Here is a 55,702-nt window from a genome sequence, read left to right as displayed (position 1 = left end):
AGCCGCGCCGGGCCGAGATCGAGGAGGGTCTCAAGCCTCTATAAGTCCTTGATTCCCTGTATTTCGACGATTGCCGCGAGCCGCCCTGAAGAAGCAGGGCGGCTCTCTTTTTTAGGAAGCGAGTCGCCTTTTGCGGCATTGCGTCTCAAGCGGTGGATCGCCGATCCGTGTAGAAGGTTCAGATCTCCCGGAAGTAAGGTTTCATCAACCGTAACACTGTTGTATTCACTTTTTTGCTTCCTCTGCAGAGTTATGTAAGACTTTGCTTAAGTTAATTGGTTCATGTGTTCTCATTACTTCCTGTTCAGGGGATTTCCATGTTTAGCGCCAAGGTGAAGAGCGGCCTGGTGGGAGCGCTGCTTGCGCTGACCACCTTCGTGGGCGCGGCATACGCGGCCTCGCTGGCCATGCCGAGTGAAAAGCCCATCCTGACGATCTCCGGCAAGATCTCCGTGACCAACAAGGACAACACGGCCCAGTTCGATCGGAAGATGCTGGAATCCATGGGCTTGGTGACTGTGGAGACCACGACTCCCTGGCATGAGGGCAAGGTCAAGTTCGAGGGGGTCTCGCTCGACAAGCTGATGAAGCAGGTCGGCGCTTCCGGCCAGCGGGTCGTCGTGGTCGCGTTGAACGACTATACGACTGAGATCCCGCTCGACGACTTCGCGAAGTTCAATGTGATCCTCGCCATTAAACGCGATGGCGAATACATGTCCGTACGCGACAAGGGGCCGCTGTTCGTCATCTATCCCTATGACAGCAGCCCGGACCTGAAGAGCCAGACCTATTATGCACGGTCGGCTTGGCAGGTTGCCAAGATCGAGGTCCGGTAGCCGAGATTAAGGCAGGGGCGGAGGCCTCCCATTGTCGCTGCGCACATTCAAAACGGTGATCGCCCTCGTGATCGGTGGGTTCCTGATCGCCGCCATCTACATCTCGGTGCTGGTCGTCCAGCGCCAGGGTGCGTTGCGGCAGATCGCTGTCTACAATCCAGCCTGGGAGGCCAGTCAGGCCTCGTCCGAATTCATCCGGCTGGAGCACCGTCTCTCCGAATTCGAGAGACCTGGAAGCGGCGTCGACAAGGATGAGGTGGCGCTTCGCTACGATATCCTCGCCGGCCGGGTGAAGCAGCTGAACGAAGGTGACTTCCATTCTCTGCTCCAGCGGGAGCCTGATCATCAGGCCATGCTGCGGCGGCTCGAGCTGGCGCTCGAGGGCATGGATCCGCTCATCCAGAACCTGGACCAGCCGGGCAATCTCCAGAAGGTGGTCGACGGCCTGAAACCATTCGACGGCGCTCTGGCCCAGATCGCATCGACCGTGCTCATCTATGGGTCCGAGACCGTTCAGAAGGATCAGCAGGAGCTGATCCGCCTGCATTGGCTCTTCTCAGGCATCGCGGCCAGCCTCGTTCTGATCGGCGTTGCGCTCATCGTTCTTCTCGACAGGCACAACCGGCTGCTGGGGCGGGCACATCAGGAGCTGCATGTCCTGGCGCATCAGGATGCCCTCACGGGCCTGCCCAACCGCGTCGTGCTCCGCAACCAGCTGGAGCATGCGCTGGCCGGTCTCAAACCGAACGGCCGCACGATCGCCGTGTCTTATCTGGATCTCGACCACTTCAAGGACGTCAACGATTCCTTCGGCCACGAGACGGGCGACGAATTGCTCAAGGCAGTGGCCGAACGTCTCCGGAGCTGCATTCCCGCGAGCGAGGGCCAAGTTCGCAACCTGATTTCCCGGTTCGGCGGCGACGAATTCGCGATTCTCCAGACCGGAATTCGTAAAGCCAGCGAAAGCGCGGCTCTGGCGTCGAAAATCGTCGAGGCCCTGCGGGCGCCTTTCACCGTGAACGGTCAGGAAATCTTCATCGGCACAAGCATCGGGATCGCGCTGCCTCAGGGCTATGTCACCCCAAGCCAGATCCTGAAGCATGCCGACATGGCGCTCTATCACGCCAAGGCAGACGGACGAGGCACGTTCCGCTTCTTCGAGCCGCACATGGACGTTCAGCTTCAGGCGCGGCGCGCGCTCGAGGTCGATCTGCGCAAGGCCGCAGCCAATGGCGAGTTTGAGCTGTTCTACCAGCCGCAGATCAACATCAACCTCAACGAGATCAGCGGCTACGAGGCTCTCCTGCGCTGGCACCATCCGGAGCGCGGGCTCGTCCCGCCCGCCGAATTCATCCCGGTCATCGAGGATACGGGCCTCATCGTGACCTTGGGCGAGTGGATTCTCGATCAGTCCTGCAAGGAAGCGGCAAAATGGCCGCGCAACATCCATGTGGCCGTCAATCTCTCGCCCGTTCAGTTCCGCAATCGTGGATTGGTGCAGAGCGTCAGCCGCGCTCTGGTAGCATCGGGGCTCGCTCCGAACCGGCTGGAGCTGGAGATTACCGAATCGGTGCTTCTGCAGGACAACGAGGCGACCGTCTCGATGCTGCACCAGCTGCGCCGTCTCGGCGTGCGCATCGCCATGGACGATTTCGGCACCGGCTATTCGTCATTGAGCTACCTGCGCAGCTTCCCGTTCGACAAGATCAAGATCGACCAGTCGTTCGTGCGGGAAATGTCCCAGCGGTCGGATTGTCTTGCCATCGTGCAGTCCGTGGCCAATCTGGGCAGCAGCCTCGGCATGCCGACCGTTGCCGAAGGCGTTGAGACGGAGGAGCAGCTGCGCCAGATCCAGGCGGCAGGATGCACCGATGCGCAAGGCTACTATTTCGGTCGCCCACGGCCGGCACGTGAACTCGTGCATACGCTTGAAGCCCTCAGGCAGACGGCCCGTGTGGCCTGACGGTCACGCGCAAACGAGTCCACACACCATCTTGGCGCTGACAGATTTCCTTCCATAAGAAGACCCTTATGAAAAACATCTTCGAGAGCGCCTTGAAGGGCATTCCCCTGTCGGAGCAGGTCACTAACCCGCACATCGTCGTCGGGCGCTACAGCTACTACTCCGGTTATTATCACGGACATTCCTTCGACGATTGCGCACGCTACCTGCTGCCCGACGAGCCGGAGACCGACAAGCTCATCATCGGCAGCTTCTGCTCCATCGCAACCGGCGCGACGTTCATGATGCATGGCAACCAGGGCCATCGCCGGGATTGGATCTCGACCTTTCCGTTCTTCTACATGAACAAGGACGGCACCTTCGGCGAGCCGCAGGATCCATTCCTGCCTGCGGGCGATACGGTGGTGGGCAGCGATGTCTGGATCGGCGCGGAGGCCATGATCATGCCGGGTGTCCGGATCGGTCATGGGGCCGTGATTGGGAGCCGGGCCGTCGTGACCCGCGACGTGGAGCCCTACACCATCGTGGCCGGCAATCCTGCGCGAGCGGTCCGCAAGCGGTTCTCCGACGAGGAGATCGCCATGCTGCTGGAGATGGCCTGGTGGGACTGGCCGCTCGAGCGCATCAGGGATGCGATGGCGTTCATGTGCGGGTCGGACATTGCAGGACTCCATCGCTTCTGGCGTGAGGGATAGGCCCCTACTGCGCTACATAGCCAAATGCCGCATGAGCGTATGGGTTTAAGAGAAAATACCTCTACGCTCTTTGCCGATCCTGACCACCTATGTTACGCAGGATCACCTGTCGAAGCGTCAACCGGCAGGACGATTTTGGCGATTGTTGTGGGAGCAGGGGCCATGAAGACCTATTGCGAGTTCACGTTCGATGCCGCTCACTCGGTAGCTCCCTATTCCGGGCTGCATGGGCACACCTTCATCGTCAAGCTGACCTTCGGCGGGCCCGTGGACGAGGTCTATGGCTGGCCAGTCAATCTCTATGACGTCGAGAACTACATCGAGGAGATCAAGGGCAAGCATGGGTCGGGCCTCGATCACGGCAATCTCGATCTCAACCCCGCCATTGGCGTCGCCTCGCTGGAGAACGTCACCAAGTATGTCTGGAAGCTGGTGAAGGATCGCTTCCCCGGTCTTGAGGAAGTGGAACTCAAGCGTGGCATGTCCGGCTCGCAGGAAGGCTGCATCTATCGCGGAGACGATGGTGCAGCGGGCAGGAGCCTCGCAGCCTGAGAAGGGTCACGTTCCTGAAAACAAAAGAGCCGCCCTGTGAGGCGGCTCTTTTGTTTGGGCCTCGATGGCTCGTGTCAGGGCGTGTAGCCGAAAGAATAGGATACGGTGAGCCCCAGACCGAACTGATGCTCGGAGCCGAAACGCTCGACGATCGGGCTGTCGGCGGCATCGCTCACCAGATGCTTGTAGGTGACGAAAGCCGTGGTCGACCATTGCTGCGACCAGTCGTAGCTGACGGCGCCGGTTGCACCCACCGAGGTGATGCCGCCGGAGGGACGATAAGCCGTCACCTGGCCGTTGAGCGCCGCCTCCTCGGGCGTCACACCGAAATAGGTGCGGGTAAATTCGCTGTCGCCGAGGGACAGCCTCGGGCCCAGCGACAAGGTGACGGCGCCGAACCGCTGCACCGCATCGAGACCGAAATCGGCCACGAAGCCCTCATGCCCGCCGAAGCCGCGGCGGATCTCGGCGCGGGCGCGCAGGAAGTCCAGGGGCCAGTATTCCACAAACACGCCGGGCTCCACCGCCCAATCGATCTTGTCGAGGCCGACGAGTTCCCGGTTGCCCTCGTAATAGCGTCCGCCCACGAAGCGACCCACCACGCCAACGCGGAAGGCCGAGTCATCCAGCAACGAAAAGCTCAGGCCATCGTCGGGAGCGCTGAAGCGCTCGACCGTTCCCGCACGGCGGAAGCTCAGGGACGGATAGCCGATGAAGCTGAAATCGTCCGAACCGGGATAAGACGGCCCCACCCGCAGGTTGCCCTTCACGGTGACGATCCAGCCCGGGGAACTTTGGATGGGTTCGGGCGAGAACACGGGGTCGGCTGCCTGAGCCAGCGACGACCCGGTGGCGAGGAAGGCGAGGAGGGCAAGGGATCGGGCTGTGCGCATGATTCTTCCGGCTCGTTGTTCCAGCCTGTCGTCGTGACCTCAAATGGACGTAAGGTCAAGCCAAGGGTTTGCCTATGGTTTCGCGAGTCTGACCGGTCATGCGGAAATCGAGTGGGGCTGCAGGAGAACCTTTGTCCGAGCTGAAAGGTTGTCAGGGGCAGATCCAGGGAGAGCCTCTTGACCCCGCACCGCGTCAGCAGCCGTCCGCAGCCGGATGAGTTCTATCCCAAGCCGCCTCCAACGGAGCCTGTGCCCGTCATGCCGATCCCGCCGGAGACGCCAGCACCATCGGCTCCGCCCGGCGTTCCCTCGTCCCTTCCGGAGCAGCCGCCCGAGCCGGACAGGCCTGTCGTTCATCCGATGCCTCAACCCGAGGTGCCGTGAGAGGACGGCCGAGGCCACCCCGTGTGCAATGCCGTTCCCCATCGTTGAAATCCATCATGATCAAAGCAGCTATCTTCGACATCGACGGCACGCTCATCGATACCGTCGACCTTCACGCCGAAGCCTGGGTGAAGGCGCTCGAACATTTTGGATTCGAGATCGCGTTCCAGGATCTGCGTTCGCAGATCGGCAAGGGCGGCGACCAGATCCTGCACGGGCTCTTACCGCCCGATGTGATCGAGAAGCGGGGCGACGCCATCAAGGATTTTCGCTCGGATCTTTTCAAGCGCGAGTACCTGCAGCGGGCGCGTGCGTTTCCTACTGTCCGCAACCTCTTCGAGCGCATCCGCGCGGCAGGGCAGAATGCGGTGCTGGCATCCTCCGGCAACGCGGACGAGGTCGAGACCTACAAGGGGATCGCAGGCATCGCGGACCTCATCGACTCGGCGACATCGTCGGACGATGCAGAGCGCTCGAAGCCCTTCCCCGATATCTTCGAGGCCGCGCTGGCGAAGCTTGCACCGCTCGCGTCGCATGAGGCCGTGGTGATCGGCGATACGCCCTATGATGCGGAGGCTGCGCGCAAGGCGCAGATGAAATCCATCGGCGTGCTGTCCGGCGGCTTTACCGAACAGTCCTTGAAGGATGCCGGCTGCATCGCGGTTTATCGCGATGTCGAGGACCTGCTGCGTAACTACGACAGCTCGCCGCTTGCGTCGTGACATAGGAAAGGCAGCCTTGCTTCATCAGGGCTGCCTCAGCGTTCAGACACCCTGAACGCGCAGATTGTTCTGAACGTGAGAGACGCCGGAGGCGAGTTCCGCCAGATCCTCGGCGCGGCGCTTGAGGCCGCGGCTCGTCACGGTCCCGTTGAGGGTGATCTCGCCGTCCTTCACAAGAACTTCGATGTTCGAGGCATCGATCAAAGGATCCTCCGTCAGGCGCTCGCATACATCCTCATGAATGCGTTCGTCCGACCGCCTATAGCCCTTGGGACCACGGCCACGATGCTGGCCTGCGCTGGGTCGTCCATCATCCCGACCGGAGCGCACATTGGCATCATTCGGATCGCGGTCTCCGAAGGCGCCGTAGCCCGAGCGGGGCCGGCTGTAGCCTGGATCGAAGCCTTCGTCGTCGCGCGGGCCGCCCCGCCCGTCGTCGATCACGCCTCCGGAAAATTCGTTGGCATCGCTGCCGTAGCCGCCAGGATATTCCCGACCCTCGCCGCGGAAACCCACGGCGCCCTGGGGCACGTCACCGTAGCCGTTGTCGTCGTCGAAGGGCTTTCGGTTCCTGCGGCGGGTGTCTACCATGGCGGTTGCTCCTGTGATTGCAGGAGCAACCATCCGGCTTGCCCGTGGTTCCACACGACGATTGCAACATAACGAAGAGCATCCCAGACTTATGAAAGCCGCGCAGCGCATCAAGCTCTTTGAGGATGTCTATGCCCGCGACGGAGGGTGCTGCGTCTATTGTGGGATCCCGGCGCGCCGTCCTGGGCACGGTGTGAAGCGCGGTCCCGATCTTGCAACCCTCGACCATGTGCATCCGAGATCCCTCGGCGGCCCGCTCACCCGTGACAACCTCGTCCTGGCCTGCTCCGCCTGCAACAACGAGCGCGGCACCATGGCGGTCGAGACGTTCAGGGCGTCCAAGACGAGCAAGCCGACGGCCTGAGCACTTGGTGGCCGATGTGGAACGGGGTTATCCGTGCCGACGTTCGACAGCGAGACATTGTCATTCGAACGGAGACAGCGATGAACATCGAGGATCAAGTGCGCAAGGCCATCATTGCGGAGCTGAAGCGTCAGTCTGAGGCCAACGAGCAAGGCCTGCGCGTCAGGGCGAGCGAAGCCGAGATGATCACCATCGAAGGCCGGGTCAATCTCGACGAACTCACCATGGCTGTGGTGGGATCCCTCGCCGGCGGGCCTTGAAGGGCGGGGCGACACCACATTTGAATGCGCCTTCACAGCCTCATCAGAGGATTCTTATGACAGGATGAAAAATGCTCATCCTATGAGCTGCTGATCCCCCAAGCATGCTCGTAGGATATTAAACGGCGCAAGGAGACAGACGTGGCTAAACAAGACATTACGATCAAGACCCAGGACGGAATCGCCAGGGCCGGGGTGTTTCACCCGAGCCACCAGCCTGCCGCCAAAGTCCCCGGCGTGATCCTCTACATGGATGCCTTCGGACCCCGTCCCGCGCTCGATATCATGGCCGAGCGCCTAGCAGGCGAGGGCTATGTGGTTCTTGTGCCCGATCTCTTCTACCGCTACGGCGATTATGGACCCCTCGATGCCAAGACGGCCTTCAGCGAGGAGCCGACCCGCACCAAGCTGCGGAGCATGATCAGCGATACGACCCAGGAAATGACCCGGCGCGACAGCGCAGCCTTCCTTGAAGCACTCACTCAAGCGGGGGCTACGGGCCGGATCGGCACCGTCGGCTATTGCATGGGCGGCAGCCGCGCCATCAACGCAGCGGCGGCCTATCCGGACCGCATCGCCGCGGCTGCAAGCTTCCATGGCGGGCGTCTCGCCAATGACGCGCCCGACAGCCCGCACCTGAACGTGGCGACGATCAAAGGCCATGTCTATGTGGGTAGCGCTGGGGTTGACGAGAGCTTCCCGCCCGAGCAGTCCGCGCGCTTGGCCGAAGCCCTGCGCTTGGCCGAGATCGACCACGTGATCGAGAACTATGTCGGCATGGGCCACGGGTGGGCCGTTCCCGATAGTAGGGTTTATGACGAGCGTGGCGCCGAGCGGCACTGGAGGCGGCTGCTGACCTTCTTCGACGAGACCCTGCGCTAGGCCGGTTTTGCGGCCTTCGGTGGCAGGGGAAACAGGCTGATGAAGCGCTGGGCGAGGGTGCGGTTGCCGTCGATTTGCAAAGCCCCTGCCTGCTCCAAATCCTCCAGCGGCTGGCCGCCATAGATCGCGCCTGCCAGCACTGGTGGCGTGCCCGTGAAAATCAGGTTGGCGCCTTCAAGAGTGCTTCGGGAGATCTCGATTTTTCCATCTGCCAGATGCGCGAGGAACGTTTCTTCGCCGAGGTGGAAGCCGACCCGCGCCTCCAGACCCTTCGCTCGATCGCAATCGAGCATCGTTCGCAGCGACAGCAGGAAGGATGCGGTGCTGAACGGCAGGGTCGGGTCATGCTGGGGCGAACGCGCCGCCCAGCGGCCGAGGGCCTGGAAGATCGGCTCGCTCTCGTAGCCCCATTCTGTGAGCTCATAGACGTGGACGGCCGCAGGCGGCGGCAACTTGCGCCGCACCAGGACGCCGGCCGCCTCCAGACCTTCGAGCCGCTGGGTGAGCACATTGGCGCTGATCCCCGGGAGGCTCTCCCGCAGGTCGCTGAAGCGCTTCGGACCCATCATGAGCTCGCGCATCACCAGAAGCGCCCAGCGCTCGCCCAAGAGGTCGAGGGCATGAGCCGCCGCACAGGCGTCCTCGTAATGGCGCTTAGAGCGAGCATTCGGATTGTCAGTTATTTTTTCTAACTTCATAGTTGATATTTATAACTGAACGTGGAATCAATGTCAAAACCAAGCCAGAGGGAGAGACCAAATGTCCAAACTGATCTTCGTCAACCTGCCTGTCGCCGACCTGCCTAACTCAATTGCTTTTTACGAGGCTGTTGGCGCCTTGAAGAACGAGCAGTTCACCGACCACACCGCCGCCTGCATGGTCTTTTCCGAGACCATCCATGTGATGCTCCTGACACACGACAAATTCCGCCAGTTTACGCCCAAGACAATCGCCAATGCGCGGGAGACAAGCGAGGTGCTGATCTGCATGTCGGCGGAGAGCCGTGACGCCGTCGACGATATGGTTGCCCGCGCTGGTGGAGCCGGAGGCACGATCGATATCGGCCCGGAGCAGGATTACGGCTTCATGTATGGCCGCAGCTTCGAGGATCCGGATGGCCACATCTGGGAGGTGATGTGGATGGACCTTGAGGCTGCCAAGGAAAGCATGGGCGAGATGGCTTCGGCCTGATGGTCGATTGGACAAGGGGATTTTAGAACACAGGGGGGAAGACGATGCGCGTGATGGTTCTGGTGAAGGCGACGAAGGACAGCGAGGCGGGCATCATGCCCTCGACCGAGCTCTTCGAGGCCATGGGCAAGTTCAACGAGGAATTGGTCAACGCCGGCATCATGCAGGCTGGCGAGGGGCTGAAGCCTTCGTCTCAAGGCAAGCGCGTAGCCTTCGACGGTCCGAGCCGCACCGTCATCGACGGGCCGTTTGCCCAGACCCATGAGCTGGTTGCCGGATACTGGCTCTGGGAGGTCAAGGATATGGCCGAGGCGGTCGAGTGGGTGAAGCGCTGCCCTAACCCCATGCCCGGTCCGAGCGAGATCGAAATTCGCCCGATCTATGAGATGGCGGATTTTGCAGAGGTCATGACGCCCGAGGTCTCCGAACTGCACGAGCGGACAAGCGAAAAGCTGGCCAGCCGCTGAAATCTCGTCGGCTGCTGCCGGTTAAAGAGGAAGGGAAGGAACGAATGACCACAATGCCACACACAGCGACGGCAGAGGCCGCTCCCACGAGCAGCGGACTTGTTCGGACAGGCAGGATCTTAAGTGGGCTCGTCGTTCTCTTTTTCCTGTTCGACGGCGCCATCAAGCTGGTGCCGCTTCAGGTGGTGCTCGATACGGTGGCCCCGCTCGGCTGGCCAGCCGATCCTGTGACTTGGCGCGCTCTCGGCATCGTGCTCATCGCCTCCGCCCTTCTCTATGCCTATCCGCGAACGGCACTTCTGGGTGCGATCCTGCTCACCGCCTACCTCGGCGGCGCCGTCGCCACCCATGTGCGGGTCGGTTCTCCCCTCTTCAGCCACAGCCTGTTCGGTGTCTATGTGGGTATCGCCCTGTGGGCCGGGCTCTGGTTGCGCGATCCACGCATCCGGGCGCTACTGCGCTAGCGCTCGACCGCGTCACTAATCGCACTGAAGGATCATTTGGATCCCAAAAGTGCAAATCCACTTTTGGGTCCGATACTTTAGGCAACAGCACTCGCGAGCTGGATCTGCATGCCATCGATGACCACGCGGTTGCGGCCTGCCGCTTTGGCCCGGTAGAGGGCCGAGTCCGCGCGTTCGATCACCTCCTGAACGTCCTCGTCGCTGCGGCGGGCCATAGCGCCTCCAACGCTGATCGTCACCGTAATCCGTTGGTCCTGATGCTCGATGGTCAGGGCCTCAACGGCGCGGCGCAGGTTTTGGGCGACGGTGATAATCCCGCCCGAATCCACCTCATGAACGAGAACCACGAACTCCTCGCCGCCGAACCGTGCCACCTTGTCGGAAGTGCGCAGAGCTTTGGTCAAAGCGGCTCCCACCGACCGGATCACCGTATCTCCTGCCACATGGCCATAGGTGTCGTTGACGGTCTTGAAGTGATCGATGTCGAGGATCAGCACGGCGAGAGGACGCTCATAGCGCCGGTAGAGGCTGAACGCATCATCGGCGAGAAGGCTGAAGCCCCGACGGTTGAGCAATCCGGACAGCGCATCCGTTTCGGCCAGATGGCGGAGGGTGGAGACGTCCTTCGCATGCTGGGATGATGTCGCGATCACCTGCTGTTCCGCCGCGCCGGCTCTGCGCAGGAGGGAGCGGAGTGCCGAGGAAAGCTGCACGATCTCCAGCGATCCCGTCACGCGCGGCAGCTGGGTGATGGCCGGGTCGCGGCCGATCCGGTTGGCCGCTTCGATGATCGTCTGCAGAGGACGAACCACACCTCTGGCAATGATGAGGGCGCAGACCAGACCGATGGCCGCGATGGCGCAGCCCAGCCCCAAGATCATCCACACGATGCCTCTCGTCGCCGCAAACGCGATGCTGTCCGGTTGGCGTGAGACGACGATCCAGCCGAGACCCGGATAATCCCTGTAGCCCTCGGCGACGGCAAAGCCCGTGAGCATGGCCTCGGGACCTGACACATCCTCGAATGCGCCGGCCTTCGCCTGGCGCATCGACAGCAGATGTTCGTCCGGGAAAGGCCTGCTGCCGATCTGCGGTCCCAGGAGCATTGTTCCATCGGCGGACAAGATCCAGATGGAGCGTCCGTCCTCATGATACCGGTTGCCGAGGATGGACTGGCGTGTCTCATCAGCCCATATCCAGCTCAGATGGACACCGATCACCCCGACGATACGACCCGCGTCGTCGCGAACCGGAGCGGCCACATCGACGAACCTGAAAGGCTCGTTGTTCGGCGCAGGGCCGAGGAGCTTGGCCAGGAGTTTCGCCTCGTGCACGTCACCGACGGCGGGCCCCTTCAGCCCATCCTGAAACCAGGGGCGGGCCTGCACGGATTGACCTTCCAGCATGCCCTGCGTGGCAGCCTGCACCGTCCCATCCGGTGTGACATATCCGATCCAGGCATAATCCGGGTACGAAGCCTGGATCTGCTCGAGCGTCTGGCGGATGTTCGCTGGCTCTCCGGTCCAGATCGCCTTGAGGGCCGGCATCGCGGCGAGGTTGCGGGCTTCCCGATATCGCTCGAACATGCCGCGGTCCAGGATCTTGGCGATGACGGCAGCCTGCTGCGCCTCATGGGCCATGACGATGCCGCGAACGCGGCTCTGGGCGATATAGGCTGCCCCGACTGCAACGATGCACACGAGCGCGAAGCACAGGACACCGACCAGCAGGGTCACCTGCTGCCGAAGCGATCGATGGCGCATGGCCAACATCGCGGCTGTCCGCCGAACATACATCATGGGCGTCGAGCCTTACCCTATCCTGCCTATCCCTCGCCATCTTTCGAACAGATCAGTTAAGGGATTCCTTCCGCAACGGCATTTATGTTGAAGTTAAAGCAGAATTCGTTGCGTCTTCTTAGGCGCCGAACGAAAAAGGCGGAGCAGCTTGCGACTGCTCCGCCTTCAAGAGACTGTGAGAATGGCTCTGATCAGACGTCCAGGTTCGCCACCGAGAGTGCGTTTTCCTGGATGAACTCGCGGCGCGGCTCCACCACGTCGCCCATGAGCTTGACGAAGAGGTCGTCGGCGTCGGTGGTATCCTTCACCTTCACCTGCAGCAGCGAGCGCACATCGGCGTCGAGAGTGGTCTCCCAAAGCTGCTGGGCGGTCATTTCGCCAAGACCTTTGTAGCGCTGGAGCTGCAAGCCCTTGCGGCCGGCTGCAAGCACGGCATTGAACAGCGAGAGCGGGCCGTCGATCTGCATCTCGTCGTTCTTGCGCACCAGCTTTGCTGGCTTGGCATAAACGTCCTGCAGGGAGGTGGCGCGCTCGTCGAGCTTCTTGGCTTCCTGGCTGGCGATCAGTGCCTGATCGAGAACGGCGGTCTGCGTCACGCCGCGGACAGTACGCGAGAAGACATAGCCGCCCTCGCGAACCTCGCCGGTCCACCCGCGCTCGAGTTCTTCCGAAATGGCATCGAGACGCTGGGCGATGTAGACCGCAGCGGCAGGGCCGCGGACCGGATCGTCCACCACATCAGGGCGCAGGGCGCCGGCAATCGCCGCCTGCTCCACGGCCTTGCGGTTATAGCGCGTGTGCAGGCTGTTCAGGACCTGGCGCACGAGACGGGCCTCGTCGATCAGGCCCCTCAGCTGGTCGCCCTGGAACTCGACGCCGGTTTCGAGCCGCAACGAGGCATTCTCGATTCCTTCGCCGATGAGATAATCTTCCAGTGCGCGTTCATCCTTCAGATAGATCGAGGTCTTGCCGCGGGCCGCCTTATAGAGCGGCGGCTGCGCGATATAGAGATAACCGCGGTCGATCAGCTCCGGCATCTGCCGGAAGAAGAAGGTGAGCAGCAGAGTGCGGATGTGCGAGCCGTCCACGTCCGCGTCGGTCATGATGATGATGCGGTGATAGCGCAGCTTGTCGAGGTTGAATTCCTCGCGGCCGATGCCGGTGCCGAGCGCGGTGATCAGCGTGCCGATCTCCTGGCTGCCCAACATCTTGTCGAAGCGCGCGCGCTCCACGTTGAGGATCTTTCCGCGCAGGGGCAGAACGGCCTGGAAGGCGCGGTTGCGGCCCTGCTTGGCGGAGCCGCCGGCCGAGTCGCCCTCGACGAGCAGAAGTTCGCACTTGGACGGATCGCGCTCCTGACAATCGGCGAGCTTGCCGGGGAGCGACGCGATGTCGAGCGCGCCCTTGCGGCGGGTGAGCTCGCGCGCCTTGCGGGCGGCCTCGCGGGCAGCGGCGGCTTCCACCACCTTGCCGACGAGAGTACGGGCTTCCTGCGGATGCTCCTCGAGCCAGTTGTTGAGGGCCTCGTTGACCACGTTCTCGACGGCTGGGCGCACCTCGGACGAGACGAGTTTGTCCTTCGTCTGCGACGAGAACTTGGGATCCGGCACCTTCACGGACACGACGGCGGTAAGGCCCTCACGGCAATCGTCGCCGGTGAGCGAAACCTTTTCCTTCTTCGTCATGCCGGAGGATTCCGCATAGCCGTTCACCTGGCGGGTGAGCGACGCGCGGAAGCCCGCGAGATGCGTGCCGCCATCCCGCTGCGGGATGTTGTTGGTGAAGCAGAGCACATTCTCATGGTAGGAGTCGTTCCACCACAGGGCCACCTCGACACCGATGCCGTCCTTCTCGGAGCGGATCATGATCGGCTGCTGGATCAGCGGGGTCTTGGCGCGGTCGAGGTAGCGCACGAAGGCCTCGACGCCGCCCTCGTACATCAGGTCCTCGCGCTTGTGCTCCGCATGGCGCTTGTCGGTCAGGATGATGTGCACGCCTGAGTTCAGGAACGCCAGTTCGCGCAGACGGTGCTCCAGGGTGGCGTAGTCGTACTCCACCATGGTGAAGGTTTCCGTGGAGGCCAGGAAGGTCACTTCCGTGCCGCGCTTGCCTTCAGCATCGCCGACGACCGCGAGAGGCGCGACCGCAACGCCGTGCTTGAACTCGATCTCGTGAGCCTTGCCGTTGCGGTAGATGCGCAGTTTGAGCCAGCTCGAGAGCGCGTTCACCACCGAGACGCCCACGCCGTGCAGGCCGCCGGACACCTTGTAGGAGTTTTGGTCGAACTTCCCGCCCGCATGCAGCTGGGTCATGATGACCTCGGCGGCCGAGATGCCTTCGCCCTTGTGGATGTCGGTGGGAATGCCGCGGCCGTTGTCGGTGACGGTCACCGAGCCGTCGGCGTTGAGCGTGACGGTGACTTCCGTTGCGTGACCGGCGAGGGCCTCGTCGATGGCGTTGTCCACCACCTCATAGACCATATGGTGGAGGCCCGAGCCGTCGTCCGTATCGCCGATATACATGCCCGGCCGCTTGCGCACCGCATCAAGGCCCTTGAGCACCTTGATGGATTCAGCGCCATAGGCGTCAGCATTCACGTTGATAGCAGGTTCGGCCATTTGGGATCCTTCGGAGCGCAGCAAAGGGGGAGGCATGCGCTCGAGTTTTGATTCGTCAGATCAGTTATTTAGGGATGAATGGTTGAAATTTCACCCCCACGCGCATACGCGCGCGTGAAAAGGGGCCGAAAATCCACGAAAAACTGCCGAATCAGGACGTTTCTGAGGGGATCCTCGACCTTAGGTGCCAATTATGCTCAGCGCGCCGCAACGGCAGCCGCGGCCCCTGCCATGACCGTGCCGGTGGTCCGGTTGAGGAACCTGATGGCCCGAGGGCTGGTGAAGAGCTGGCGGGCCCGGGTGGCCAGGGCAATGTAGCCGGCAAAAACCACGCCCAGAATCGTCAGGGTCGCGACCACGAGTTCAGCGAAGCCTAACATTGTGATCCGGGTCAGGTCGAGAAAGGTGGGCAGGAGCGCCAGGTAAAACACCATGACCTTCGGATTGCCCATGGTCACGGCGAGACCTGCCATGAAGAGCTTCGCCGGATGTTCCGCCTTTACGTTCGCTTCCACTTCCTGACTAGCCGCAGGCGCCGTCCAGAGCTTGTAGGCGATGTACAAGAGATAGGCTGCGCCCAAATATTTGATGACCAGAAACACCTCATGGAAGGTCTGCGCGAGAGCGGCGAGTCCCAGGATGGCGAAAGACAGCCACACCACATCTCCCAAAGCGACGCCGATGCTGAAAGCCATCGCTCCCTCCGGGCCGCGCCCCAGAACCCGTGCCACGATCGCGGCGATCCCCGGCCCAGGCGACGCCGCGGCGATGAAGAGGGCAGAGGAGAAGAGCAGAAGGCCTGCGAGATCCATGGCGGGTTCCTGGAAAGGTATTCAGGACGTCACTTTAATCCACGATGAAGAGCTTGGCACCTTGAATAGTCTTCGAGCGGTGCGGCTCCGCACCGTCGGCAACCTGGTAGCTCTGGCCCGCCTTGAGGGTGAAGACGCGGCCATCGTCGAGTTCGGTGAGAAGCTCGCCTTCCAGCACCAGCAGGATATGGCCTTTGCTGCACCAGTGGTCGGCGAGATAGCCGGGCGTATACTCGACCATGCGGACGCGGATGCTTCCGAAGCTGCGGGTGCGCCATAGGGCATGACCGGTTTCGCCGGAGTGAAAGGTCGGCTCGATGTCGGACCAATCCGTCATGCCGAAGGGAATGTCTGACATCTTCATGGCTCGCCCCTTTATGATAAGAGTTCTGAGGGAAGGATCCGGCCCGGCAAGACCTGCAGCACATCGGCCCGGCCTTCCAGCTCGGCAAAGAGGCTCGGATCCGCCCCGGTCATCCAGACCTGACCGCCAAGGGATTCCAGCGCCGCGAAGAGGCCGGCCCGGCGCCGGGGGTCGAGATGGGCTGCCACCTCGTCCAGCAGCACGAAGGGTGCGATGCCGCTCATGCTGGCCACGAGCTGCGCATGGGCGATCACGAGACCGATGAGGAGCGCTTTCTGCTCGCCGGTGGAGGCGGTGTTGGCCGGAATGTCCTTGGGGCCGTGGCGAACGAGCAGGTCGGAGGCCTGTGGTCCGACGAGGGTGCGGCCGGCAGCCCGGTCGCGGGGCCGGTACTCGCGCAGGATGGCCCGGTAGCGATCCTCGGCATCGACGGCCGGCAGAGTGGCCACCAGGGTGTCGAGGTCGCCCTCCAAGCCCATGGTGGCGAAGGGAAAAGGTGAGTCTTCTGCGCGGGTTTCCAGAATCAGGCTTGCTAGGCGCTCGACCGTCTCGCGGCGGGCGGCCGCAACCGCAATGGCGAGTTCCGCGACCTCGCGTTCGAGGGCATCGAGCCAGAGCCGGTCGTCGGGGTTTTCCTCCAATACGCGGTTGCGCGACCGCAGAGCCCGCTCGAGGGCATTCACCCGCGTGCCGTGCTCCGCATCGACAGCGAGCACGAGCCGGTCGAGAAAGCGGCGCCGGTCGCCGGCCGGGCCGCGAAACAGCGCGTCGAGATCGGGGGTGAGCCAGACGATGCGCAGGTACTCGGCAAAGGCGGTCGGTGAGGAAGCCGGCATGCCATCGATACGGCAGATCCGTGAAGCACGGGAGCCTTCATTCTGAGGCTCGATCCCTGTGCCGAGACGATGCTCGCCGTAAGGCGCATCGAGTGTGACGGACACGGCGAAGGAGCCCGGCCCTTCGTTGCGCGCCATCTCGGCAAGTTCCGCGCGCCGCAGGCCCCGTCCAGGCATGAAGAGCGAGATCGCCTCCAGCACGTTGGTCTTGCCGGCCCCGTTCTCGCCCACCAGCGCCACGAGCGGGCGCGAGACGCTGAGGTCCAGGCTCGCATAGGTGCGAAAATCCTGAAGGATCAGACGGGCGATTCGGGAAGCGGCAACGGGGGCGGAGGACATGCGCCCCTTTCATTCAGGAGCGGGGGCGAAATATCAAGCCTCAGAACATTGCGACGCCATAGTACCGCTTGATGATTGTCGCCACCGTCGCCAAGCCGCCGACAAGTCCGCAGATCGTGAACACCGATATCTTGAGACCTTCCGAGGCCAAGTGCTTTGGTTTTGGAACCAGGAATACAAGGAATGGCAAGAGGGGCAGAAAGTAGCGCCCTTGAACCCCTTCAATCGGCCCGAGCGAGCCCAGAGGAGTCCAGATCAGGTACAAACTCACAAAGATCATGGCTGCCGATGCAGCAAGCCCGACGAGGAAGGTCCAGCGCAAAAGCGGTTTGAGGGAAAGTCCCTCCATGGCCAATGTCGTTGCGAGTCCGAAATATAAGATCAGATAAACGCCTTGAGGAAGTGGTGCATCCAGCCAACCCAGAACACCGATCATCTGCTTCAAGTAGGCATACGACAGCCTGTAGAGCGTCGAGAACGCGATGCCGGGTATCTCGAGCGGGTGAGAGAGGAGAAAGGCGAGTTGATCGCTGGGAGTCGTCTGAATCACCATGCTGTGCTTCACGGCACTGGCATTACTGATCATCGTCCAGATGAGGGGAATGGTGATCATTGCCATGCAAGCAATGACGTACCTTATATTGACCTTGGCGGATCGCGGTTCCACCCACCAGAGCGCTATCAAGGCAGCCACGGCCACAGCGGCATAGGGCAGCTTTGTTGCTGCCGTAATTGCTCCAAGAATGACCACTCCGACAAGCGTGGAGCGGCTGACCTTTGATCTAATCAATGCCGAGATCGTCAAAGAGCACATCAGCAGCGCTCCAGCAGCAATGAGTCCGTCCGGCGATGCAGATGCGATTTGATGCAGAGTCATCGGTAAAGCGCCAACCAAGGCGATGATATACTTTCCACCTGCGGCGAGATGGATCGCCAGAGCAATCACCAGAAGGCTGACAACGGCATTCAGCAGGCTTGCTAGCTGAAGAGACTGAACCAAGTGAAGATGTAGCTTTTGGGCGATCTTGAGGCCTATGGCTTGAGGAATGAAAGCCGCAGGGAAATAAACGGATGAATTGAAACGCTTCAGTTCCTCGGTGCCTGCCCAGTCATATCTTTTGAAAATGGGAAGCGACGTCTGCAAATTTTCGAAGCGTCTTCTGCTGACTTGTGAACCAAGCTGGAACCAGGCCTTGTCGACCATTCCTTTGGGGTGAAGGCCCGGGGAGGCTTCCTCAGTCAGAAGGACACCCCTTGAGATCTGGTAGGCCCGCGCAACGTGAGACAATTCATCCGGATTGCCGAGAGGCTGCCGGAAGAAGACGAGAAATAATACTACAGGGATGCAGATGGCTAAGTATATGAGAGGCAGAAAACGAGGAGAATAGATCCGACCCACCAAATTACTTGCGAAATAGGCATCCAGGGTATGGATAATACGATTTTTCCAAGAGACTAGCTGCTGCCAAGCAGGGGTCTGTTCATGTGTTCGCGAGGCCATAATCCAGGAGCTACTTGATCGTGATGAGATATATTCCGAGCGCAATGGCCCCTAATCCCGGAATGAGGAAGCGTGGCAGCTGCTCTCCGAAGAAAATGGTGCTGACGATCGGAATGAATGCGAAAGCCAGCGCATTGAACATGAAGGCGACAGAGAGCGGGATCGTCCTCAGCGCCGTGATCCATGCTACTGTCGATATCATGTAGAGGGAGAGTGCGCCTGCTACGGCAGCAAGGGGCGTAAAGTTGCGGCGGATCAATTCGACAAGAGACTCGCCGGGAACAAAGTCAAGACGCAACGCGGAGTATTTGAAGATCGATTGCCCAATGGCAATGACGATGACGGAAAACAAGGCGAGAGCGTAGGCGTTGATACTCACGCTCATGATGCACTCTCGCGATGTCGCAATGCCTTATTGGGACGCTTGGATTTCTCAAGCCGCGGATGAAGAGCCGTACTCGGGGCAGATTGGATATCGTAGTTAAGAAAGGCGAGCAGGAGTTGCGTTCCGATGATGATCGGCATGGCTGCCAGCATTACGGTTCCGGCGCTTGCATAAGCATCGGACTGCCAGTTTGCCAAGCCAAAGATCGTTCCGAAGGCAAGAAGGGCCAAGCCTAGCAGAAGCTCGATAGATGCGACACTGAAGTCACGCAGGAAGTATCTGTAGAAGATGCGCTTGGTGAAGTTCTTCATATGGCCCTTTGCGAACCGCCAGATCTCCTTGTAAGGCTGCATGCTGCTCTGTTCGTCGGCATAGTGAGCGTGCATGGGAATGTCCACAACCCTGGCTTCGATCACGTTCAGCCGGAACAGCAAGTCCGACTCGAAAAAGTAGCGCTTACTGATCTTCTCTACGGGTAAAAGGTTCATGAGACTTGCATGAATGGCAAAGAAGCCATTTGTCGGATCGAAGCTGTGCCAATAGCCCGTCGAGAACTTTGCCATGAACGAGAGGCCGGCATTGCCGATCAGGCGAGCGCGCGGCATGGTCATTACGCCTTCGGGCTCGAAGAATCGGTTGCCCTTAGTGAAGTCTGCCTCGGACGACAGAATGACGGCAGTGAAGGCAGGGATGAGATGCGGATCCATCTGGCCGTCCCCGTCGATCTTCACGATGACGTCGGCATCTTCCTCGGCCGCCTGAACCATGCCTGCCAGTGTCGCTCCGCCGACCCCAAGGTTTTTTTCGTTGAAGATGACCTTGACCCGTGGATCGCTGATCGTCTCACAGACGAATTTGCCGGTCTCCTCAGGGCAGCAGTCATCAACAACATAGATGGAACCGACCTCCGGACCAATTTCGCTGATGACGGATGCGATATGTCTTCTTACACGGAAGCAAGGAATGACAACCGCAACCTTCTTGCTGCCGTGAAGCTTGCCTGAATACATAAATGATACTCTGCGAGAAGTATCAGCCGTGTACCCAAAAATCACACACGCTACAATATGATCTGATCAGTTGATTTCCGCGCTGCACCGAAGTGACAGGAATTTATACCGATACTCATTCTGAGAATGCATCCCGCTTGGAAGCTCCATGCTTCTGCAGAAGTGAGCGCTCCGGCTCATACCTTACGCAGCGCGAGAGGCGGAGGGTAGCACGCGTTAAAAGAGTTTGGTGTTCGGGTTCGAGTTGACCTTCGTCGGTCATGGAGAGGAGCCACTAGTGAACACCCGATAGTTCCGGACGACCTGCTAGGCTTCGTCCGGAACCAGGCTCGGAACGTCACACCCGCATCGGCATCAGGACGTAGAGCGCAGCGGCGCCGTCGCGGTCCTGGATGATGGTGGGAGAGCCCGGATCGGCGAGCTTGAACACGGCGGTGTCACCGTCCAGCTGGGATGCGATGTCGAGGAGATAGCGGGCGTTGAAGCCGATATCGATCGACGCGGCATCGTAATCGACCTCCAACTCCTCCGTCGCGCTGCCCGAATCCGGATTGTTGACGGTGAGTGTGAGACGTCCGTCGCCCAGCGCCAGCTTCACGGCGCGGCCGCGCTCGGACGAGATGGTGGAAACGCGGTCCACGGCCTTCGAGAAATCGGCGCGCTCGACCACGAGGACCTTGTCGTTCCCGGCCGGGATAACCCGCTGGTAGTCGGGGAAGGTGCCGTCGATGAGCTTGGAGGTCAGCACTACGCCGTCAAAGGTCAGCCGCACCTTGGCGGAGGACAGTTCGATGGTGATGTTTTCCGAGCCATCTTCGACAAGCTTGACGATCTCGGCCACGGCCTTGCGCGGAATGATGACGCCGGGCATGCCCTCGGAGCCGTTCGGCGCCGGGATTTCGACGCGGGCAAGGCGATGGCCGTCGGTCGCAACCGCGCGCATGACCACTGAGCCCCCCGCATCGAGCGTATGGAGATAGATGCCGTTGAGGTAATAGCGCGTTTCTTCCGTCGAGATCGCGAACTGGGTCTTCTCGATCAGGCGCTTCAGGTCCGCGGCGGGAAGCGTGAAGCGGTGCGGCAGGTCGCCGGCGGCAAGATCCGGGAAGTCGCTTTCGGGCAATGCCTGCAGCATGAAGCGCGACCGGCCGGAGCGGATCTGCATCTGGCCCATATCGGGCGTCATCTCGAGGGAGACCTGCGCCCCATCCGGGAGCTTTCGCACGATATCGTAGATCATGTAGGCCGGGACGGTGGTGGAGCCGGCCTCCGTGATGTCGGCCGGAATCGTCTCGGTCACCTCGATGTCGAGGTCCGTGGCCTTCAGACGCAAGGAGCCCTCTCCGGCCCGCAGCAGGATATTGGAGAGGATCGGAATGGTGTTGCGGCGCTCGACGACGCGGTGCACATGCCCCAGCGCCTTCAGCAGAGCGGCGCGCTCAACAGTAACTCTCATAACCTTCGACACCCGGTTTCGGTGAAATTCTTGGCTCATGCCCCCACAAGGTCAACCTTGAGCGGGACAAGCAGGGCAGCAAGATTGGCTTTTGTCGGCAGAGAAAGCAAGGCCGGGACCCTTCCGGTCCCGGCACTGAGGCTGTTCCAGCCTCGATTGCCCCTATTCCTGCAGCATGCGCTTGAGGAGTTCGACCTCGTCCGAGAGGGCGTGGTCCTCGCCCAAGGCCTTCTCGATCTTGCGCACAGCGTGGAGCACCGTGGTGTGATCGCGCCCGCCAAAGCGGCGTCCGATCTCGGGCAGGGAGCGAAGCGTCAGCACCTTGGACAGGTACATGGCGATCTGGCGCGGTTTCACCACGGCGGCGGTGCGGCGCTCCGAGAGGATATCGGAGCGGGAGACGTTGTAGCGCGAGGCCACCAGCTTCTGGATATCCTCGATCTTGACCCGCTTGGGCTCCCGGTTGCGCACGAGATCGCGGATGGCGGTCTCGGCCGTCTCCAAGGTAATGGCGGAATTCGTGAGCGTCGCATGGGCGAGCAGGCGGTTTACGGCGCCTTCGAGATCGCGGCCATTGGCCGTGATGGAGCGGGCCACGAAAGCGATCACGTTCGGCCCCACTTCGAAAGTGGGATGGATCGTCTTCAGGGCCTCGATGCGGGTGGTGAGGATCGAGGTGCGCAGCGCCTCGTCGAGGGCGCTGACCTCGACCACGAGGCCGCCGGCAAGGCGCGACCGCACGCGCTCGTCGAGATTCTCCAGATCCGCCGGCGGACGGTCGGCCGCGATGACAATCTGGCGGCCCGCATCGATGAGGGCGTTCAGGGTGTGACCGAACTCCTGCTGGATCTGCTTGCCCTGGATGAACTGCACATCGTCGATGATGAGCAGGTCGATGCCCCGCAGGCGCTCCTTGAAGGCGAGCGATGTCTGGGCCTTCAGGGAGGCGACGAAGCCGTACATGAAGCGGTCGGCCGTGAGATAGATCACCCGGCGCCCTTGGGCGCGCACCGCATGGCCGATGCCGTGCAGAAGATGCGTCTTGCCGAGGCCCACGCCCGCATGAAGGTAGAGCGGGTTGTAGATGGCCTGTCCGTTCTGCGCATGAGCGACCCGATCCGCCGCCGCATGGGCAAGGGCGTTGGAGCGGCCGACGATGAAGCTCTCGAAGGTGAGACGGGGATCGAGCGGAGCGCCGCCGAGTTCGCCGCCTTCGCCGCGCTCCTCGTTTGAGGAAGGTGCAGAAGGAGCCTTGATCTCATGATTCATGCTCGGCATGGCCATGGACGGAGCGGACGATGGACGCGGCGCTTCGCTCGCCCGGCGCTGGGCTGCAGGATCACGCCCGAGGGTGCTGCGCACGCCGATCGACACCCGCTCCACATCACCGGCCTCAGAGCGGTAAACCGCCAGAACGCGATCGGCGTAGTGGGACTCGATCCAGCTCTTCAGGAAGCGGGTGGGGACGGTCAGATAAGCGCAGCCCTCGATCACCGAGTCCAGCTCCAGGCGCCCAAACCAGCTGGCGAAGATGTCTTCGCCCAGTTCGGCCCGAAGGCGGCGCTTGACCCGCGTCCAGACTTCAGACGCCGATTGCTCGCCTGGAACATCCATGCCGTTCTCATTCGGAGCGGCAAAGGTGCGATGGTCTTCGCTGCGATACATCAATGTCCCTCCACGAGGCATCCTCCTGTTAAGGTCGGAAACCTCTACGCATGTCCCGTTCTGAACACCAAGGCACAGATGCCTCACAGGTTATTCAGAACGTGGCGCCCCCAATTGTACTAAAGATTATTTGTTCGGTTTTAAGTGGAGACGATCGTCGTCTGTCATCTCCTTGGTCTTCACTCAAGGTCTGGCAAGTTTACCTCGCGATAAAGGATGAGTCTGCGCTTGCTTCTTGAGAGAGTGAAACAACAGCTGATCCCCGCGCATGGTGTCTTTAGTTCAGGCTTTGAGTGAATGACTTAACGGCGAGCCGTTGAAGCAAATTGACCTTACACAGGGTGCGGGAGGGCGTGCAATACGGCTGAGTCGAGTCTCCAGCTCTCGGGAGCATCCGATTGCGTTCACAGGCTCGTCCACAGGTTTTGAATCTGAGCTGTAAAGCGCTGACTCTTCAACTGATTCACTGTGTCATCACAGCCTGTGCGCAGGCCTGAAAAAGAGTTTTTACGCAACCTTGATTCAGAACCGATTCGGCTCGAATCGGAGGGTGATTCTGATGCTTCGCGAAGCTTTGCCTGCTAAGCTATTGCAGGGCCTCGATCTTTTATGTGCATTTTGATTCCGGGTTGTGGACCCTTCACCCTGTCATACGGGGATAAAGTCAAGCTCCCGTGTGGATAAAATTTGGACATAGAATCCGAAGTCGAGCACGAAAAAACCCGGCCTTTCGGCCGGGTCCAATCAGTCGTGAAAAGGCAGCTTCGAGAGACTGACTTTTAGGCGCTCAGCGTCTTGATGCGGCTCGCGAGACGCGAAACCTTCCGCGACGCGGTGTTCTTGTGCACGATGCCCTTCTGGGCCGCGCGCATCATCTCCGGCTCGGCAGCGCGCAGAGCGGCTGCTGCCTCGGTCTGGTTGCCGGAAGCGATGGCCTCTTCAACCTTGCGGACGAAGGTCCGCATGCGGCTGCGACGCGACTTGTTGACCGCGGTGCGCTTCGCGATCTTGCGGGTCATCTTCTTGGCGGACACGGTGTTGGCCATGGCCCATCCTCGTTCTTTTAAAATCCCGATGGCCAAGCTCAAGCCCATGGGAGAGCTCCGGCAGCGATCGGTTGATTGCATGGAAACCGAAGAGCCCGCGGGACGCGCGGGCTCATGTGAGGCGGCTTATAGACGTGATGCTCGCGAACGTCAACGACCATAGGCCTTTGCGCGTCAAAAAAGCGCCAGGAAAGCCTTCTGAAGGGCCTGCCGCCAGGGGTTGGCAGGGTCGAGCAGGAGCCGCAGGGCCATCAGGCTCGACACCACAACCAGGAGCGGGCGGATGAGCCGAGAGCCCAGCCTCATGGCAAGCCGCGATCCGACTTGGGCCCCCAGCAGCGAAGCTCCGGCCATGACGATCCCTAAAGGCCACACCACCGCGCCTGTCGCCGCATAAAGAAGGAGACTGCCGAAATTGCTCGCGAAATTGACGAGCTTCGTATGGGCCGTCGCCTTGATCACCCCGTAGCCCAACAGCGTCACGAAGGCGAGCATATAGAAGGAGCCGGCGCCCGGCCCGAAGATGCCGTCGTAAAACCCAATGGCGACCGGCGCCGTGAGGGCGAAGGCGAGAGCCGTCATGCGGGCATGGGCGTCCTCGTCCTTCATCTTGCGCGAGAGGGCAAAGTAGATCGCCATCGCAATCAGCATGACCGGGATCAGAACCTCGAGCACGGCGCGGGGCAGGAACTGCACGCACAAGGCTCCGGCAACGCTGCTCACGAACGCCATCAGGGTAAAGCCCCGGGCCTTGCGCCACTCGATCAGTCCCTTGCGCCCGAAGGTATAGGTGGCGGAGGCCGCAGCGACCGAGCCCTGCACCTTGTTGGTGGCGATCGCCTGCGCCGGATCGAGACCGGCGAGCAGGAGGGCCGGCACGGTGAGAAGCCCGCCGCCCCCGGCAATGGAATCTACGAAGCCCGCCAAAAAAGAGATCGCGGCGAGTGCCGCGATCATGTCGACGCCAATGTCAGGCACGATCTACCCGTTCTTGAATTCAGGGGGGCGCTTGCCCACGAAGGCAGCCATGCCTTCCTTCTGGTCGGCAGTGGCGAACATGGCGTGGAACAGGCGCCGCTCGAAGCGGATGCCCTCGGACAGCGTGACCTCGTCGGCGCGGTTTATCGTCTCCTTGGTCATCATGGCGATGGGCAGCGACATGGACGCGATGGTGTCTGCCGTCTTCAAGGCCTCGTTGAGGAGATCGGCTGCCGGCACCACGCGGGCGACGAGACCGGAGCGCTCGGCTTCCTCCGCGCCCATCATGCGGCCCGTCAGGCACATCTCCATGGCCTTGGCCCGGCCGATGAGGCGCGTGAGGCGCTGCGTGCCGCCCATGCCGGGCATCACCCCGAGCTTGATCTCCGGCTGGCCGAACTTGGCGTTGTCGGCCGCGATGATGAAGTCGCACATCATGGCGAACTCGCAGCCGCCGCCCAGGGCAAAACCCGCCACTGCGGCGATCATGGGCTTGCGCCGGCCCGACACCTTCTCCCAGCCGGAGAAGAAGTCGGCCATATAGGTGTGCGGATAATTCAGCTCTGACATCTCCTTGATGTCGGCGCCCGCGGCGAAGGCCTTTTCCGAGCCGGTGATGACGATGCAGCCGATATTCGCGTCCGCCTCGAAGGCGTCGAGGGCTTGGTTCACCTCGCCCAGGAGCGCGGAATTGAGGGCGTTCAGGGCCTGGGGCCGGTTGAGGGTGATCAGCCCCACCTTGCCGCGCGTCTCCGTGAGAATCGTCTCAAAAGCCATGTGACATCTCCTGCTCGATGATGGGACACCGGTAGGCGAGGGCGCATGACCCGGCAAGTGAAAATCCGGAAGCTCTGTCTATAAGATCAGGCGTGCTTCTGGCATTGCGGGCAGTAGAAGGTGGAGCGACCGGACTGCACGAGTCGGGTGACCGTCCCGGTGCAATCGGGCGTGACGCAGGGCTCGTTCTCTCGGTCATAGACCCGGAAGGAATGCTGGAAGTAGCCCAGAGAGCCATCTACCTGCGCATGGTCACGCAGGGTCGAGCCTCCGGCTTCCACCGCCTCGGCCAGCACGTCGCGAATGACATCAGCGAGTTGGTGCGCCTTGTCGGTCGGCTCGCCTTTCGTCGTCACGAGCGAGCCTGCCGGAGCCTCCGGATGAAGGCCGGTGCGGAACAGGGCCTCGCACACATAGATGTTGCCGAGGCCGGAGATCAGGCGCTGGTCGAGAAGGGCGGCCTTCAGGGGCGTGCGCTTGCCCGCGAACAACCGGGCGATGGTCTCGCCCGAGAGCTCGTTGCCGAGGGGCTCGATGCCCATGCCGGCGAAATGCTTCGAGGTCTCGATCTCCTGGCTGGGCACCAGATCCATGAAGCCGAAGCGGCGGGCGTCATTATAAGTGACGGTCGCGCCGTTGGAGAGCCCGAACACCACGTGGTCGTGAGCCCCCAGGCCCCCATGCTCGTGATGGAACTCGCCGGGCATCCGGGTGGCGCCGTCCTTCGTCACGAGGAAGCGGCCCGACATGCCCAGATGCATGACCAGGACCTCGCCGGACGAGAGATCGGCCAGGAGATACTTGGCCCGCCGCCCGAGCGCCTTGACCTCCTGCCCCTCCAGGCGCTCAGAAAACCGCTCAGGGAATGGGAAGCGCAGGTCGGGCCGGCGCTGGGTCACCTTGGTGAAGCGGGCTCCCACCATGGCGGGCTCCAGGCCGCGGCGCACGGTCTCGACTTCGGGCAGTTCAGGCATCAACCATCTCTCGGCTTCTTGAGGCCTCTTACATAGCCTTTAGGCCCCGCTTCCGCTATGGATCGCGACAACAGGTACAAGAGGTGCGCCCCATCATGACCGACGAGAACACCCATTTCGGGTTCCAGTCCGTGCCCCTGGGTGAGAAGCAGGGCAAGGTCAACGAGGTCTTCCGCTCGGTGGCCGGCCGCTACGACCTGATGAACGACCTCATGTCCGCAGGCCTTCACCGCCTCTGGAAGGACGCCCTCATCTCCACTTTGCGACCGCCGCGCGACCGGCCGGTTCGCCATCTGGATGTCGCCGGCGGCACGGGCGACGTTGCCTTCCGGATCCTGGATGCGGGTGGGCCGCAGACCCGCGTGACGGTGCTCGACATCAACGGCGAAATGCTGAAAGTCGGCGCCGAGCGGGCCGGTCACCGCTATGAGGGCCGCATCGACTTCGTCGAGGCCAATGCGGAAGTGCTGCCGCTCGAATCCAAGACCTATGACGCCTACACCATCGCGTTCGGGATCCGGAACGTGCCGCGCATCGATGCGGCTCTGCGGGAGGCACATCGGGTGTTGAAACCCGGCGGGCGCTTCCTGTGCCTGGAATTCTCCAAGGTCGACGTGCCGGTGCTCGACAAAATCTACGATGCCTATTCCTTCAACGTCATCCCACGGCTGGGCCAGATGGTGACGGGCGATGCGGAGTCCTACCAGTATCTCGTCGAGTCGATCCGCCGCTTCCCGCCGCCGGCAGCTTTCGCGCGGATGATCGAGGAGGCGGGCTTCAAGCGCGTCACCCATCGCACGCTGACGGCCGGTATCGTGGCCATCCATTCCGGCTGGAAGATCTAAGCGCGTGATCGGCAGCCTCTTCCACCTCGCCCGTAATCTGCGCGCCGGCTTTGTCCTGGCGCGCGAAGGCGCATTGGCGCTCGTCGATCCGAGCGCGCTGCCGCCGGCCGCCCGGTTCGGCTTGAAGATGGCCCGTCTCGTCGAACGGCCACAGGCTGGGGACAGCGCGGCGCGGCTGTCCAAGGCGCTGACCAGGCTCGGGCCCTCTTACGTGAAGTTCGGCCAGTTCCTGGCGACCCGCCCCGATATCGTCGGTGTGGCGGCCGCCCGCGACCTCGAGCGCCTGCAGGACCGCATGCCGCCCTTCCCCCGGGCGGAAGCCGTGCGCATGGTCGAAATCGCGCTCGGGCGGCCGATCGACGAACTCTTTCTTGAATTCAGCGAGCCGATTGCCGCCGCTTCCATCGCACAGGTTCACAAGGCTCGTCTCCGCACAGCGGAGGGTGAGGAAACGGTCGCCGTGAAGGTGGTGCGGCCCGGCGTGCGCGAGGGCTTCGCCCGCGACCTGCAGGCCATGCGCGCCGCCGCTCGCCTGTTCGAGCGCGTGGTGCCCGATGCCAAGCGCCTCAAGCCGCTGGAGATCGTGGAGGCTCTGGCCCGTTCCGTGGCCGTCGAGATGGATCTGCGTCTGGAAGCCGCCGCCGTCTCGGAGCTTGCCGAGAATACCAAGGACGATCCGGATTTCCGTGTGCCGAAGCCCGAATGGGATCTCACCGCCCGCGACGTTCTCACCACCACCTGGATCGACGGCATCCGCCTCAACGATCTCGCAGCCATCGAGGCGGCGGGCTTCGACCGGGTGGCGCTCGGCCGCACGGTGATCCAGTCCTTCCTGCGCCACGCCATTCGCGACGGCTACTTCCACGCCGATATGCATCCGGGGAACCTGTTCATCGATGCGGAAGGGCGCCTCGTTGCGGTCGATTTCGGCATCATGGGCCGGCTCGGCATGAAGGAGCGGCGGTTCCTCGCCGAGATCCTCCTCGGCTTCATCCGCCGCGATTACTTGCGGGTGGCGCAGGTGCATTTCGAGGCCGGCTACGTGCCGCCGCACCATTCGGTGGAGGACTTTGCCCAGGCCATCCGGGCCATCGGCGAGCCGATCCATGACCGGCGGGCCGACGAGATCTCCATGGCGAAGCTGCTGACGCTTCTGTTCGAGATCACCGCGCTGTTCGACATGGCGACGCGCATCGAACTCGTCATGCTGCAGAAGACCATGGTCGTCGTGGAGGGCGTTGCCCGCAACCTCGATCCGAAGCTCGACATGTGGACTACCTCGGAGCCCGTGGTGCGCGACTGGATCGAGCGGAATCTCGGGCCCCTGGGCCGCGCCGAGCAGGCGGGCCGGGGCCTGTGGACGCTCGCTGGCGTCATCGGCGACCTGCCGGAATTGGCGCTGCGCGCCGAGCGGGTGCTCAACCAGCTCGAGGACGTAACGGCCCGGGGGGTGTCCTTGAACCAGGACAGCGTCGCGGCCATCGGGCGTGCCGAGGCGCGGGGCAACCGCTGGGGCGTGGCGGCCTTGTGGATTATCGCGGCCTCGCTGATGATCATGCTGTTCAGAGGCTTCGCATGACGACGCTTACAGGCAAACGCATCCTCCTCGTCATCGGCGGCGGCATCGCGGCCTACAAGTCCCTCGACCTCATCCGCCGCCTGCGCGAACGCGGCGCCTCCGTTCGCTGCATCCTGACCAATGGCGCGCAGCAGTTCATCACACCGCTTGCGGCTTCTGCCCTGACGGGCCAGCGCTCACACACGGATCTTTTCGACCGCGAGGACGAAGCCGATATCGGGCACATCAAGCTCGCCCGCGATGCTGACCTTATCGTCGTGGCGCCAACCACTGCCAATCTCATGGCCAAGATGGCGGGAGGGCATGCGGATGACCTCGCCTCCACGGTGCTGCTCGCCACCACCCTGCCGATCCTGATTGCGCCGGCCATGAACGTGCGCATGTGGCTGCACCCGGCGACACAGCGCAATCTGAAAACCCTGCTGGCCGATGGCATTCACATGGTCGGGCCCAATGAGGGCGCCATGGCGGAGGCCGAGTTCGGTCCCGGCCGCATGGCCGAGCCTCTTGAGATCGCAGCGGCCGTCGAGCAACTGCTCGCGCCCTCGGGCCCGCTTGCCGGCAAGCACGTGATCATCACCTCCGGCCCGACGCACGAGCCCATCGATCCGGTGCGCTACATCGCCAACCGCTCCTCCGGCAAGCAGGGGCACGCCATTGCAAAGGCTGCTGCGGAGGCCGGTGCGCGCGTGACCCTGATCGCCGGTCCCGTGACCCTGCCGGATCCTGCGGGCGTGACGGTCGTGCATGTGGAGAGCGCCCGGGCCATGCTGGAAGCCGTGGAGCAGGCGCTGCCCGCCGATATCGGCATCTTCGCCGCCGCCGTGGCCGACTGGCGCGTGGCCAATGCGGGCGAGCAGAAGATCAAGAAGAAGGACGGCGCCCTGCCGAACCTGTCGCTCACCGAGAACCCGGACATCCTCGGTACCATCGCACGCCGCACGGAGGGCCGCCCGCCACTCATGGTGGGCTTTGCGGCGGAAACCGAGAACGTGATTGAGCATGCGAAGCAGAAGCTCGCGAGGAAGGGCTGCGACCTCATCGTCGCCAACGATGTCTCGGCTGAAACGGGTGTGATGGGCGGTGACAGCAACACCGTGCATCTGGTCTCAGCCTCGGATGTGGAGACCTGGCCGACCCTGTCGAAAACCGATGTGGCGAAGAAGCTCGTCGAGCGTCTGAGCGCGATGGTCGGAGGTGCAAAGCCATGAGCCATCGCTTGCGCATCCAGCGCCTCGCCCATGCCGCCGATCTGCCGCTGCCGCGCTATGAGACCGCCGGTGCCGCAGGCATGGACCTCATCGCAGCCAATCCTGCTGATACGCCGATTGTCCTGCAGCCACTGCAGCGTGTGCTCGTTCCGACGGGCCTTGTGTTTCAGCTCGAGACCGGTTTCGAAGCGCAGGTGCGGCCTCGCTCGGGGCTGGCCTTCAAGCACGGCGTCACGGTGCTCAATGCGCCGGGCACCATCGATGCGGATTACCGCGGCGAGGTGCAGGTGCTGCTCGTCAATCTGGGGGCCGTGCCCTTCACCGTCACGCGCGGCATGCGGATTGCTCAAGTGATCGTCGCGCCCGTTATCCAGGTGGAGCCTTGGGAAGTGGAGCAGGTCGACGAGACGCCTCGCGCTGGCGGCGGCTTCGGCTCCACGGGATTGGGGTAGAGCATCGTGCGGAAAAGTGGACCCGGTTTTCACTGCGTGGCCCGCTGGGTCCGCTCCGAACGATGCTCTCATTCAAGAAGAAAGCATCGGATGGACCCCAAAAGTGCAAGTCCACTTTTGGGTCCGATGCTTTAAGGGAGCATCGCCATGAACTTTCTCTCACGCCGCTCGCTTCTTGCCATCGCGGCTGTCACGGACATCGCGCTCCATGCCCGGCCCATGCCGGTCTCCGCCAAGGCGCTGGCCGCCCGGCACAACCTGCCGCCGCGCTATCTGGAGCCGGTGCTGCAAGCTCTGGTGCGCCAGGGCATCCTCAAGGGCGTGCGCGGTCCGCGGGGCGGCTATGAACTCGCCCGCGAACGGCGGCGGATCACGGCGGGCGACATCGTGCGCATCGCCATGGCGGCCCTGGAGGAGGACGCCGCGTCGCCAATCCCCGAATCGCGTCTGGCCGAGGCTGTGGTCAGCCCCCTGGTCCAGCGCGGCACTGAGGCTTTTCTGAGCGAACTCGACCAAGTGACCGTCGAAGATCTATGCCAGAAAGCTCAGGCGGAATCGGCCGTTGAGAATGCTTCAGCAGTAGATTTCACGATTTGACATGTGAAATATTCCAAATATCGACACCTGCTGCGGAAAAAGATAAGCTTCCTCCAATCTGAAGGAGGATCCCATGGCTGACACTGTCAATGCATCGAGCGCCCGCACGAAGCCCGGGCGCGGCCGCATCTACGGCTCGATTACGGAAACCATCGGCAATACCCCGCTCGTACGCCTGAACCGGCTGCCTCAGGAACACGGTGTGGATGCCGAGATTCTCCTCAAGCTCGAGTTCTTCAACCCGCTTTCGAGCGTGAAGGACCGCATCGGCGTCAACATGATCGAATCCATGGAAGCCGCCGGTCATATCGGGCCTGGCGCGACCCTGATCGAGCCGACCTCCGGCAATACCGGCATTGCGCTGGCCTTCGTGGCAGCAGCCCGCGGCTATCGCCTGATCCTGGTGATGCCCGAGACCATGTCGCTTGAGCGGCGCAAGATGCTCGCCTTTCTCGGAGCGGAGCTCGAACTCACCCCCGGTCCCCAGGGCATGAAGGGCGCGATTGCACGCGCCGAGGAGCTGCTGCGCGAGATTCCGGGTTCGGTCATCCCGCAGCAGTTCAAGAACCCGGCCAATCCGGAGATCCATCGCAAGACGACGGCCGAGGAGATCTGGAACGACACAGGAGGCCAGCTCGATGCCTTCGTGTCGGCGGTAGGCACCGGCGGCACGATCACCGGCGTCGGCCAGGTGATCAAGCCGCGCCTGCCGAGCCTCAGGGTCATCGCCGTGGAGCCGGAGGATTCGCCGGTGCTCTCCGGCGGCCAACCGGGTCCGCATAAGATCCAAGGCATCGGCGCAGGCTTCGTGCCGGACGTGCTCGACCGCTCCGTGATCGACGAGGTGGTCACCGTGGGCAACCAGACCGCCTTCGACATGGCGCGCAAGCTCTCCAAGCTCGAAGGCATCCCCGGCGGCATCTCGACGGGCGCCAATGTGGCTGCGGCGCTTGAAGTCGCCGCTCGTCCCGAGTTCAAGGGCAAGCGCATCGTCACGGTCGCGTGCTCCTTTGCCGAGCGCTACATCTCGAGCGCGCTCTTCGAAGGGCTATGAGTTCTTTTAGTCAGTGACAAGACTCAAGGGCGGCTTCTCGGCCGCCCTTTTTGTTTGCGCTGGGCACAAGCGTAGCCAGAACTTCGCTCCGCCCGCCGGGTTCTCCTTGCACGCACAAAATTTGAACGATGTTTTCAAGAGAATTTGATGGAGTTCATCATGGCGGAACGCAAGGCTCCCCATTCGTTAAAGGATCAAGACGCGGACCAGATCCGCAACGAGCAGCGCGGCGGCATCGACAGCCCCGTCGATCCCAACCGGGACGGCGGCGTCGAGGGCAATGCCACGCTGCGACGTGTGTGGAGCCAGCCGGGCGGCGAGGCCTATGCCTATCGTCAGGGCCAGACCGGTCAGACCAGCAAGGCCGGACAAGACGGCCATGACGAACTCACGGCTGCTGAAACTCCCGAGGCCACCAAGCACCTGAGCGACGCTACCCTGTCGCCGGACGACAAGGATGCGACTGCCGAGGCCATCGAGCGGATGACAGCGGTCAACGGCAAGGACGAGGGCTGACAGGAGAGCACTATGGGCAATGCAGGCTACGGCAACCACACCGACGACACGAAGCAGGACGTCGAGTCCAAGCGGCTCGATCCGCAGAGCGATCAGAAGGCTCCGTCCGACAAGCAACCCGGTGGCAAGCAGCCGGCGGCAGGCCCGCACAGCAAGCCGGAGCTGACGAACCCGGATTCGACTCCCGGCACGGGCGCTCTGCCCGATGCAGGCGACCGGGATGCGACCGACTCGACCAGTTCATAAGGAACAACCAGCGATGGCAAAGCCCGATAACAAGCCCAGTCAAGCGACCGAGGAGGATATCAGCGCTCCGCGCCTGACCCCGCAGGGCCGCGAGAACCCCGAGGCCTCGGGTGAGGATTCGACGAACCCGATGGGCGAGGGTGCCAAAAAGGGACAGAGCGACAAGGCCGAGGGCTGAGCGCAGGCCCGTCGTATCAATCGAAGGAGGAGCCGTACAGCTCCTCTCTACAATCCTCCGTCCCTTCCGTAGACCCGAAAGCCTTCCCGCTCGCAGAGGCGGTCGTAGTAACGCTCGATTGCTTGCAGATGAGGGCGTTCGAGCGGAATGCTCCTCCAGCGATGGACCGAGAGGCCGATGACGATGTCTGCGCAGGTGAAGGCTGGCCCGGCGATATAGGCGCCGGTGCGGGCGAACTCCCGGTCGAGCACCTGAACGGCGGAGCAGAACGCGTTCCAGGACACAGCGATCTGCTGTTCATCCTGGAAGTTCGGATTCTTGCGCACTGTCGCCTGAAAGACATAGCGCCAGGTGTTGTTGAAGTCGGAGACCTGCCAGTCCATCCACTTCTCGACCTGCGCCCGCTCGGCAGGAGCGAAAGGCAGCAGATCGTCACGGCCTTCGCGCGCCGCCAGGTATCGGACGATGCTGTTCGATTCCCAGAAGAGCTGCCCTGCATCCTCCAGCACCGGGATCATGCCGACAGGATTGAGCTTCAGAAAATCAGGATCGGTGACAGACCGCGTCCCGCCGCCCCAATCGATGCGCTCGAAGGGGAGGCCAAGCTCCATGCAGGTCCACAGCACCTTCCGGACATTGATGGATCCTGCGTATCCATGAATCTTCAATATGTCCCCTCCCGATCTCCGTTCATGAAAAAGGCCGCTCCGAAGAGCGGCCTTTCAACTGTTGCCTAAGGCGCTGCCTTTAGGCGCTCAGGGCTTCCTTCGAGCGCTCGGCGCGCTTGCGGTCGTTCGGGTCGAGGATCGCCTTGCGGATGCGGATCGACTTCGGCGTCACCTCGACGAGCTCGTCGTCCTGGATCCAGGCCAGCGACTTCTCCAGCGTCATGCGGATCGGCGGCGTCAGGCGCACCGCTTCGTCCTTGGAGGTCGTGCGGATGTTGGTGAGCTTCTTGCCCTTCAGCACGTTGACCTCGAGGTCGTTCTCGCGGTTGTGCTCGCCGATGATCATGCCCTGATAGACCTTCCAGCCGGGCTCGATCATCATCGGGCCGCGATCCTCGAGGTTCCACAGGGCGTAGGCCACGGCCTCGCCGTTGTCGTTCGAGATCAGCACGCCGTTGCGGCGGCCGGCGATCTCGCCGCGATAAGGCTCGTAGGCGTGGAACAGGCGGTTCATGATCGCGGTGCCGCGGGTGTCGGTCATCAGCTCGCCCTGGTAGCCGATGAGGCCGCGGGTGGGAGCGTAGAACACGAGGCGCTGGCGGTTACCGCCGGACGGGCGCATCTCGACCATGTCGGCGCGGCGCTCGGACATCTTCTGCACGACGACGCCGGAATGCTCCTCGTCCACGTCGATGACCACTTCCTCGATAGGCTCGAGAAGCTGGCCGGCTTCGTCCTTCTCGAAGACGACGCGAGGACGCGACACGGCGAGCTCGAAGCCCTCGCGGCGCATTGTCTCGATCAGGATCGCGAGCTGCAATTCGCCACGGCCCGAGACGTAGAAGCTATCCTTGTCGGACGCTTCCTCGATCTTGAGGGTCACGTTGCCTTCCGCTTCCTTGAACAGGCGGTCGCGGATCATGCGGCTCGTGACCTTGTCGCCCTCGGTACCGGCGAGCGGCGAGTCGTTCACGATGAACGACATGGTTACGGTCGGCGGATCGATGGGCTGGGCCTGGATCGGAATGTCGTTCTCGGGCGCGCAGAAGGTGTCGGCCACCGAGCCCTTCACGAGGCCCGCGATGGACACGATGTCGCCGGCCTCGCCGAGCTCGATGGGCTGGCGCTCCAGGCCACGGAAGGCCAGGATCTTGGACACGCGGCCGGTCTCGACCACCTTGCCCTCGCGGTCGAGCACCTTGATCGACTGGTTCGGCTTCACGGTGCCGGAGGAGATGCGGCCGGTGACGATGCGGCCCAGGAAGGGGTTGGCCTCGAGCAGCGTCCCAAGCATGCGGAACGGGCCTTCCTCGGTCTTCGCCGGGGGCACGTGCTCGAGCACGAGGTCGAAGAGCGGCGCCAGGCCCTCATCGCTCGGACCTTCAGGAGCCTTGGCCATCCAGCCGTTGCGGCCTGAGCCGTAGAGGATCGGGAAGTCGAGCTGCTCGTCGGTGGCGTCGAGGGCCGCGAAGAGGTCGAACACCTCGTTGACCACCTCGACGTGGCGGGCGTCGGGACGGTCGATCTTGTTGATGGCGACGATCGGGCGCAGGCCGATCTTGAGGGCCTTGGAGACCACGAACTTGGTCTGCGGCATCGGGCCTTCGGCTGCGTCCACGAGGACGATGGCGCCGTCCACCATGCTCAGGATGCGCTCCACCTCGCCGCCGAAATCGGCGTGGCCGGGGGTGTCGACGATGTTGATGCGGGTGTCCTTCCAGACGACCGAGGTCGCCTTGGCCAGGATGGTGATGCCGCGCTCCTTCTCGAGGTCGTTCGAGTCCATGGCGCGCTCTTCCACACGCTGGTTCTCGCGGAAGCTGCCCGATTGCTGGAGGAGCTTGTCGACGAGGGTGGTCTTGCCATGGTCGACGTGGGCGATGATGGCGATATTGCGCAGCTTCATGAGGCTAGTCTTTCAAAACAAAATGGCCCGGTTCGCGGCAAGCGGTGCCGCGCCCCTGGCTCGAACCGGGCGGAAATTCTGATGCGCTGCAATATAGCGATAAGAGAGCGGCGGCAATAGGGCAGCTTGTCTCTAGTGCTCAAAGAACAGCCAGCACCTTGGGGCCCGCAGCGTGAGCTGCGAGCCTTTCAGGTCAATCGAGGGTGGCATGGCGGGCAGCCCGGCTCGATGGTTGGGGTGAAAGGTGAGAGCCTGGCTGCTCGTCACGCGCGGTTTGTTTCAGCGGACCTGGTCAGAGCCAGGATCGGCCACCTGCGATCACAGGCGTGCGAGGCCTGCGGCAGGACCGCTCCTTGCCCCACACTTGCGACGCCTCGCGAGCGCGCCCCTCGTCGGGAAAGGATAGGTGATGTTATAGCTAAGGTGACAGCATTTGTCAAGAACAAAATAGGAACATAGCCGCTGTACTCCCTCTCCCCTGTGCGGGAGAGGGTGGCCTGCGCAAGCAGGTCGGGAGAGGGGCCGTTAGACGTCGAGCAATTCCCCTCTCCCGGCTCGCTCCGCTCGCCACCCTCCCCCGCAGAGGGGAAGGGAACACGCGTCTCATCCTGCACGCGATCCCGGATCGGCTGCGCCGTTCGGGATGACGGCGTGGGGGCCACGGATGACTCCGGGATGACGATGGCGGGCTTACCACCGTTGCGCCGTGCCCCGCGACAGAAGGCCATCGCCTGCTGCTGCGATATGCTCTACACACAGATTGAAGTCATTCGGTGAAGTCCTAAATGGCTGAAAGCCCCGGCCAATCCAAAGCTCAGCATGTCTGCACGAACATCATCGAACGCTCCTCGCATGCTTGGGCTTGAAGCTCTCGCCGCAGCCGTAACGCAGGCCCGTCCCTGTCGCAGCGCGCGCGACATCGGACATCCGACGCATCAGCCTCCCGTCGGGAGGTGCCGGCTCGATGCACGATAGGCTCGTTCCCAGCCCGGATTTTCTCACCGGAGGTGGTGAGATGGGTGCGCTCATGCGAGCTCATGACTGGTCCTCCTCTCCCCTCGGCCCGCCGGAATACTGGCCGCAGAGTCTTCGGGCCGTGGTGAGCCTTATGCTCACGTCGAAATTCCCCATGTTCGTCGCCTGGGGGCCAAAACTCGCGTTCCTGTACAATGACGGCTACGTGCCGATTTTCGGTGCCAAGCACCCGCATGCCCTCGGTCTGCCGTTCCGTAACGTTTGGTCGGATATCTGGTCCGATATCGAACCGCTGGTGATCAAGGCGCTGGCCGGAGAGGCGACCTATCATGAGGACTTGCACCTCGTGATGGAGCGCCACGGCTACCCGGAAGACACGTGGTACACCTTCTCTTACTCACCAGTCCGCGACGAGACGGGCGGGATCGCCGGCATGTTCTGCGCCTGCACGGAGACCACGCAGGAGGTCAAGCTGCGCGCGACCCTGAAGGCCGAGCAGGACCGGCTGCGCGAACTCTTCAAGCAGGCTCCGGGCTTCATGGCGATGCTGCGCGGCCGGGAGCACGTGTTCGAGCTGGTGAACGATGCCTACCTTCAGCTCGTGGGGCATCGCCGTGACATCGTCGGCAAGACCGTGCGCGAGGCCCTGCCGGAGGTCGAAGGTCAGGGACTCTTCGAACTGCTCGACAACGTCTACACCACGGGTCAGCCGTTTATCGGGCGAAACCTCCGGGTCGGGCTGCAAAGAAAACCGGAGAGTGCGCCCGAAGAGCGCTTCGTCGATGTTATCTATCAACCGATCACCGACCGGGAGAGCAGGGTCACCGGCATCTTCGCCGAAGGCTACGACGTCACCGAGCGCATGCAGGCCGAGGAGAGCCTGCGCGAGAGCGAGGCCCGATTCCGCAATCTCGCCGACAACGCACCCGTCATGGTCTGGGTGACGGAAGCGGACGGCACCTGCATCTATTTGTCACGGAGCTGGTACGAGTTCACCGGCCAGACGCCGGAAACCGGATTGGGCTTCGGCTGGCTCGACGCCGTTCATCCGGACGACAGCGGCTGGTCGAGCGAGGTGTTTCGCACGGCCAATGCACAGAAGGAGCCTTTCCGCTTGGAGTACCGGCTGCGTCGGGCCGACGGCACCTATCGCTGGGCCATCGATGCCGCAGCACCCCGCTTTGGCGAGGACGGCACCTTCCTCGGCTATGTGGGCTCGGTGCTCGACATCACCGACCGAAAGCAGGTGGAGGAGCATCGCGAGCTTCTCATTAACGAGCTGAACCACCGGGTGAAGAACACGCTCACCATCGTCCAGTCGATGGCGTCGCAGAGCCTGAAGCAGATGAGCGAGGAGAACCGTCCCAAGGTCCAGGCCTTCGAGGATCGCCTGTTCGCCCTGGCCCGCGCCCATGACGTGCTCACCCGCGAGAATTGGGAGGGGGCCGAGCTTCGCGAGATCATCAACGAGGTGGTCGAGCCCTATCTGCGGCAGAAGACGAAGCATTTCGAGATCGACGGACCCCATCTTCGCCTGATCCCGAGAACGGCGCTCGCCATTGCCATGGCGATTCACGAGTTGGCGACCAATGCTGCCAAATACGGCGCGCTCTCCGTTTCCTCCGGATGCGTCTTCATCACCTGGACGGTCACGACGAATGAGAATCCGCACCTAGAGCTGCGCTGGCAGGAGCGGGACGGCCCGCCGGTTTCACTGCCGACGCGAAGAGGTTTCGGCACGCGCCTGATCGAGCGAAGCCTCGCAACCGACGTGGGCGGCAACGTCCGGCTGACTTATGAGCCTGCCGGGGTGGTGTGCGTGATGGATGTTCCGCTGAGGGATGAAGGTGGGGTGCTGGAGCCCTCTGCGCGGCCGTAAGGAAAGTCCGGACCATCGTCTCCTGGGGATCCCTGCAGACGAAGGCTTGTCACGAGGCTCGCTCTCTCGACCTGCGGCGATGAAAGCACCTGTCGGGACCGGCCCGCGGGCATGTTGTGAGGAGGACAGGGAGCGGCGCCGTCGAACCTCGAGCCGCCAAGTCCGCCGAGTTTCCTGATCGACAAGGCAAGCGGCTTGACTGAGAGTATGGGGGGCCGCTTCAGCCCTGGGCAGCAACGGCGATCCCTTCTTCTCCGGAGATCGGATGAGGATCATGCGTGTTCGGCTTGGCTTTCAACTCTCCGTCACGGCGCTGTTCGTGGCGGTGGTGCTTGCCGTCGGTCTGGCCCTTGTCTTCCTCAGCTTTGACCGCGCCCGCTCGATCACCCGATCTGCGGCTTTGAGTTTCATCGACCGGGTCGCCGACCACACGGCCGACCGCGTGAACGGACAGTTCAAGGACGTGCTCGACATCCTGGAGGTGCTGCGGCAGCTTCAGCCCGTCGAGTCCGGCACGATCCTGGGCAATCCGCCCCTCTATGCCACGCTAGCAGCGCTCTTGCGTCGGCATGGACAACTCTACAACCTCTATGTCGGGTATGAAGATGGTGGGTTCATCGAACTCGACATGCTGGATCGGGCAGGGCCGGCGATCCGCGAGCAGCTCCAAGCGCCGCCGGACGCCGCCTTCAGGCTCTCTGTCATGGAGCGACCGCCAGGAGAAGTAACCCGGATCCGCTTCACGTCCTATCTCTCGTCCGACCTGACCGTGCTCGCCCAGGACCATCGCGAGGCCGATTACGACCCACGCGAGCGGCCATGGTACCGGGGAGCCTTCGAGCCCGATGCCGGCGCGATCACCGACCCTTACGTGTTCAAGGTTGCGTCCCTGATCGGGTACACGGTGCGTGCGCCGTTCACGCAAGGACGGCGCGGCATCGTGGCTGGGGACATTCTTCTCGCCGAGACCGATGCTTTTATGCGCGCTCAGAAGCTCGGAGCTTCGGGAGCCGTTTTTCTCTTCGACGACCGTAGCCGGATCGTGGCCCATTCCCGCATGTCGGAATTCCTCCATGCGCAAGGTCCCGATGCGGCGCTTGAATTGCCGCGTCTCAATCAACTCGTGGCGGTCGACATCGCTCGTCCTCTAGCCCTCTGGCAACAGGGCGGTGCGACGCATCAGATCTTCGACACGGCGGACGGGCGGACTTACGTGGCAGCCTTTCGTTCGATCAAGTCGGCCGGATCGTCAGGTCTTAAGCTCGCCGTTGTGGCGCCGCTCGACGAGTTTTTCGCCGAGGTCGAGGCGGGACGGCGCCAGCTCGTTCTCCTGGCGCTGGGCTTCGTCCTTGCAGCACTCCCGATCGTGTGGTGGATCGGATCGATGCTGTCGCGGTCCATGAAGGCGCTGGCGCTCGAGACGGACAGAATCCAGAAATTTGAGACCGGCGGGCCAACACGGCGGATCCGCTCGATGATCCGGGAGATCGACGACCTCGGACAATCGGTTGCCACGATGCAGACGGTGGTGCGGAACTTCGCCAGCTTCGTGCCGAAGCGCCTCGTCCAGCAGCTCGTCGCGACAGGTGATGCCCTCCAGCCCGGGGGGTCGCGTCGCGAGGTGACGATCCTGTTCACCGACATCGCGGACTTTACCGTCATCGCCGAGAGGGCGGATCCCGAACAGGTGATGCTTCGCACCTCGCGTTATCTCGCCGTGCTCTCCGCCGTCATCATGGAGCACGGCGGTACGGTCGATAAATTCGTCGGGGACGCCATCATGGCGATCTGGAACGCACCGGCCGACGATCCCGATCATGTCGCCCATGCCTGTGCGGCTGTGCTGGCCTGCCGGGAGGCCAATCGCACGCTCAACGCGGAATTCGAACGTGAAGGATGGCCGGCCTACAGGACACGGTTCGGGCTTCATACGGGCGAGGCGGTCGTCGGGACCGTCGGGTCGGACGACCGGATGGCCTACACGGTGCTCGGCGCGACCGTGAACCTGGCGGCACGGCTCGAGCCGCTCAACAAGGATTACGGCACCGAGATCCTCGTCAGCGACGCTGTCCAACGCCAGGTGTCCGACCGCTTCGCGTTCCGCGCCGTCGATACTATCAGGCCGAAGGGATTCGAAGCGACCGTTCCGGTCTACGAACTGTGCGGAGCCTTGCAGGGGAACGCGTTGCCGGATGACGTTTTCGACAACAGGTGACGGTTCTGCAGCATGAACAAGAACGGCCGGGACGAGCCCGGCCGCGCTGCGATCATCGGTGTTTCTTAGAGCCCCAGCTTCTTCTTCCGCTGCGCCAATGTCCGCAGCCTCAACGCGTTGAGCTTGATGAAGCCGGCGGCGTCGCGGTGGTCGTAGGCGACGGCGCCTTCCTCGAAGGTCACGAGGTCTTGGTCGTAGAGGGTGTAGGGGCTCTGGCGGCCGATGAGGTGGACGCCGCCCTTGTAGAGCTTCAGCGTCACTTCGCCGGTGACGAATTCCTGGGACTTGTCGATCAGGGCCTGGAGCATCTCGCGCTCCGGCGCGAACCAGAAGCCGTTATAGATGAGCTCGGCATATTTCGGCATGAGCTCGTCCTTCAGGTGCGCAGCACCCCGGTCGAGCGTGATCGACTCGATGCCGCGATGGGCGAGATGCAGGATCGTGCCGCCCGGGGTCTCGTACATGCCGCGGCTCTTCATGCCGACGAAGCGGTTCTCGACGAGGTCGAGGCGGCCGATGCCGTTGATCCGGCCCAGCTCGTTGAGCTTGGCGAGGAGATCGGCCGGACCCATCTTTTGGCCATCGATGGCGACCGGATCGCCCTTCTGGAACTCGATCTTGATCACCGTCGGCTTGTCGGGGGCGGATTCGGGACCGTCGGTGCGCGAGTAGACGTAGTCCGGCACTTCCATGGCCGGGTCCTCCAGCACCTTGCCCTCGGAGGAGGCGTGCAGGAGGTTGGCGTCGACGGAGAACGGCGCTTCGCCGCGCTTGTCCTTGGCGATCGGGATCTGATGCTGCTCGGCAAAAGCGATGAGCTGCTCGCGGGAGCGCAGGTCCCATTCGCGCCAGGGGGCAATCACGGTCACGTCGGGCTTCAAGGCGTAGTAGCCGAGCTCGAAGCGCACCTGGTCGTTGCCCTTGCCGGTGGCCCCGTGGGAGACCGCATCGGCCCCCACCTTCTCGGCGATCTCGATCTGCTTCTTGGCGATCAGCGGGCGGGCGATGGAGGTGCCGAGCAGATAGAGGCCCTCGTACTGGGCATTGGCGCGGAACATCGGGAACACGTAGTCGCGCACGAACTCGTCGCGCAGGTCCTCGATGAAGATGTTCTCCGGCTTGATGCCGAGAAGTTCGGCCTTCTTGCGGGCGGGCTCCAGTTCCTCGCCCTGGCCGAGATCGGCGGTGAAGGTCACCACCTCGCAGCCATAGGTGGTCTGCAGCCACTTGAGGATGATGGAGGTGTCGAGGCCGCCCGAATAGGCGAGCACGACCTTGTTCACGCGCTTGTCGGCCATGGCAAAGGTTCCGAAAGAGAAAGGGTGCTGGCGGCTTAGAACGGAACCATAATCCACGCAACGGGCAATTCTCCCGCCGGCATGCTTCCCCTGCATTCCTGCCTGGAAGGCCGGAAGCTGTCGTAACCCAGCGGAATATCCTAGTCTCTCCCGTGGAGCGAAAGGCCCGCTTCGGGAGTTGGCCTGGTTCCGTCCGGGTTTTCTGATCGCGAAGGACGCCCATGCACCGTCGACCGGTTCTCGAATTCTGGTACGAATTCGCCTCGACCTATTCCTATCTCGCCGCCATGCGCATCGAGGCGGCGGCGCAGACAGCTGGGGTCGGGCTCGTGTGGCGGCCGTTCCTGCTGGGGCCGATCTTCAAGGCGCAAGGCTGGGACAATTCGCCCTTCAGCCTCTACCCGGCCAAGGGCCGCTACATGTGGCGGGACATGGAGCGGGAGGCGGCGCGCCTCGGGCTGCCCTTCTACCGGCCCAAAACCTTCCCGCAGAACGGGCTCCTGGCCGCCCGGGTCGCGCTTTTGGGCTCCGACCGGGGCTGGACGCCGTCCTTCACCCGGGCCGTCTACACGGCCCAGTTCGCGGAATGCCGCGACATCGCCGATCCGCAGACCGTCACGGATATCCTGACAGGCTTGGGCTTGGACCCCGAGGCCATCATCGCCGAGGCGGGGGCTGAAACCAACAAGATGCGCCTGCGCCGGATGGGCGAGGAGGTACAGTCGCGCGGCCTCTTCGGCGCGCCCACTTTCTTTGCCGAGGACGGCGAGATGTTCTGGGGCAACGACCGCTTGGAGCAGGCCCTCGACTGGGCCGTGACCCAGGCGCGGCGGGCTGAATGGCCGGGCTGAACCGTCCTGGCCCATCAAAATTGGAAACATCGGACGGGGCAAAGACCCGTCGCTGCCTTACGGCCGGATTGATCAGGAAGGCACTTGCATTCAGAAAGTCACTTGCAGGATGGGGCACCGGAGTCCGGTGCCCCTGAACGCACGACCTATGCCGCCTTGACGCCCGAGAGGAAGATATCGACCTCGCGTCCCAGGTTGGTGGAGTTGCGGGCAAGTTCCTGGGCTGCGGAGAGCACTTGAGAGGCCGCCGCTCCGGTGTCACCGGCACCCTGGCGCACGTCGCTGACGCTGCCGGTGACCGCTTCCGTGCCGCGTGCAGCTTCCTGCACGTTGCGGGCGATTTCGTTCGTTGCAGCACCCTGCTCTTCCATGGCGGCGGCGATCGAGACCGAGATCTGCGACATCTCCGCAATCGTCCTGGCAATCTGCTGGATCGCCTGCACCGCTTCGGTGGTCGCCTGTTGCACGGAGCCGATCTGTGTCGAGATCTCGCCGGTTGCCTTCGACGTTTGGTTGGCAAGCTCCTTCACTTCGGAGGCCACCACCGCGAAACCCTTGCCGGCCTCGCCCGCCCGCGCCGCCTCGATGGTGGCGTTGAGGGCGAGCAGGTTGGTCTGGCCGGCAATGGTGTGAATGAGCTGAACCACGTTGCTGATCTTCTCGGCCGAGGTCGCCAGGGTCTGGACCGTTTCGTTGGTGCGTTGGGCATCGGCCACGGCGCGCTCGGCGATCTGCGAGGACTGGCTGACTTGAGAGGTAATCTCGCGGATCGAGATCGACAGCTCCTCGGTGGCGGCCGCCACCGTCTGAACGTTGGCCGAAGTCTGCTCGGCCGCGGCGGCCACCGTGACGGATTGACTATTGGTCTGGTTGGCAACGGCCGTCATCGATTGGGCGGTCGCTTCCATTTCCGTGGCGGAGGCCGACAGGGATTGCACGAGATGGCCGACCTTGCTCTCGAACGTGCTGGCCAACTCCATCATGGCGCGGCGTTTCTCGACTGCGGCCCGGGCGGCCTGGGCTTGGCTATCTTCCTCCAGACGGAGACGCTCGACCGCGTTCTCCTTGAAGACGAGCACGGCCTTGGCCATGGCGCCGATCTCGTCGGTCCGCGAAGCTTGAGGTACCGAAACATCGATATGTCCGGAAGACAGCGATGTCATGATCCCCTGCAGGGCCCTGATCGGCGACAGGACTCGCCAGAGAAGAACGAGACCGGAGGCAACAAGGGCAAAGCTGAGCATCCCGAGACAGACCGTCAGCCAGCGCTCCCACGCACCGGCTGATGCCGTCGCATCGGCGACCGCCTTCGCTGTCCGATCCTCCACCAACTGGAAGAACTCGTCGACCGGGCGCATGATCTCCGCCTTGAAGCGATGATATTCAGCCGAATGCAGCAGATCCCGGGCGAGCTTGAGGTCGGGCTCCTTCTTGATCGTATACTTGCCCGATCCATCGGCGAATGTTCCTTTGACAGCGTTCATCGCCTGGACTTCGAGCGCCACCAGACCGTCGGATTTCGCAGCGGCCTGTTGCAGCTTCTGGAATTCCTGATCCGTGAAGCCAGCCTCCTTCATCGACGTGAGAAGCGGCTTGGTTTCGCCGTTCGGGCGCGGTCGCTTGCCGTCTTCGCCGACGAGATCCCAATAGATGCGGTGGGCCAATTGGGGCCTCGGCTTTTCGCCGCTGCGCATCGCGATCACATCGAGGTATTGCGCTTCGTAGTGCGCATCGCCGCCGACCGCATAGGTTCTGGCGAGACGGGTCAGGTCGTCGGAACTCTGCCTGAACTCATCGGCGAGGAGATAAGACTTGTATTGCGTCTGATATGCCTGGGTCAGGTCTTGTGCAGCTTTGCCCTGCTGGTGCCACGTCACCGCGACACCGCCAGTGGCAAGGGCATTGAGCCCCATCAGGGCGATGAAGGTGCTGCGAATGGAGAGATTGAGGCGTCTGGACATTATTTCATTGTTGGCCTGCTCGCATCGCCGCGGGAGGCTCGTGCCCCTATGGCACAAGTAATTTCAGGCACCTTAAAAAGTAGATTTGAAGAATTTCTTATTGGTTAATATGCATTCCTTTTGGGAATATATTGGATTTTTTGTTTGATAGCCGCGAAGTGAATTTCTTCAAGGGAAAGCCATAACAACATAAATTCGCATTAAATTTTATGAAATAACATTCGATTGGATTTCTAACGGGGAGTGATAAGGGGGCCGATGCCCGCTTTCCGTCTCGGCAGGGCCCAGGGACGAGCATGCCGCTGCTTCCGGACGTCAGGCTTGAAACCCTTGTGATCCGGGGCCAATTGGGTTAAGACAACCCCCAATCCGATAGGACAGTGACGGTTTCGATTGTCAGGGTGCGTGTTCCGCGCCCTCGCGTTGTTCCGGAAAACCCTGTCGGACCAAGCGTTTCCATCCGCTGATGATACGCCGGCCTGCTCGACTGAGCAGCATGCCCGGGACATGGCCCTGAAGGGGCGTCCCAGGCAGCGGCGGCTGGAAACGGCCCGTTAACACGAGCCGCCGGCGTTGCCCCTTGAACGAGGGCCATTCAGGAGAACCTATGTCTGCAGCTTTGCAACAGCCGAGCCGTGAAGATTTCGCGGCCCTGCTCGAAGAATCCTTCCGCACGAACGAGATCAGCGAAGGCTCGGTCGTGAAGGGCAAGGTGGTCGCGATCGAGAAAGACGTCGCGGTCATCGATATCGGCGCCAAGACCGAAGGTCGCGTCGCCCTGAAAGAATTTGCCGGCCCGAACCGCGACCAGACCGTGGTCGTCGGCGACGAGGTCGAGGTCTATGTCGAGCGCATCGAGAATGCCCTGGGCGAGGCCGTCATCTCCCGTGACAAGGCCCGCCGCGAAGAGTCGTGGGTGAAGCTCGAGAAGGCCTTCGAGGCCCAGGAGCGCGTCAACGGCACCATCTTCAACCAGGTGAAGGGCGGCTACACCGTCGATCTCGACGGCGCAGTGGCGTTCCTGCCGCGCTCCCAGGTCGACATCCGCCCGGTGCGCGACGTCACCCCGCTCATGGGCGTGTCCCAGCCGTTCCAGATCCTCAAGATGGATCGCCGCCGCGGCAATATCGTCGTGTCGCGCCGCACGGTCCTCGAAGAGAGCCGCGCCGAGCAGCGTTCCGAGCTCGTGGCGAACCTCGAAGAGGGTCAGGTCATCGACGGCGTGGTCAAGAACATCACCGAGTACGGTGCGTTCGTTGATCTCGGCGGCATCGACGGCCTGCTGCACGTCACCGACATGGCATGGCGCCGCGTCAACCATCCGTCCGAGGTCGTAACCATCGGCCAGACGGTGAAGGTGAAGATCATCAAGATCAACCACGAGACGCACCGCATCTCGCTGGGCATCAAGCAGCTGCTGGCGGATCCGTGGGAGGGCATCGCAGCCCGCTACCCGGTCCAGGCGAAGCTGAAGGGCCGCGTCACGAACATCACCGATTACGGTGCGTTCGTCGAGCTGGAGCCCGGCATCGAAGGCCTGATCCACGTCTCCGAGATGTCCTGGACGAAGAAGAACGTCCACCCGGGCAAGATCATCTCCACCTCGCAGGAGGTTGAGGTCGTGATCCTCGAGGTCGACCAGGTGAAGCGCCGCATCTCGCTGGGCCTGAAGCAGACGCTCCAGAACCCGTGGGAGGCCTTCGCCGAGAAGCACCCTGTCGGCACCGAGGTCGAGGGCGAGGTGAAGAACAAGACCGAGTTCGGTCTGTTCATCGGCCTCGAGAACGACGTCGACGGCATGGTCCACCTCTCGGACCTCGACTGGAACCGTCCGGGCGAGCAGGTCATCGACGACTTCAAGAAGGGCGACGTCGTGCGCGCTCAGGTTCTCGACGTGGACGTCGAGAAGGAGCGCATCTCGCTCGGCATCAAGCAGCTGGCCGGCGACCCCTTCGCCGAGGCCGGCGAGATCAAGAAGGGCCAGATCGTCACCTGCGAGGTTCTCGAGGTGAAGGATGGCGGCCTGGAAGTGAAGATCGTCGACACCGACCTCTCCACCTTCATCAAGCGCAACGAGCTCGCTCGTGACCGCGCCGACCAGCGCCCCGAGCGCTTCGCCGCCGGCGAGAAGCTCGATGCCCGCGTCACGCAGTTCGACCGCAAGGCCCGCCGCGTGACCGTCTCCATCAAGGCCCTCGAGGTCGCTGAGGAGAAGGAAGCCATGGCTCAGTACGGCTCGGCCGATTCGGGTGCGTCGCTCGGCGACATCCTCGGCGCCGCCCTGAACAAGGCCGGCAAGAAGTAATCGAACGCTGCACGTCAGGGTTTGATGGATCCCCGGGCCGAAAGCCCGGGGATTTTTTTATGTCGGGAAAGCGATCCGCGCCGTCGCGCTGGCTTTTGCTCGGCCGGCGCCTTTCCGCCAGCCTCCGCTGCGAGGCTCTGGAGGAAGGCCGGCTTTGAACCGTGCCGGCAGGGTTCATTCCATCCGCGCCAGAACCTGCTCGAGACTTGCGAGAAAGCGCGGCCAGCCGTGCCGGGCACCCTCATAGGCCTGTTGCTGGTCCGGCCGGAGGCCCGACTGCACCATGCGCAGGGAGGTCCCGGTGCCCGTCGGCGTGAGCGTCCAGGTGACCACTGTCTCGAGGCCATAGGCCGCCCACGTGTAGGACAGAATCTTGTTCGGCTCGACTTCCAGGACCCGGCAATCCACGGAGCCCCAACCCGCACGAAGGCTGAAGCTGTGGTCCACGACCGGCTTGAAGTCGTTCTTCATCAGCCACTCGTCGATCAGGTGCGGTTGGGTGAGCGCGCGCCAGATCTTTTCCGGCGGATGCGGTATTTCACGCTCGACAACGACGGAGCGCGTTTCAGTCAAGGTTTCGGTCATTGGTCCATCCTTTTCAGCAGGTCTTCGAGGTCGTCGAACCGGCTTTCCCAGAAGCCGGCCATTTGGCTTGTCCAGTCGATCAGCGGTGCCAGGGCGCTGAGCTGCGCGCTGTAGTGGGTCTGGCGGCCTTCGTGGCGGCCGCGCACCAATCCGGCCTGCTTCAGAACGCCGAGATGCTTTGAGACGGCCGGTTGCGAGATTTCGGCGCGAGCCGTGAGAGCCGCGACCGTCTGCTCGCCTTCACGGCACAGGCGCTCGAAAATGGCCCGTCGCGATGGATCGGCGAGCGTCCTGAAGAGCACATCGTGGTTCTTGGCCGTCATGACATATAACTCGTTGGCTATCGGTTTGATCAATAACCAGCGAGTTATGTTTGAGTCAATTAGGAATGTGAAAAGCCTGGGTCCAGGTGTCGTCCGTGGACATTACTCGGGTGCCCTCTACATGGACTGCACATGCGCCATGCGAAAAATTGATCCACTTTTCCGTCCAAGGCGCTAGTTTGCTGCCTCCACACATCCGTGAACCGAATTAGAGACGAGCAGATGTCCATCGATGCCGAAGCCATTGCCGACCGCCGCCGTCTGCGCCGCAAGTTGTCCTTCTGGCGGGTGGCTGGATTTTCGGGCCTGATCGCAGCCGTTGCAGCCATCGGCTATGCCGCCGCCGACCGGGCCGGCTATGGGGCGATCCAGAACCAGATCGCCCGCGTATCCATCGACGGGGTGATCACCGGCAACCAGCGTCTGGCCGACCTGATGCGCCGGGTGGGCGATTCGAGCGCGGTCTCCGGCGTGGTGATCTCCATCAACAGCCCCGGCGGCACCACGACGGGGTCGGAGGAGCTCTTCCGCAACATCCGCCGCTTGGCCGAGAAGAAGCCGGTCGTCACCTTCGTGGACGGCACCGCAGCCTCCGGCGGCTACATCACGGCGATGGCCACCGACTACATCGTGGCCCGAGAGACCTCCATCGTGGGCTCCATCGGCGTGCTCTTCCAGTATCCCGACCTCACGGGCCTCATGGGTCAAATCGGCGTGAAGGTGGAGGCGGTGAAGTCGGCCCCGCTCAAGGCAGAGCCGAATCCGTTCACGCCGACCTCGCCGGAAGCCCGTGCGGCCATGCAGGCGGTGGTCAACGACACCTATGATTGGTTCAAGAGCTTGGTGCGTGAGCGCCGCCGCCTGAACGAGGGCGAACTCTCCACCGCGTCCACCGGCCAGGTCTTCAGTGGCCGTCAGGCTGTTCCCCTCAAGCTCATCGACAAGATCGGCAGCGAGAGGGATGCCGTGGCCTGGCTCGAGCAAACGAGAGGCGTAGCCAAGGACCTGCCGATTCGCGATTGGAAGCCAAGCTCGGACCGGGACATCTCGATCTTCGCCATGAGCGCCACCGTGGCCGATCTCTTCGGGTTCGAGCGGGTGGCCGAGGCCATGCGCCAAACATCCGCGCAGGCGGAGATCGCACGGCTTGACGGCCTCTTGGCTGTCTGGCAACCTTTGGAAAAATAAAGCAACGTCAAAGATATAGCTCATCCATGATAAAATCCGAACTCGTGCTCAAGATCGCTGAGCAGAACCCGCATCTCTACCAGCGCGACGTGGAGAAGATCGTGAACGCGATCCTCGACACCATCGGGGATGCGCTGGCCCGGGGCGACCGGGTCGAGCTGCGCGGCTTCGGGGCCTTTTCGGTGAAAAAGCGGGATGCCCGCACGGGCCGCAACCCGCGCACGGGCGAATCCGTTTCCATCTCGGAAAAGGTCGTCCCGGTCTTCAAGACGGGCAAGGAAATGCGCCAGCGTCTCAATGCCCCGGCTCCGAAGGTCATGAAGGCGGCAGCTGCCCAATAACCCCGAGAGGTGTTCGTGATTCGCTTTCTGAAGGCGCTCATTCTCCTGCCGGTCGCCATTCTGATCGTCCTGCTCGCCGTGGCGAACCGGGCTCCGGTGACCCTTTCCCTTGACCCGTTCTCCCAGGAAGCGCCCGAATTTGCGTTCCAGCTGCCCCTCTTTGCCGTCATCTTCGCCGCCGTGATGCTGGGCGTAGTGATCGGCGGCACGGCCACCTGGTTCGCGCAGGGGAAAAACCGCAAGTCCCGTCGGCAGCTTCGGCGCGAGACGCGTCAGCTGCGCTATGAGACCGAGCGCCTGAAGGCGCAGACCCCTTCGAACACGAACCTGCCGGCCACCGTTCCGTCCCAGGCCCGGAGCATCTAAGATTATCCCATGCGCGTCGTGACCTCTGCCGAGATCGATCGGGTTCTCACCTTTCCTGTCCTGATCGACGCCCTGGCCGAGGCCTTTCGCGGCAGCATGGTCACGCCGGTTCGCCACCACCACGAGGTCGAGCGTCCGGGCGCCCATGGCACGCTCCTGCTCATGCCGTCCTGGACCGGACCCGCGATACAGGACGGCTTTCTCGGCGTGAAGGTCGTCACCGTGTTTCCCGAGAACGGCACCAGAAGCCTGCCAAGCGTGATGGGCTCCTACCTGCTGATGGACGGCAGCACGGGCGAGCCGGTCTCCGTGCTCGACGGCGCGCGCCTCACCGTCTGGCGCACCGCCGCCGCATCGGCATTGGCTGCCCGATATCTCGCCCGCGAGGATGCAAGCCGCATGGTGATGGTCGGGGCCGGCGCGCTGGCGCCCTTCCTGATCCGGGCTCATATTAGCCAGCGGCCGATCCGCGAGGTGGCGCTCTGGAACCACCGGTCCGACAAGGCCGAAAGCCTCGCGGCTGACCTGGCGCGCGAAGGCCTGCCCGTCACCGCCGTGACCGACCTGGAGACGGCCGTGCGCGAGGCGGATCTCGTCTCCTGTGCGACGCTCTCGACCGCGCCCGTCGTCAAGGGCGCCTGGCTGAAAGAGGGGGCGCATCTCGACCTCGTGGGCGCGTTTAATCTCAAGATGCGCGAGGCCGACGACGAGGCCCTGCGCCGGGCTCAGGTCTATATCGACACCCCGGCGGCCAAGTCAGAGGGCGGCGATGTTGCGGTGGCCCTGCAGCGGGGCGCCATCACCGAGGATCATATCCGCGGCACCCTGACGGACCTGTGCCGCAACGCGCCCCATCGGGATCCTGCGGTGATCACCGCCTTCAAATCCGTGGGCACCGCCCTGGAGGACCTGGCTGCGGCGATGGTGGTGTGGCGCTCGCTGGCAAAATCGTTGTAAACTACCTCCTATGGATAACTTGGTGAAAATCTGCGGGCTCTCCACGCCCGAAACCCTCGATGCCGCCCTGAGCGCAGGCGCGGACATGGTCGGCTTCGTGCGTATTCCCAAGAGCCCCCGCCACGTCAGCCTCAGCCTCGGCCACAAGCTCTCCCTGCAGGCCCGGGGCCGCACCCAGCGCGTCGTGCTTCTGCTCGATCCAAGCGATGAGGAACTCGCCCAGGCTGTCGAGGCCATCAATCCCGACCTGATCCAGCTGCATGGAAGCGAGACGCCCGAGCGCGTCGCCGAGATCCGCTCGATTTTCAAGCGGCCGGTGATGAAGGCGCTGGGCATTGCGGAGCCGTCCGATCTCCAGGCTCTCTCCCCTTATGCCGGCGCCGACCACATCCTGCTCGATGCCAAGCCGCCCCGCACCGCAGGCGCGCTCCCCGGCGGCAATGGCGTCTCCTTCGACTGGCAGCTGCTGAACGGGCTTGACCGCAAGGTTTCCTTCATGCTGTCAGGAGGCCTCAACCCCGACAATGTGGCGGAGGCGATCCGGCTCACGAAGCCGCAGGCCGTCGATGTCTCGTCCGGGGTGGAAAGCGGACCGGGTCTCAAGGATCCGGCCAGGATCGAGGCCTTCATCAGGGCCGCCCGGACAGCATTCGCTGCTGCCCGTCACTAACATCAGTGGCGCGTCCTCATCTGGGCGTGTCTTTCAATCTGAAGGCAGGACAGGCCGTGTCAGCTCAAGCCCAACCCAATTCCTATCGCACCGGTCCCGACGAGCGCGGGCATTTCGGCCAGTTCGGCGGACGTTTCGTCGCCGAAACCCTGATGCCGAACATCCTCGAGCTGGAAAAAGCCTATGAGGCGGCCCGGAACGATCCGTCCTTCCATGCCGACATGGCCAACTACTCGACTCATTACATCGGCCGCCCGAGCCCGCTCTACTTCGCCGAGCGCATGACCGAGCATCTCGGTGGGGCAAAGATCTACTTCAAGCGTGAAGAGCTGAACCACACCGGCGCCCACAAGGTGAACAACGTGCTGGGCCAGATCCTTCTCGCCCGCCGCATGGGCAAGAAGCGCATCATCGCCGAGACCGGCGCGGGCCAGCACGGGGTCGCCACCGCGACGCTCTGCGCGCGCTTCGGGCTCGAATGCATCGTCTATATGGGCGCGGTCGACGTGGAGCGGCAGAAGCCCAACGTGTTCCGCATGAACATGCTCGGCGCCAAGGTGGTGCCGGTGCAGTCCGGCACCCGGACGCTCAAGGACGCCATGAACGAGGCCCTGCGCGACTGGGTCACCAACGTGGCCGACACCTTCTACTGCATCGGCACGGTGGCGGGCCCGCATCCCTATCCGGCCATGGTGCGCGACTTCCAATGCGTGATCGGCAACGAGACCCGCGAGCAGATGATGCAGGCGGAAGGCCGCCTGCCGGATTCCCTCGTCGCCTGCATCGGCGGCGGCTCCAACGCCATCGGGCTGTTCCACCCGTTCCTCGACGACAAGGACGTGGAGATCTACGGCGTCGAGGCGGCGGGCCACGGCCTGTCGAATCTCCACGCGGCCTCGCTCTCCGGCGGCCGGCCCGGCGTGCTCCACGGCAACCGCACCTACCTGCTCATGAACCAGGACGGGCAGATCGCCGACGCCCATTCCATTTCCGCCGGCCTCGATTATCCGGGCATTGGCCCGGAGCATGCCTGGCTGCACGAGATGGGCCGGGTGCAGTACATCTCCGCCACCGACGACGAGGCGCTCGACGCCTTCCAGCTCTGCTCGCGCCTCGAGGGCATCCTGCCGGCGCTGGAGCCGGCTCATGCGCTGGCCAAGGTCGTCGAACTCGCACCGAAAAAGCCCAAGGATCACCTGATGGTGGTCAACATCAGCGGCCGTGGCGACAAGGACTTGTTCCAGATCGCCGAGCATCTGCAGGAAAAGATCGTCTGACCCCCGTGTCATCCCCGGCGGCCCGCAAGGGCCGGGAAGGGGATCCATGATGCCGAGCGGGTGAGTGGATTCCCTTCCCCTCCGCTCCGGCCCGGAATGACACGCGTGTTCATTCTGAATGTCTCATGTTAAAGACGCAGCCCATGACCCAACGCATCGAAGCCCGTTTCCAGAAGTGCCGCGCTGAAGGCCGCGCCGCTCTCGTCACCTATGTGATGGCCGGCGACCCAGATCCCGAGACCTCGCTTGCGATCCTCAAGAGCCTGCCCAAGGCCGGGGCCGACATCGTCGAGTTCGGACTGCCGTTCACCGATCCGATGGCCGACGGCCCGGCGATCCAGGCGGCGGGGCTGCGGGCGCTGAAAGTCGGGCAGGATACGGTCAAGACCCTGGATCTCATCCGCCGCTTCCGGGCGGATGACCAGGACACGCCCGTGATCCTCATGGGCTATTTCAACCCGATCTATGTCTACGGCGTCGACCGTTTCCTCACCGACGCGAAAGAGGCCGGCGTCGACGGCCTGATCGTCGTCGACCTGCCGCCGGAAGAGGACGATGAGCTGTGCCTGCCGGCCCTCAAGGCCGGTCTCGCCTTCATCCGCCTCGCCACACCGACCACGGACGACAAGCGCCTGCCGGCCGTGCTCACCAACACGGCGGGCTTCGTCTATTACGTGTCGATCACCGGCATCACAGGCGCCGCGACCCCGGATTTCGGCAAGGTCGCCTCGGCCGTGGAGCGGATCAAGCGCCACACACCCCTGCCGGTGGTGGTGGGCTTCGGCGTCAAGAGCGGCGCGCATGCAGCCGCAGTGGCCCAAGGCGCCGATGGCGTCGTGGTGGGCTCGGCCCTCATCGATGCCCTGAAGGGCACTCTCGATGCCGAGGATGGCGCAACGGCAGGCACCATTGAGGCGGTCACGAAGCTGGTGAAGGAATTGAGCGAGGGCGTGCGCTCGGTGGCAAAACGCGCCGCAGCCTAATACATACTGAGCACGTCCTGCCGTTGTGCAGGCAGCCACGCCTCCGGCGGGGTTCGCAGGGATGGCCGGGCAAGCCCCGTCCGTGGCGAGAGGATTGAAGCGATGAACTGGATTTCCGAAGTCGTCCGTCCGAAGATCAAGACGCTCTTCAACAAGCGCGAGACGCCGGACAATCTCTGGATCAAGTGCCCGGAGACGGGCCAGGTGGTGTTCCACAAGGACGTGGAGGCGAACCAGTGGGTGATCCCCGGCTCCAACCACCACATGCGCATCTCCGCCACCCAGCGGCTCCAGCTCATGTTCGACGGCGCGACCTGGCTCGACGTGGCGCTGCCCGAAGTGGCTGTTGATCCCCTCAAGTTCCGCGATGAGAAGAAGTACATCGACCGTCTTAAGGACGCCCGCACCAAGACCGGCCAGCAGGATGCGTTCAAGGTCGGCTTCGGCCGGGTCGACGACCTGCCGATGACCCTCGCGGTGCAGGATTTCGGCTTCATGGGGGGCTCGCTCGGCATGGCGGCCGGCGAGGCTTTCATCAAGGGCGCCGAGACGGCGCTTGAGAAGAAGACCTCTTACGTGCTCTTCGCCGGCTCCGGCGGCGCGCGCATGCAGGAGGGCATCCTCTCGCTCATGCAGATGCCCCGCACCACGGTGGCGATCCGCCGCCTGCGCGATGCGAAGCTGCCCTACATCGTTGTGCTCACGAACCCGACCACCGGCGGCGTGACGGCGTCCTATGCCATGCTCGGCGACGTGCATCTCGCCGAGCCCGGCGCGCTCATCGGCTTTGCCGGTCCGCGCGTGATCGAGCAGACCATCCGCGAAAAGCTTCCCGACGGCTTCCAGCGCGCCGAGTACCTGAAGGAACACGGCATGGTGGATGCGGTCGTGCATCGCCACGACCTGAAATCGACCGTGGCCCGCCTGTCGCGTCTCTTCACCAAGGCCCCGGTGGCGTCACCCGGCACGACGGCCATTGCGGTCGCTGCCGAGTAAGTTTTTATTGTCGCATGAAGTCGACGCCTCTGACGTGAACAGCCGTCCGAAGCGGCACCAAACCTTGAGAATGGTCGGGTCGCGTGATCCGGCCAGGAACTGCTCAGGCCCTTTGGGGGGCGATACGGCACCTGCCGGCAGTGCAGGAAGGCCAGCGGACTCATAGTCATACTTTCGTGCGACATCTGTGCTCTTGCTCACAGACCCTGGGGCTTAATAGATGCGTCCTCATAGAAGGGGGCATCGATGGCAACGATTACGTCTTACAGCGCTCTTGGCTTTGACCTGAGGAATGTCAGATTCTCGGGGATGCTGCAGGCCAATCCCTATCAGCAGACCTCAAGCTTGTTTTCAGTGACCTATGGGACTGGCACCACGTACCGTGATGAGTTCAGAGGCACGGGCTTCGTCTACGATGCATCCGGCACCCTGAGCGGCGGAATCGTGGAAAGCTTC

General features: G+C 62.9%; 58 protein-coding genes (2 of these 58 only partly in view). 35 read left to right on the top strand and 23 right to left on the bottom strand.

Annotated elements, in window-relative coordinates; translation table 11 throughout:
• From I2H36_RS10450 to I2H36_RS10430, 5 genes are all read left to right on the top strand, one after another.
• Positions 1-44, top strand: partial view of a ring-cleaving dioxygenase gene (locus tag I2H36_RS10450; RefSeq protein ID WP_196263823.1) — the end only. The gene continues 895 nt to the left of window position 1, outside the view; only the last 44 of its 939 coding nucleotides appear in the window; its start codon lies off the left edge, out of view; its stop codon occupies positions 42-44.
• A gap of 273 nt (positions 45-317) precedes the next feature.
• Positions 318-836: a putative pterin-binding protein gene (locus tag I2H36_RS10445; protein WP_196263822.1), complete on the top strand. Its 519-nt coding sequence runs from the start codon at positions 318-320 to the stop codon at positions 834-836.
• 31 nt (positions 837-867) lie between these two features.
• Positions 868-2,799 carry a putative bifunctional diguanylate cyclase/phosphodiesterase gene (locus I2H36_RS10440; protein ID WP_196263821.1) on the top strand — a complete coding sequence of 644 codons (1,932 nt, stop codon included), beginning with the start codon at positions 868-870 and terminating at the stop codon, positions 2,797-2,799.
• A gap of 68 nt (positions 2,800-2,867) precedes the next feature.
• On the top strand, positions 2,868-3,494 hold the full coding sequence (catB, locus tag I2H36_RS10435; RefSeq protein ID WP_196263820.1) for a type B chloramphenicol O-acetyltransferase: 627 nt from the start codon (positions 2,868-2,870) through the stop codon (positions 3,492-3,494).
• 162 nt (positions 3,495-3,656) lie between these two features.
• Positions 3,657-4,046, top strand: coding sequence for a 6-carboxytetrahydropterin synthase (locus I2H36_RS10430; protein WP_196263819.1), 390 nt, complete (start codon positions 3,657-3,659; stop codon positions 4,044-4,046).
• A gap of 74 nt (positions 4,047-4,120) precedes the next feature.
• Here the strand turns inward: I2H36_RS10430 and I2H36_RS10425 are convergent, their stop codons facing one another.
• Entirely contained in the window at positions 4,121-4,939 is an 819-nt protein-coding gene (locus tag I2H36_RS10425; RefSeq protein WP_196263818.1) for a MipA/OmpV family protein, read from the bottom strand.
• Positions 4,940-5,116: 177 nt separating this feature from the next.
• On the opposite strand from I2H36_RS10425, the gene I2H36_RS10420 reads away from it, so the two are divergent.
• Together I2H36_RS10420 and I2H36_RS10415 are read left to right on the top strand one after the other, a co-directional pair.
• Entirely contained in the window at positions 5,117-5,323 is a 207-nt protein-coding gene (locus tag I2H36_RS10420) for a hypothetical protein (protein ID WP_196263817.1), read from the top strand.
• Positions 5,324-5,379: 56 nt separating this feature from the next.
• Positions 5,380-6,045 (top strand): HAD family hydrolase, encoded by a 666-nt coding sequence (locus I2H36_RS10415; protein ID WP_196263816.1) that lies wholly within the window; start codon positions 5,380-5,382, stop codon positions 6,043-6,045.
• A gap of 42 nt (positions 6,046-6,087) precedes the next feature.
• On the opposite strand, the gene I2H36_RS10410 is transcribed toward I2H36_RS10415, so the two are convergent.
• Positions 6,088-6,636: a BON domain-containing protein gene (locus I2H36_RS10410; protein ID WP_210331027.1), complete on the bottom strand. Its 549-nt coding sequence runs from the start codon at positions 6,634-6,636 to the stop codon at positions 6,088-6,090.
• On the opposite strand from I2H36_RS10410, the gene I2H36_RS10405 reads away from it, so the two are divergent.
• The 3 genes from I2H36_RS10405 (at position 6,635) to I2H36_RS10395 (ending at position 8,142) form a co-directional block, all read left to right on the top strand.
• A complete protein-coding gene (locus tag I2H36_RS10405; RefSeq protein ID WP_210331026.1) occupies positions 6,635-7,000 on the top strand; it encodes an HNH endonuclease in 366 nt (121 codons plus the stop codon). The genes I2H36_RS10410 and I2H36_RS10405 overlap by 2 nt on opposite strands.
• A gap of 80 nt (positions 7,001-7,080) precedes the next feature.
• On the top strand, positions 7,081-7,260 hold the full coding sequence (locus I2H36_RS10400) for a hypothetical protein (protein ID WP_196263813.1): 180 nt from the start codon (positions 7,081-7,083) through the stop codon (positions 7,258-7,260).
• 141 nt (positions 7,261-7,401) lie between these two features.
• The gene (locus I2H36_RS10395; protein ID WP_196263812.1) at positions 7,402-8,142 is read left to right on the top strand and encodes a dienelactone hydrolase family protein; all 741 of its coding nucleotides are present in this window, start codon (positions 7,402-7,404) and stop codon (positions 8,140-8,142) included.
• On the opposite strand, the gene I2H36_RS10390 is transcribed toward I2H36_RS10395, so the two are convergent.
• Positions 8,139-8,840: a winged helix-turn-helix transcriptional regulator gene (locus I2H36_RS10390; RefSeq protein WP_196263811.1), complete on the bottom strand. Its 702-nt coding sequence runs from the start codon at positions 8,838-8,840 to the stop codon at positions 8,139-8,141. The genes I2H36_RS10395 and I2H36_RS10390 overlap by 4 nt on opposite strands.
• 61 nt (positions 8,841-8,901) lie before the next feature.
• Here I2H36_RS10390 and I2H36_RS10385 point away from each other — a divergent pair, with 61 nt between their 5' ends.
• From I2H36_RS10385 to I2H36_RS10375, 3 genes are read left to right on the top strand one after another with little or no spacing between them, the layout of a single operon-like run.
• Complete coding sequence (locus tag I2H36_RS10385) at positions 8,902-9,333, top strand: VOC family protein (RefSeq protein WP_196263810.1); 432 nt, start codon at positions 8,902-8,904, stop codon at positions 9,331-9,333.
• Between the two features lie 44 nt (positions 9,334-9,377).
• Positions 9,378-9,800, top strand: coding sequence for a YciI family protein (locus I2H36_RS10380; protein ID WP_196263809.1), 423 nt, complete (start codon positions 9,378-9,380; stop codon positions 9,798-9,800).
• A 53-nt stretch (positions 9,801-9,853) separates the two neighbouring features.
• Positions 9,854-10,264, top strand: a complete 411-nt coding sequence (locus tag I2H36_RS10375) for a DoxX family protein (protein WP_196263967.1) — start codon at positions 9,854-9,856, stop codon at positions 10,262-10,264.
• Positions 10,265-10,341: 77 nt separating this feature from the next.
• Here the strand turns inward: I2H36_RS10375 and I2H36_RS10370 are convergent, their stop codons facing one another.
• From I2H36_RS10370 to mutM, 14 genes are all read right to left on the bottom strand, one after another.
• Positions 10,342-12,027: a sensor domain-containing diguanylate cyclase gene (locus I2H36_RS10370; RefSeq protein WP_196263808.1), complete on the bottom strand. Its 1,686-nt coding sequence runs from the start codon at positions 12,025-12,027 to the stop codon at positions 10,342-10,344.
• Between the two features lie 227 nt (positions 12,028-12,254).
• Entirely contained in the window at positions 12,255-14,681 is a 2,427-nt protein-coding gene (gene gyrB / locus I2H36_RS10365) for a DNA topoisomerase (ATP-hydrolyzing) subunit B (protein ID WP_196263807.1), read from the bottom strand.
• A 197-nt stretch (positions 14,682-14,878) separates the two neighbouring features.
• The gene (locus I2H36_RS10360; RefSeq protein WP_196263806.1) at positions 14,879-15,493 is read right to left on the bottom strand and encodes a LysE family translocator; all 615 of its coding nucleotides are present in this window, start codon (positions 15,491-15,493) and stop codon (positions 14,879-14,881) included.
• 34 nt (positions 15,494-15,527) lie between these two features.
• Entirely contained in the window at positions 15,528-15,857 is a 330-nt protein-coding gene (locus I2H36_RS10355) for a DHCW motif cupin fold protein (protein ID WP_196263805.1), read from the bottom strand.
• Between the two features lie 11 nt (positions 15,858-15,868).
• Positions 15,869-17,032 (bottom strand): DNA replication/repair protein RecF, encoded by a 1,164-nt coding sequence (gene recF / locus I2H36_RS10350; RefSeq protein WP_196263804.1) that lies wholly within the window; start codon positions 17,030-17,032, stop codon positions 15,869-15,871.
• Positions 17,033-17,072: 40 nt separating this feature from the next.
• The gene (locus tag I2H36_RS10345) at positions 17,073-18,533 is read right to left on the bottom strand and encodes a DUF2142 domain-containing protein (protein WP_196263803.1); all 1,461 of its coding nucleotides are present in this window, start codon (positions 18,531-18,533) and stop codon (positions 17,073-17,075) included.
• A gap of 10 nt (positions 18,534-18,543) precedes the next feature.
• On the bottom strand, positions 18,544-18,918 hold the full coding sequence (locus I2H36_RS10340) for a DMT family transporter (protein ID WP_196263802.1): 375 nt from the start codon (positions 18,916-18,918) through the stop codon (positions 18,544-18,546).
• Entirely contained in the window at positions 18,915-19,973 is a 1,059-nt protein-coding gene (locus tag I2H36_RS10335; protein ID WP_343234430.1) for a glycosyltransferase family 2 protein, read from the bottom strand. The genes I2H36_RS10340 and I2H36_RS10335 overlap by 4 nt, the downstream gene beginning before the upstream one ends.
• Before the next feature lie 292 nt (positions 19,974-20,265).
• Positions 20,266-21,384, bottom strand: a complete 1,119-nt coding sequence (gene dnaN, locus I2H36_RS10330) for a DNA polymerase III subunit beta (protein ID WP_196263801.1) — start codon at positions 21,382-21,384, stop codon at positions 20,266-20,268.
• A 162-nt stretch (positions 21,385-21,546) separates the two neighbouring features.
• Positions 21,547-22,998 (bottom strand): chromosomal replication initiator protein DnaA, encoded by a 1,452-nt coding sequence (gene dnaA / locus I2H36_RS10325; protein ID WP_246718757.1) that lies wholly within the window; start codon positions 22,996-22,998, stop codon positions 21,547-21,549.
• A gap of 830 nt (positions 22,999-23,828) precedes the next feature.
• Positions 23,829-24,095, bottom strand: coding sequence for a 30S ribosomal protein S20 (rpsT, locus tag I2H36_RS10320; RefSeq protein WP_190845224.1), 267 nt, complete (start codon positions 24,093-24,095; stop codon positions 23,829-23,831).
• Between the two features lie 174 nt (positions 24,096-24,269).
• Positions 24,270-25,052: a TSUP family transporter gene (locus I2H36_RS10315; protein WP_196263965.1), complete on the bottom strand. Its 783-nt coding sequence runs from the start codon at positions 25,050-25,052 to the stop codon at positions 24,270-24,272.
• Positions 25,053-25,076: 24 nt separating this feature from the next.
• Positions 25,077-25,850 (bottom strand): enoyl-CoA hydratase, encoded by a 774-nt coding sequence (locus I2H36_RS10310; RefSeq protein ID WP_196263799.1) that lies wholly within the window; start codon positions 25,848-25,850, stop codon positions 25,077-25,079.
• Positions 25,851-25,936: 86 nt separating this feature from the next.
• Positions 25,937-26,824, bottom strand: coding sequence for a bifunctional DNA-formamidopyrimidine glycosylase/DNA-(apurinic or apyrimidinic site) lyase (mutM, locus tag I2H36_RS10305; protein WP_196263798.1), 888 nt, complete (start codon positions 26,822-26,824; stop codon positions 25,937-25,939).
• A gap of 95 nt (positions 26,825-26,919) precedes the next feature.
• Here mutM and ubiE point away from each other — a divergent pair, with 95 nt between their 5' ends.
• From ubiE to I2H36_RS10260, 9 genes are all read left to right on the top strand, one after another.
• Entirely contained in the window at positions 26,920-27,669 is a 750-nt protein-coding gene (gene ubiE, locus I2H36_RS10300; RefSeq protein WP_196263797.1) for a bifunctional demethylmenaquinone methyltransferase/2-methoxy-6-polyprenyl-1,4-benzoquinol methylase UbiE, read from the top strand.
• 4 nt (positions 27,670-27,673) lie between these two features.
• The gene (gene ubiB / locus I2H36_RS10295) at positions 27,674-29,248 is read left to right on the top strand and encodes a 2-polyprenylphenol 6-hydroxylase (RefSeq protein ID WP_196263796.1); all 1,575 of its coding nucleotides are present in this window, start codon (positions 27,674-27,676) and stop codon (positions 29,246-29,248) included.
• A complete protein-coding gene (gene coaBC / locus I2H36_RS10290) occupies positions 29,245-30,459 on the top strand; it encodes a bifunctional phosphopantothenoylcysteine decarboxylase/phosphopantothenate--cysteine ligase CoaBC (RefSeq protein ID WP_196263795.1) in 1,215 nt (404 codons plus the stop codon). Before ubiB ends, coaBC begins: the two co-directional genes overlap by 4 nt.
• Complete coding sequence (dut, locus tag I2H36_RS10285; RefSeq protein WP_196263794.1) at positions 30,456-30,911, top strand: dUTP diphosphatase; 456 nt, start codon at positions 30,456-30,458, stop codon at positions 30,909-30,911. Before coaBC ends, dut begins: the two co-directional genes overlap by 4 nt.
• A 147-nt stretch (positions 30,912-31,058) precedes the next feature.
• A complete protein-coding gene (locus I2H36_RS10280; RefSeq protein WP_196263793.1) occupies positions 31,059-31,508 on the top strand; it encodes an RrF2 family transcriptional regulator in 450 nt (149 codons plus the stop codon).
• A 73-nt stretch (positions 31,509-31,581) separates the two neighbouring features.
• Positions 31,582-32,562: a cysteine synthase A gene (cysK, locus tag I2H36_RS10275; RefSeq protein ID WP_196263792.1), complete on the top strand. Its 981-nt coding sequence runs from the start codon at positions 31,582-31,584 to the stop codon at positions 32,560-32,562.
• 159 nt (positions 32,563-32,721) lie between these two features.
• On the top strand, positions 32,722-33,078 hold the full coding sequence (locus tag I2H36_RS10270) for a hypothetical protein (RefSeq protein ID WP_196263791.1): 357 nt from the start codon (positions 32,722-32,724) through the stop codon (positions 33,076-33,078).
• A 12-nt stretch (positions 33,079-33,090) separates the two neighbouring features.
• Positions 33,091-33,324: a hypothetical protein gene (locus tag I2H36_RS10265; RefSeq protein ID WP_196263986.1), complete on the top strand. Its 234-nt coding sequence runs from the start codon at positions 33,091-33,093 to the stop codon at positions 33,322-33,324.
• Between the two features lie 13 nt (positions 33,325-33,337).
• Positions 33,338-33,502 (top strand): hypothetical protein, encoded by a 165-nt coding sequence (locus I2H36_RS10260; RefSeq protein WP_196263790.1) that lies wholly within the window; start codon positions 33,338-33,340, stop codon positions 33,500-33,502.
• A 47-nt stretch (positions 33,503-33,549) separates the two neighbouring features.
• On the opposite strand, the gene I2H36_RS10255 is transcribed toward I2H36_RS10260, so the two are convergent.
• Both I2H36_RS10255 and typA read right to left on the bottom strand, forming a co-directional pair.
• Positions 33,550-34,170, bottom strand: a complete 621-nt coding sequence (locus tag I2H36_RS10255) for a glutathione S-transferase family protein (RefSeq protein WP_210331025.1) — start codon at positions 34,168-34,170, stop codon at positions 33,550-33,552.
• A gap of 79 nt (positions 34,171-34,249) precedes the next feature.
• On the bottom strand, positions 34,250-36,076 hold the full coding sequence (typA, locus tag I2H36_RS10250) for a translational GTPase TypA (protein ID WP_196263789.1): 1,827 nt from the start codon (positions 36,074-36,076) through the stop codon (positions 34,250-34,252).
• Positions 36,077-37,040: 964 nt separating this feature from the next.
• Here typA and I2H36_RS10245 point away from each other — a divergent pair.
• Both I2H36_RS10245 and I2H36_RS10240 read left to right on the top strand, forming a co-directional pair.
• Positions 37,041-38,930: a PAS domain-containing sensor histidine kinase gene (locus I2H36_RS10245; protein WP_196263788.1), complete on the top strand. Its 1,890-nt coding sequence runs from the start codon at positions 37,041-37,043 to the stop codon at positions 38,928-38,930.
• A 274-nt stretch (positions 38,931-39,204) separates the two neighbouring features.
• Complete coding sequence (locus I2H36_RS10240) at positions 39,205-41,145, top strand: adenylate/guanylate cyclase domain-containing protein (RefSeq protein ID WP_196263787.1); 1,941 nt, start codon at positions 39,205-39,207, stop codon at positions 41,143-41,145.
• A gap of 65 nt (positions 41,146-41,210) precedes the next feature.
• On the opposite strand, the gene I2H36_RS10235 is transcribed toward I2H36_RS10240, so the two are convergent.
• Positions 41,211-42,443, bottom strand: a complete 1,233-nt coding sequence (locus tag I2H36_RS10235; protein ID WP_196263786.1) for an argininosuccinate synthase — start codon at positions 42,441-42,443, stop codon at positions 41,211-41,213.
• A gap of 221 nt (positions 42,444-42,664) precedes the next feature.
• On the opposite strand from I2H36_RS10235, the gene I2H36_RS10230 reads away from it, so the two are divergent.
• Positions 42,665-43,294 carry a 2-hydroxychromene-2-carboxylate isomerase gene (locus tag I2H36_RS10230; RefSeq protein WP_196263785.1) on the top strand — a complete coding sequence of 210 codons (630 nt, stop codon included), beginning with the start codon at positions 42,665-42,667 and terminating at the stop codon, positions 43,292-43,294.
• A 146-nt stretch (positions 43,295-43,440) separates the two neighbouring features.
• Here I2H36_RS10230 and I2H36_RS10225 read toward each other — a convergent pair whose 3' ends face one another.
• Complete coding sequence (locus I2H36_RS10225) at positions 43,441-45,255, bottom strand: methyl-accepting chemotaxis protein (RefSeq protein ID WP_246718743.1); 1,815 nt, start codon at positions 45,253-45,255, stop codon at positions 43,441-43,443.
• Between the two features lie 607 nt (positions 45,256-45,862).
• On the opposite strand from I2H36_RS10225, the gene rpsA reads away from it, so the two are divergent.
• Entirely contained in the window at positions 45,863-47,560 is a 1,698-nt protein-coding gene (rpsA, locus tag I2H36_RS10220; protein ID WP_196263784.1) for a 30S ribosomal protein S1, read from the top strand.
• 174 nt (positions 47,561-47,734) lie between these two features.
• Here rpsA and I2H36_RS10215 read toward each other — a convergent pair whose 3' ends face one another.
• Positions 47,735-48,145, bottom strand: coding sequence for an SRPBCC family protein (locus tag I2H36_RS10215; RefSeq protein ID WP_196263783.1), 411 nt, complete (start codon positions 48,143-48,145; stop codon positions 47,735-47,737).
• Positions 48,142-48,468: an ArsR/SmtB family transcription factor gene (locus tag I2H36_RS10210; RefSeq protein WP_196263782.1), complete on the bottom strand. Its 327-nt coding sequence runs from the start codon at positions 48,466-48,468 to the stop codon at positions 48,142-48,144. The genes I2H36_RS10215 and I2H36_RS10210 overlap by 4 nt, the downstream gene beginning before the upstream one ends.
• A gap of 222 nt (positions 48,469-48,690) precedes the next feature.
• On the opposite strand from I2H36_RS10210, the gene sppA reads away from it, so the two are divergent.
• From sppA to I2H36_RS10165, 9 genes are all read left to right on the top strand, one after another.
• Positions 48,691-49,656 (top strand): signal peptide peptidase SppA, encoded by a 966-nt coding sequence (gene sppA, locus I2H36_RS10205; RefSeq protein WP_196263781.1) that lies wholly within the window; start codon positions 48,691-48,693, stop codon positions 49,654-49,656.
• A 26-nt stretch (positions 49,657-49,682) separates the two neighbouring features.
• A complete protein-coding gene (gene ihfB / locus I2H36_RS10200) occupies positions 49,683-49,997 on the top strand; it encodes an integration host factor subunit beta (protein ID WP_196263780.1) in 315 nt (104 codons plus the stop codon).
• Positions 49,998-50,012: 15 nt separating this feature from the next.
• Positions 50,013-50,363, top strand: coding sequence for a lipopolysaccharide assembly protein LapA domain-containing protein (locus I2H36_RS10195; protein ID WP_196263779.1), 351 nt, complete (start codon positions 50,013-50,015; stop codon positions 50,361-50,363).
• Between the two features lie 9 nt (positions 50,364-50,372).
• Entirely contained in the window at positions 50,373-51,320 is a 948-nt protein-coding gene (gene lhpI, locus I2H36_RS10190) for a bifunctional Delta(1)-pyrroline-2-carboxylate/Delta(1)-piperideine-2-carboxylate reductase (RefSeq protein ID WP_196263778.1), read from the top strand.
• A gap of 10 nt (positions 51,321-51,330) precedes the next feature.
• A complete protein-coding gene (locus I2H36_RS10185; RefSeq protein WP_196263777.1) occupies positions 51,331-51,990 on the top strand; it encodes a phosphoribosylanthranilate isomerase in 660 nt (219 codons plus the stop codon).
• A gap of 56 nt (positions 51,991-52,046) precedes the next feature.
• The gene (gene trpB / locus I2H36_RS10180; RefSeq protein WP_196263776.1) at positions 52,047-53,267 is read left to right on the top strand and encodes a tryptophan synthase subunit beta; all 1,221 of its coding nucleotides are present in this window, start codon (positions 52,047-52,049) and stop codon (positions 53,265-53,267) included.
• A 143-nt stretch (positions 53,268-53,410) separates the two neighbouring features.
• On the top strand, positions 53,411-54,250 hold the full coding sequence (gene trpA / locus I2H36_RS10175; protein WP_196263775.1) for a tryptophan synthase subunit alpha: 840 nt from the start codon (positions 53,411-53,413) through the stop codon (positions 54,248-54,250).
• A 102-nt stretch (positions 54,251-54,352) separates the two neighbouring features.
• A complete protein-coding gene (gene accD / locus I2H36_RS10170) occupies positions 54,353-55,246 on the top strand; it encodes an acetyl-CoA carboxylase, carboxyltransferase subunit beta (protein WP_196263774.1) in 894 nt (297 codons plus the stop codon).
• 246 nt (positions 55,247-55,492) lie between these two features.
• A protein-coding gene (locus tag I2H36_RS10165) for a M10 family metallopeptidase C-terminal domain-containing protein (protein ID WP_196263773.1) crosses the window boundary here: on the top strand, positions 55,493-55,702 show its 5' portion. 582 nt of this gene lie beyond the right edge of the window; the window shows 210 of its 792 coding nt (coding positions 1-210); it begins with the start codon at positions 55,493-55,495; its stop codon lies beyond the right edge, outside the window.

It is taken from the genome of Microvirga terrestris (assembly GCF_015694425.1).
Taxonomy (GTDB): domain Bacteria; phylum Pseudomonadota; class Alphaproteobacteria; order Rhizobiales; family Beijerinckiaceae; genus Microvirga; species Microvirga terrestris.
The sequence above is the reverse complement of the archived record's forward strand: the minus strand, read 5'-3'. Positions and strand labels throughout refer to the sequence as shown.

Excerpts from the sequence above, each read along its gene's own strand:
- I2H36_RS10445 (WP_196263822.1), top strand. The coding sequence starts at position 318 with ATGTTTAGCGCCAAGGTGAAGAGCGGCCTGGTGGGAGCGCTGCTTGCG.
- catB (WP_196263820.1), top strand. The coding sequence starts at position 2,868 with ATGAAAAACATCTTCGAGAGCGCCTTGAAGGGCATTCCCCTGTCGGAG.
- I2H36_RS10430 (WP_196263819.1), top strand. The coding sequence starts at position 3,657 with ATGAAGACCTATTGCGAGTTCACGTTCGATGCCGCTCACTCGGTAGCT.
- I2H36_RS10425 (WP_196263818.1), bottom strand. The coding sequence starts at position 4,939 with ATGCGCACAGCCCGATCCCTTGCCCTCCTCGCCTTCCTCGCCACCGGG.
- I2H36_RS10415 (WP_196263816.1), top strand. The coding sequence starts at position 5,380 with ATGATCAAAGCAGCTATCTTCGACATCGACGGCACGCTCATCGATACC.
- I2H36_RS10405 (WP_210331026.1), top strand. The coding sequence starts at position 6,635 with ATGGCGGTTGCTCCTGTGATTGCAGGAGCAACCATCCGGCTTGCCCGT.
- I2H36_RS10410 (WP_210331027.1), bottom strand. The coding sequence starts at position 6,636 with ATGGTAGACACCCGCCGCAGGAACCGAAAGCCCTTCGACGACGACAAC.
- I2H36_RS10400 (WP_196263813.1), top strand. The coding sequence starts at position 7,081 with ATGAACATCGAGGATCAAGTGCGCAAGGCCATCATTGCGGAGCTGAAG.
- I2H36_RS10390 (WP_196263811.1), bottom strand. The coding sequence starts at position 8,840 with ATGAAGTTAGAAAAAATAACTGACAATCCGAATGCTCGCTCTAAGCGC.
- I2H36_RS10385 (WP_196263810.1), top strand. The coding sequence starts at position 8,902 with ATGTCCAAACTGATCTTCGTCAACCTGCCTGTCGCCGACCTGCCTAAC.
- I2H36_RS10380 (WP_196263809.1), top strand. The coding sequence starts at position 9,378 with ATGCGCGTGATGGTTCTGGTGAAGGCGACGAAGGACAGCGAGGCGGGC.
- I2H36_RS10375 (WP_196263967.1), top strand. The coding sequence starts at position 9,854 with ATGCCACACACAGCGACGGCAGAGGCCGCTCCCACGAGCAGCGGACTT.
- I2H36_RS10370 (WP_196263808.1), bottom strand. The coding sequence starts at position 12,027 with ATGCGCCATCGATCGCTTCGGCAGCAGGTGACCCTGCTGGTCGGTGTC.
- gyrB (WP_196263807.1), bottom strand. The coding sequence starts at position 14,681 with ATGGCCGAACCTGCTATCAACGTGAATGCTGACGCCTATGGCGCTGAA.
- I2H36_RS10360 (WP_196263806.1), bottom strand. The coding sequence starts at position 15,493 with ATGGATCTCGCAGGCCTTCTGCTCTTCTCCTCTGCCCTCTTCATCGCC.
- I2H36_RS10355 (WP_196263805.1), bottom strand. The coding sequence starts at position 15,857 with ATGAAGATGTCAGACATTCCCTTCGGCATGACGGATTGGTCCGACATC.
- recF (WP_196263804.1), bottom strand. The coding sequence starts at position 17,032 with ATGTCCTCCGCCCCCGTTGCCGCTTCCCGAATCGCCCGTCTGATCCTT.
- I2H36_RS10345 (WP_196263803.1), bottom strand. The coding sequence starts at position 18,533 with ATGGCCTCGCGAACACATGAACAGACCCCTGCTTGGCAGCAGCTAGTC.
- I2H36_RS10340 (WP_196263802.1), bottom strand. The coding sequence starts at position 18,918 with ATGAGCGTGAGTATCAACGCCTACGCTCTCGCCTTGTTTTCCGTCATC.
- dnaN (WP_196263801.1), bottom strand. The coding sequence starts at position 21,384 with ATGAGAGTTACTGTTGAGCGCGCCGCTCTGCTGAAGGCGCTGGGGCAT.
- dnaA (WP_246718757.1), bottom strand. The coding sequence starts at position 22,998 with ATGGATGTTCCAGGCGAGCAATCGGCGTCTGAAGTCTGGACGCGGGTC.
- rpsT (WP_190845224.1), bottom strand. The coding sequence starts at position 24,095 with ATGGCCAACACCGTGTCCGCCAAGAAGATGACCCGCAAGATCGCGAAG.
- I2H36_RS10315 (WP_196263965.1), bottom strand. The coding sequence starts at position 25,052 with ATGATCGCGGCACTCGCCGCGATCTCTTTTTTGGCGGGCTTCGTAGAT.
- I2H36_RS10310 (WP_196263799.1), bottom strand. The coding sequence starts at position 25,850 with ATGGCTTTTGAGACGATTCTCACGGAGACGCGCGGCAAGGTGGGGCTG.
- mutM (WP_196263798.1), bottom strand. The coding sequence starts at position 26,824 with ATGCCTGAACTGCCCGAAGTCGAGACCGTGCGCCGCGGCCTGGAGCCC.
- ubiE (WP_196263797.1), top strand. The coding sequence starts at position 26,920 with ATGACCGACGAGAACACCCATTTCGGGTTCCAGTCCGTGCCCCTGGGT.
- coaBC (WP_196263795.1), top strand. The coding sequence starts at position 29,245 with ATGACGACGCTTACAGGCAAACGCATCCTCCTCGTCATCGGCGGCGGC.
- dut (WP_196263794.1), top strand. The coding sequence starts at position 30,456 with ATGAGCCATCGCTTGCGCATCCAGCGCCTCGCCCATGCCGCCGATCTG.
- I2H36_RS10280 (WP_196263793.1), top strand. The coding sequence starts at position 31,059 with ATGAACTTTCTCTCACGCCGCTCGCTTCTTGCCATCGCGGCTGTCACG.
- cysK (WP_196263792.1), top strand. The coding sequence starts at position 31,582 with ATGGCTGACACTGTCAATGCATCGAGCGCCCGCACGAAGCCCGGGCGC.
- I2H36_RS10270 (WP_196263791.1), top strand. The coding sequence starts at position 32,722 with ATGGCGGAACGCAAGGCTCCCCATTCGTTAAAGGATCAAGACGCGGAC.
- I2H36_RS10265 (WP_196263986.1), top strand. The coding sequence starts at position 33,091 with ATGGGCAATGCAGGCTACGGCAACCACACCGACGACACGAAGCAGGAC.
- I2H36_RS10260 (WP_196263790.1), top strand. The coding sequence starts at position 33,338 with ATGGCAAAGCCCGATAACAAGCCCAGTCAAGCGACCGAGGAGGATATC.
- typA (WP_196263789.1), bottom strand. The coding sequence starts at position 36,076 with ATGAAGCTGCGCAATATCGCCATCATCGCCCACGTCGACCATGGCAAG.
- I2H36_RS10245 (WP_196263788.1), top strand. The coding sequence starts at position 37,041 with ATGCACGATAGGCTCGTTCCCAGCCCGGATTTTCTCACCGGAGGTGGT.
- I2H36_RS10240 (WP_196263787.1), top strand. The coding sequence starts at position 39,205 with ATGCGTGTTCGGCTTGGCTTTCAACTCTCCGTCACGGCGCTGTTCGTG.
- I2H36_RS10235 (WP_196263786.1), bottom strand. The coding sequence starts at position 42,443 with ATGGCCGACAAGCGCGTGAACAAGGTCGTGCTCGCCTATTCGGGCGGC.
- I2H36_RS10230 (WP_196263785.1), top strand. The coding sequence starts at position 42,665 with ATGCACCGTCGACCGGTTCTCGAATTCTGGTACGAATTCGCCTCGACC.
- I2H36_RS10225 (WP_246718743.1), bottom strand. The coding sequence starts at position 45,255 with ATGTCCAGACGCCTCAATCTCTCCATTCGCAGCACCTTCATCGCCCTG.
- rpsA (WP_196263784.1), top strand. The coding sequence starts at position 45,863 with ATGTCTGCAGCTTTGCAACAGCCGAGCCGTGAAGATTTCGCGGCCCTG.
- I2H36_RS10215 (WP_196263783.1), bottom strand. The coding sequence starts at position 48,145 with ATGACCGAAACCTTGACTGAAACGCGCTCCGTCGTTGTCGAGCGTGAA.
- I2H36_RS10210 (WP_196263782.1), bottom strand. The coding sequence starts at position 48,468 with ATGACGGCCAAGAACCACGATGTGCTCTTCAGGACGCTCGCCGATCCA.
- sppA (WP_196263781.1), top strand. The coding sequence starts at position 48,691 with ATGTCCATCGATGCCGAAGCCATTGCCGACCGCCGCCGTCTGCGCCGC.
- ihfB (WP_196263780.1), top strand. The coding sequence starts at position 49,683 with ATGATAAAATCCGAACTCGTGCTCAAGATCGCTGAGCAGAACCCGCAT.
- lhpI (WP_196263778.1), top strand. The coding sequence starts at position 50,373 with ATGCGCGTCGTGACCTCTGCCGAGATCGATCGGGTTCTCACCTTTCCT.
- I2H36_RS10185 (WP_196263777.1), top strand. The coding sequence starts at position 51,331 with ATGGATAACTTGGTGAAAATCTGCGGGCTCTCCACGCCCGAAACCCTC.
- trpA (WP_196263775.1), top strand. The coding sequence starts at position 53,411 with ATGACCCAACGCATCGAAGCCCGTTTCCAGAAGTGCCGCGCTGAAGGC.
- accD (WP_196263774.1), top strand. The coding sequence starts at position 54,353 with ATGAACTGGATTTCCGAAGTCGTCCGTCCGAAGATCAAGACGCTCTTC.